Genomic DNA, 45537 nt, shown 5'->3' with positions numbered 1-45537 from the left:
GTCCCATCCGCACCCGCACCAAACGCCTTACAACGCCCATCCGCAGACAACGCCCGCTGACGCGAGAACTCCACGAACGTCGCCGGAGTCGACATCACCGTCACACCACCGGCCAGCGCCAAAGAGCACTCGCCCTGCCGCAGAGACTGCACCGCCATATGAAGAGCCACCAGCGACGACGAGCACGCCGTGTCGACCGTCACCGCCGGCCCTTCCAGGCCCAGGACATAGGAGACGCGGCCCGAGGCGACACTGCCCGCGCTGCCGTTGAGCATCAGACCCTCGAAACCCTCCGGTGCGGACGCACCCAGACGGGTCCCGTAGTCGTGGTACATCACACCGGTGAACACACCCGTGGACGAACCCCGCAGCGACCGCGGATCGATCCCCGCCCGCTCCACCGCCTCCCACGACACCTCAAGCAGCAACCGCTGCTGAGGATCCATCGCAGCCGCCTCACGCGGCGAGATACCGAAGAAACCAGGATCGAACAACGCCGCGTCATGAAGGAACCCGCCCTCACGCGCATAACTCGTCCCCACACGATCCGGGTCAGGATCGTAGAGAGCCTCCACATCCCAACCACGATCCCCCGGAAACCCCGAGACCACATCCCGACCATCCGCCACCAGATCCCACAAACCCTCCGGCGACACCACCCCACCCGGATAACGACACCCCACCCCCACAATCGCAATCGCCTCGCGGGAAGCCCCGGCGAGTTGTCGGTTCTCCTTACGCAGGCGCTCCGTCTCCTTCAGGGAGGAGCGGAGCGCCTCGATCACCTTGGGGTCGTTTCCAGACATGGCGTGAATCCTCTGCGGATGAAGCCGGAGGCCGCGGCCTCCGGTAGTTCGTAGGTGCGCACCCGGGTCACCGGAGCGTTCGACGCGAGCGCGGCGGCGTGGCCCTCCGGGGCAGGCAAGTCGTACAGGTGAACGGGGGCGTCCGGCCAGCCGGTCACCGGTCCGGCGGACACCAGTGGGCCGCTCACGTCGAGGTGACGCGGGCTGGCGCGCAAGCCGAGGCCGGTGAGCTTCATCGCTGCTTCCTTCCGTGTCCACGCGGTCAGGAATCCGCGGGTCCGGTCGGAGGCGGGCAGCGTCGCGAAGCGCTCCTGCTCGCCCGGCGTGAATGCCGTCCTGGCGAGGCCGTCGACGTCCCGGATGGAGGTGCCGCTCTCGATGTCGACGCCGACGGCTCCGTACCCGGTCACGGCGATGAGCAGGTGCTCGCTCGTATGCGAGACGGAGTAGTCGACCGGGGCCGGGGTGCCGTGCGCGAAGCACGGCCGGCCGTGAGGGATGGCGGTCGGGGTTTCGCAGTGGTCACAGTCACGCGTGATCACAATGCCGCCGGGCGGCAGTCCCAGGTAGTGGGCGCCGACGAGGCGCTGGGCCGCGCGGGAGGTGACGAAGACTTCACGTGCGGGGCCGGCGGCGAAACGGTCGGCGCCCGCGCGTTCCTCCCTGTCCAGGAGGGTCAGCCAGTCGGGGCGCTCCCGTACGGGTACGTGCCAGAGGTGGCACTCTCCGGGCGCGGGTATCGTGGATGCGGAATACCCGGACGCGGCGACCTCCGGCGTCCGGCTGCCCGGCGCATGAATCCCCGGCGAAGAAACCCCCAGCGCCCGGCCCTCGCCCCCGTACCGCTCCTCCGTCACGGCCGAGGCCCGTCCGTCCTGCGGTCCAAGGATTGCAGCAAGTAATCGACTGCTGAGGCTAGTTGGGGGTCCTCGTCGGTGGTGGCGCTCTGGGGTGGGTAGACGACTTCGATGTCGGGGGTGACACCGTGGTTCTCGAGGCGGTCGCCCACTTCGTTGAAGTAGAAGCGGAATTCGGGCTGGGTGGTGATGGTGCCGTCGACCAGGGGGTGGCGGGGCCAGGTGGCGATGACGCCGCCCCAGGTGCGGTTTCCGATCAGCTGGCCGAGGCCACGGGCGCGGAAGAGGTGGCTGAAGATCTCGCCGTCGGAGCCGGTCTGCTCGTTGACGAGGGCGACGGTGGTGCCGCGCGGTGATTCGGGCGGATAGGGCGCGCCACCGCTCCAGCGGCCGTGTTCGACGCCGGACCTGGGTCGGGCGAGGCGGTCGAGGATCAGTGGGGAGACGTGGCCGCCGCTGTTGAACCGGACGTCGACAACGAGGCCTTCGCGGTCGGATTCGGCGATGAAGGCGCGGATGAACTCGGTGTAGCCGGTGCAGTTCATCTCGGGCACGTGGATGTAGCCGAGCCGGCCCTGAGAGGCGGTGCGGACGTACGCGCGGTTGTGCTCGGCCCAGTCGCGATAGCGGGCGCCGCCTTCGTCGGCGATGGCACGGACGACGACCCGGCGGGGTGGTTCCGCGGCACGGAGCAGGGTGAGTTCGACTTCGGCTCCGGCCTGACCTACGAGGTGCTCGCCGGGGCCGGCGGGGCCGACGGGGCGGCCGTTGATCGCGGTGACGAGGTCTCCAGCGCGGATGCCCAGGCCGGGACGGCCGCAGGGTGAGGTGGCGTCGCGGTTCCAGGGGTCGCCGTGCAGGATGCGGCGAATGCGCCAGCCGGGGTCGGCATCCTGGGCGGGGACGGTGTCGTCGTCCCAGTCGACGCCGAGGAAGCCTTGGGCGTGGTGCTCGGGGCGGAGGTAGTCGCCGCCCTGCTCGTAGGCGTGCGAGGTGGCCAGTTCGCCCTGCATCTCCCAGAGGAGATCGGAGAGTTCGGCACGGGTGGCCACCCGGCTGACGAGGGGCAGGTAGCGGTCGTAGACGGCCTGCCAGTCGACTCCGTCCATCTCGGCGTTCCAGAAGTTCTCCCGTTGGAGGCGCCAGGCCTCACGGTACATCTGATGCCATTCGGCGGCCGGCGTGAGGGCGATCTTGATCCGGTCGATGTCGATCCAGCCGCTCTGGCGGCCGGGCGGCTCGTGGGGTCCGTCGTGTTCCGCGGCGGTCTCCTGCGCGGTGGCCGCGTCGAGGACCCTGAGGCGGTTTCCGGAGTGGTACAGCAGCATCCCGGCGTCGGGGGCGGCGGTGATGTCGTCCACAGGGCCGAGGTACTCCTCGGTGACCTCGCCGGTGGTGAGGTCGACATGGGTGATGGTTCCGTCAGGGGCGGTCCCGGGGGCGTCGGTGTCCGGGGCGGCGACGGGTACGGAGAGCAGGAGGACCTTGTCGTGCAGGCCGGTGACGCTCACGTAGCGGCCTTCGCGAACGGGCAGAGGGACGGCACGGTACTGGATGCCGTCGAGGTCGACAGTGACGTGTTCGGCTCGGGTGGACGGCTGTCCGTGCGGTTCGTGGCCGGGGACGAAGGCCGGGAGGTCGTCGGCGCGGAGCGAGACCAGGTAGGGGCGTGCGCCGAAAGGGAAGCCGACGTCGAACTTGACCTGGTCATACTCGGGCCGCAGGTCGCGCTGGCCGATGAAGTACAGGTAGCGGCCGCCCGGGTCGAAAGTGGGCATGTAGTCCCGCAGCACGGGCGTGGTGACGGGGTGGGTACGGCCGGTCGCTACCTCGGCGATCCGGATCGCGGTGGTGCGCGGGGTATCGGGGTAGGTGTAGGCGAGCCAGCGTCCGTCCGGGGACCAGGTGAGGTCCTCGATGCGTTCGTGGAGGCTGGTGTCGATGAGGCGGGCTTCCAGTTCCGGGGCGTCAGTGTCGGTGCCGGTGATCCAGAGTTGCTGGCGATTGTTGGCGAAGGCGACGAGACCACCGGTGGGGGCGGGGACGACTTCGGTGATGAGGCCGGCCCCCTGGACGGGGAGCTCGATCTCGGCGGGTCCGACGCCAGGGCCGTCCGTGGTGCCGCCGGCCGTGAGGACGACAAGTCGTTCGTCGGGGCGTTCGTCGGCGGCGACCGCGACGAGGCGGCGGCCGTCGGCGAGCCAGGCGGCGTGGCTGTAGCGGACTCCGTCGGGTGTGCCACAGGGGTAGGCGGGACCGCTCCAGTGGGCGAAGGTCGTCACCTTGCCGCGGGCGACGAGGGCCGTGCGGGTGCCGTCCGGGCTGAGGCGGGCGCTCTCCAGGGAGTCGGCGGCGGCCACGAACCGGCGGGCGTGCTGGGTGCCCGAGGGGGTGAGCCGAACGTCGAGCGGCTCGTGCCGGCCCGTGGCAGGGTCGAGCAGGTGGAGGGCGCCGCCGGCATGGTAGGCGAGCCGCCGTCCATCGGTGGTGAGGTTGCGGGCGTAGAAGTCCCGGTGGTCGGTGTGCCGGTCCAGGCCGGTGCCGTCGGTGGCACAGGAGTAGACGTTGCCAACGCCCTCGTGGTCGCTGATGAAGTGGACGCGGTCGCCCACCCAGCAGGGTGAGCCGAGGTTGCCGGGGAGTTCTAGGAGCTCGTGGAACTTTCCGCTGCCGGTAGGGTCGATCCAGAGCTGCCCGGCGGCGCCGCCGCGGTAGCGCTTCCAGCGGGCCGGTTCGGCGTTGGCCCGGCCGAGTACGGTGCCGCCGTCGGGTCCGAAGGCGAGGGCGTTGGCGGGACCGTGGTCGAACAGGCGCGGGCGACCGCCGGTGGCGGGGACGGCGAACAGCCGGAAGCCGAATCCGGACGGCTGCTCGGCGGTGCTGGCATAGACGATCTCCCCGGTGTGCGGGTGCCAGCCGACGACGGCGCAGCGGGCCGCGGCCTGGTGGGTGAGACGCCGGGCGGGGCCGCCGGCGAGCGGCATGACGTAGACCTCGGCGGGTCCGTCGTCCGCGCCGACGAAGGCGACGTGGCGGCCGTCGGGGGACAGCCGGGGGCGGTCGGCTTCGCAGACGCCGGCGGTGAGCCGGGCGGCCTGCCCCGCAGGGGTCGTCATGCGCCACAGTTCGTCCTCGTACACGAAGACGAGGGTGTCGCCGTGGAGGGTGGGGTGGCGCAGGTAGCCGCCGGGGGTGAGGGAGCCGGTCATGAGGCGGGCCGTGTCATCGTGCGGATGCGGTCGGCGATTCGGCGTCTGCGTTCCTCTGCCTGGCGGAGGTGGGCGCGGACGTCCTCCTCGGTCTCCGACCAGTAGGAGGCGGCGCGCCACTCCCCCACGGTGTACGAGTCGTACCGGGTGCGGACCTGGCGCTGAGCGGCGAGACCCTCCGCGCTGTGCATCATCGTGTTGTGTTCGAGGACCTGGTTGATGGTGACCTGCATGTTGAGTTCCAGCCGGATGTAGGTGTGCGCTGCGGTGATCGCAGCCGCGCCGTACAGGCCGCGGTACCGGGGCAGGATGCCGTAGGAGATCTCGCAAACCTGGGCGCGCCAGTCGATGGAGGTGATCCAGGCGAAGCCGACGACCTGTTCGCGAGGGCCACAGAGGGTGTAGATCTGCTTGGTGTGGTGTTCCTTGGCGATGCAGTGGCGCTGGTTGGCGTCGAGGGCGTCGTCGCCGGTGATGGCGGCGGCGTCGGTCAGGTTGGCCTGGAAGCGAGATTCGAGCAGGAGTCCACTGCGAAGCGGGATGTCCGCCTCGGTGAAGTGCCTGAGGGTTACGGACGACATGCGACCTCCGCGCTCGCGAAGTACACCGGGACATCCTGGTGACGGCCAGCCTGGAAGTGGTGGTCTTTCAGGTTTCCCACCTGGGTGAAGCCGCACTTCTCGAACGCGGGCAGCGTGGGGTTCCCGGAGGGCAGCAGAGCGACGTAGGACGTGATCCGGCGATAGGTGTCGAGGAACGCGAGGAAGGCGCGCAGCGGCTCGGGGTCCGCCGTGGTCGTGGCGACGTACACCTGGCGGAGCTGGTCCTCGTTGGTGAGACAGCCGACGAGTGCGCCGTCGGAGCGGAAGAACTGGGCTCCGGTGCGGGTGAGTTCCTTGACGAGGAGGGCGTCGTTCTGGGTGACGGGGTCGACACCGAGGAATCCGCGGCAGGCGTCTCCGGCGGCGCGGAGAGCGGTCACGGCTTCGGTGAGCGGGACGGGTCGAATGTCAGTCATTCCGGGTCACTCCCCAGATGTGCCGTTCGGCGGGGCGGCCGTCCAGCCAGATGGCGCCGGGTACGCTGGCTTCCGTGCGGAAGCCGGCGTCGGTCAGCGCGTCGGTCGGAGGCTGGGTCGCGGGGGTGACCCAGCCGTACAGCCGGCGCAGGTTGAGGACGCTGAGACCGTGCTCCACAGCTGCCGTGAGCAGGGGTGCGGCGGCGTGAACGGCATCTGGCCGCAGGCCGATCTCCAGGCGTGCCCGCCGGTGGACCCAGTCGATGGCGTGGTAGCGGACGAAGCCGGTGTCCGGGACGACGCAGAGTTCTCCGGTGTCCTCCCCCGGCGGGGGCACCGTGGTCGGGTCGGCGAGGGCCGGCCAGTCGGCGAGCGGCAGGCCGAGCAGTTCACCCGGCAGCCATGTTCCGGTGAGCAGCGGCCGATGGCTGCTCCGGTATCCCCTCAGTTTCATGATGTCGGCGCCCATATCCGTGAGAAGAAGCGGGTTCCGTACCGGCGGCCTTCGTGGAGGGTGACGTGGCTGAGGACGCCCTCGTCGGTGAGGCCGGCGGCGCGTGCGAAGGCGAGTCCACGTGCGTCGTGCTCGTCGATCCACACTGAGAGACGGACGAGTTCGCGGCGCCAGTGAACGGCTCTCACCACCTCGTCGAAGGCGGACTGCCACCAGGAGAGGGGGGCGGTCGAGGTGAGCCGGAAGTGGAGCATGAGCTGGGCCCAGTGTTCGCTGGCGCAGGCTTCCAGCGCCCACAGGCCGACGGGTACACCGTCGGCGAGGAGGAGGCGGGGGGCCTCGTCGAGGAGGGCGAGAATGTCGGCTTCGGAGCGGGTGTCGGGCTGGGCGGTACGGAAGTGGAAGTCGGCCTCGTCGAAGAATGCGAAGACCGTGTCGTGGTCGGCTTCGGTGAGGGGCCGGGCGGTCCAGGTCGGCGGCGGTACGGCCGTCTCCTCAGCCGGGGCGATGGCCGCTGTCATGGCCTGTTCCTTCCTGCGGGGTCAGGGGCGGAAGCGATGTGGAGCCGCAGGATGTTGCTGGTGCCGTCCATGAACTCGAAGGCGTGGACGTCGCGGCTCCACTTCTCCAGCAAGGGATGCTCCAGGAGGGATCCGGGACCGAGTGCGGCGGCGGCCCAGTGGGTGAGCCGGATGGCCAGGTCGGTGGCGTGGAGCTTGGCCACGGACGGGGAGCGCCTGTCGTCCGGGACGTGGTCGACGGCGTCGGCGGCGGAGTAGAGGAGCGCGCGGGCGGCGTCGAGCCGGGCGGTGACGACGGTGTCCTGGATGCCGGGCCGATGGGTGCGGACGTAGTCGTGGGCAGCGTAGGCGACGCCGAGGGCGAGTGCGCCGATCTGGACGCGCATGGCGTTGAAGGTGCGGCTCGCTCCCCACAGTCCGCGCCGGGAGGCGGGCAGGTGGCTGCCCAGCAGGTGCTCAGCGGGGACGGGCACGGCGTCGAAGGCGAGTGCGCTGATGCGGGCGCCGCGCAGGCCGGTCATGTCGAGGACCTGGCCGGTGAGGCCGGGGGACGGACGGCGTACGAGGGCGGCGCGGATGGACAGCGGACTGGGGCCGGTACGGGCGAAGACGACTCCTATGCCGCCGCGGGTGCCGTTGCTGATGTAGCGCTTGGCGCCGTGGAGGAGGTGCCCGCCGCCATCCCTGTCGAGGCGGCTGGCGAGCGCGGTGGCGTCGCTGCCGCGTTCCTCCTCGGTCATCGCGAAGAAGGTCCAGGTGCGGCCGTCGGCGATGGCGTCGTAGAAGAGCTCCCTCTGTGCGTCGCTGCCGAGGGCGTCGACGACGATCCCGGCGAGGGAGGGTCCGGGGTTGGCCACCAGCATGGCGGCGTCACCGCGGGCCAGTTCTACGGTGGCGACGACTCGTTCGAGGCAGGTAGCGGTGGCGTCGTCGCCCAGGTAGGGGACGGCATCGCGACGGAAGCGGGCCGGTGTGGTGGCGTTGCGGACGAGGGCGAGTGCCGGCGAGTCCAGGTGGGGCGCCATGGCGTCGGGATCTGAGTCGACGGCCAGGGCACGGTCGCGCAGGTCGGTGGCCACCTCGCGGCACAGGGCGCGCAGATTCCGCAGCGTCGGGGTCAGTTCGGTCATCGGTGCCCCTCCCGGAGGGTCCAGCAGTTGGCGACCAGGCGGGAGACGTAGGCGGTCGTCGCCTGACCTCCGCCCACGTAGCCGCTGGCGCCGAGGAGTTTCGTGGCTTCCCAGTCGAGTGCGGTGAGCCGGTCTTGGACGTCGGCGAGGTCGGCGATGTCATCGCCGGGCGCCGCGAGCCGGTGGCGGAGCACCTCGGTCTCGGTGATGAGGTCGGCGAGGGTTCCCTGAACCAGCTGCTTGCCGAGGGTGGGGTCGCCGCCGACGGTGCGGCCGCCGAGGTGGCGCACAGCGTGCTCGGTGAGGCGGCGGGTGGTGCCGAGGCGTACGGCGGCGAGGAGTCGGCCGAACCGCAGAGTGCACGCGGTGTCGACGAGCACGTGGCTCGGGTACCGGAGGAAGGAGATGCCTTCTCCGGCAGCCAGGGCGTGCGGAACGGTCGTGGCGCCCGCAGGCACCCGCGACGTGGGGACGGCGGCGACCGGCCCCGGCGGCGTGGTGACGTCCGCCTCGCGCAGCGCCAGTTCAAGGCCTGCTGCCAGTCCCTCGACGTGGGCGGTGCGCTCGCAAGCGTCGCTGATGTCCCCCATCGCGTCCTTCCTCACTGATGACGGAACCCTCAGGTTCCGCTTTCCGCCTGCGGCATCCGATTGCTGACATATTCGACGAACGCGTCGACCGACTGAAATACTTCGGGTTCCAGCGAATCAGGATCGACCTCGACGCCCAGAGTGTCCTCCAGAGCCGTCAGCAGTTCGATGAAACGCATCGAATTCAGTTCAAGGTCTTCGAGAAGCCTGACATCCGCGGAGAGTTCCACAATCTCCCGACCGAGGACCGCGGAGAGCGTGATACGGACATGCTCGACAATCTCATGACGTTCCATGAGCTCTACCTTCTTCGCCTTGATGAGATTCGGCGGCATGACGTCGCTCATGCCAGTGGCACTAGCGCGACGTCATGCCGCCGGTCATTGGCCAATCGCTTAGGCGACCTTGCCCTGCTTCTTGCCCGAGACCTTGCCCTGCTTCTTGCCCGAGACCTTGCCCTGCTTCTTGCCCGAGACCTTGCCAGAAGACTTCACCATGTTGAACACCTCCTCCCGTTCATTAGTGATTGAAAGCCGTGACCGAACCGGCCCGGCTTCCGACACCCCGAGACTCGCGGATCGATAAATCGGGTGTCAAGGCTCCTTCCCGATTGCCGATGACCCGCTCGGTGTCAGCTTTCGACCGTCCACAATCTGCCACCGGGAACTGTTGCCGGGTACTTGCGGCGTACGAAATCATCGGTATTCGCCGAATGGCGATCGAGAGGATCGGGTGCCTGCTGTGAAAAGTGCCGGACTCAGCCTGGGGCAGCGGTACGCCTGGTTGAGTCACCATCAGACGCCGCCGGAGGCCCGGCAGGACAGTCACGTCGTCCTCGGGCACGACATCCCGCCGGAGATCGCGCCGGCAACCCTGCGGGCCGCCCTCAACTACCTGGTGCGTCGGCACGAGGTGCTCCGCACCACGTACGACGCCGGCGCCTCGCCCTGGCCGCAGCAGCACGTGCATCCTCCGGGCCCCTTGTCGGTGCGCGTGGTCACGACGGAGCGCGACGGCACCCCCGCTCCGGCAGAAGTGGTCAAGGAGTTGACCGAGGCGGACTTCGACCTCGCCCGCGACTGGCCGATCCGCGCCTGCGCCGTGACGACGGCGGGCGTGGTGAAGCGGCTCGTCCTGGTCCTCCACCACATCGCCGTCGACAACTGGAGCATCGACGCGCTCACAGCCGAATTCGAGGCACTGCTGGCGGCGGCCGGCGCCCGCCGCCAGGCCCGGCTCGCCCCGGTCAGTGCACAACCGAGCGACCTCGCCCGACTGGAGGAGGCCGGGCGGTCCGCCGTACGGGAGGACTCGCTGAGTCACTGGGCGGGACGGCTGGCCGAACTGCCCGCCGATCCGTACGCCCTGCGTCGCGCCCCCGCTGTGGACCGCAGGTACGAGGCCCACAGTGCCTCGCTCACGTCGCCCGAGCTGCTCTCGGTCGTCCATGAACTGGCCGGACGGCTGGGGGTGTGGCCGTCAGCGGTTCACCTGGCCGCCTACGCGATGACCACGGCCGCGTACACCGGCCTTGACCGGGTCGGTCACCGGTGGTTCGCCAGCCACCGCGAGAGCAGCCCGGCCATGGATGTGATGGCCTGCATGTTCTCGCCCGCGATCGTGTCCGTGGACCTCAAGGACGACCCTGCCTTCTCCGAAGTGGTGCGGCGTGCAGCCGGCAGCGCCGCAGAGACGACGACGTACGCCGGAGCGTCCTACGACGAGATCATCGAGCTCACCGCCCACGAGGGGTTCCGCCGGGGGCAGCGCGTACGGCTCGCCTCTGACCTCAACTTCCTCAGCTATGCGCCGCGTTCCTGCGGTACACGGCGGGAGCGGTTCGTCTGGACCACGGACCAGGCGGCTTGGGCGCGATCGGGATCCGACACGTACTTCCGTGTGTACGAGTGGCAGGACGGCATAACCCTCGCCCTGCGATCCATGGACGAGGTCATGGACTCCGCCGCCGTCGAGCGGTTCCTCCGCGGTTACGCCGAGCTCCTGCGGCACCACCAGGATCCGGCCGCTGACCTGCGGGTCGGCGAGGCCGCCCGGCTCCTCGACTTTCCGGCGCCGCCCGCGCGCCGGACGATGCGGACCGGACCCGACCGTGTGGACCAGGATGCCGTGGAGACGCTGCTTGCCGCACACGACCGGGTGCGCTCGGCCAGGCTGCGCCTGGAGGACGGGGTGCTGATCGCCGATATCGAGGCCTCGGGCCCGGTCACGCCCGCAGCGCTGCGGGCGCACGTCCTCGGGGCGCTGGACGACACCCCGGCGGTACGCTGTCCGGCCCGGTTCCGTATTACGTCCCCGGGTGGACAGACCTCGGTCGGCGGGGGCCTCGCCGCCGGGGACACCCTCGCGGAGGCGGAGGCCGACCCGGGCACGACCGCCGTCCAGGTGCCCGGCGAGGCGGAGCGCGCCCTCGTCGCGGCCGTGGCACGGGCGAACGGGCTCGGCCATGCCGATGCGGCCCAGTGCTATACGACCGCCGGCGGGCGGGCCCTGCGGGCCCCCCGGGTGGTCGAGGCGCTCCACGCCGAGGGGTGGCGGGGACTCACGGCGGGCCAGCTCGCCGGTACCCGCCCCCTGCGGGCACTGGCGGAGCGGATGAGCCGGAGCGGACGGCACGTTGCGGACGCGCCCGAGGTGATCAGGCCGTCCGCGCACCCTCCATGGTGAATCGGTGGGCAGCCTGCACCCCTGCCTGGAAGCGGCTCACCGCGTCGAGGTCGCGCAGCAGCGCCGCGATGTGGCGGCGGCAGGTACGGACCGACATTCCGAGGCGACGCGCCACGACTTCGTCGGTGTAGCCCTGGGCCATCAGCCGGGCGATGGACTGGTGAAGGTCGTCGACAACGTCGCTGTATCCGGGCTCGATCGCCTCGAACGGTGACGCGCCGTCCCACAATTGGTCGAAAAGGTCCACCAGGAAGCGGACCACGCCGTCGTCACGGACCCGGCGGGCGGTGGGCGGCGCCGTGCCGTCTTCCGAAAGGTCCAGCACCACCGCCATTGACCGGTCGAATACCACCCCCGCCTGCGGCACCTGACTGATCGTGCGAATCTGGGCGCCGCCTTCCACCAGCCGTCTGGCTTTCGCCCGAGTCGCGAAAGAGGCCCGATTCCGGTGGGGACAGATAACTCGGACCGAAATGTCTCGATTAAGGACGCTGTAACAGGCTTCCAGCAATTCGTCGACGGTTTCCTCATCACCGTGGCTCCCCCGCAGGACCACGACTTCCTCGCGGCACACATCCGCGGCGAGCTTCAGCAATCCCCGGATCTGGGCGGGGCCCTCGACCCGCGCGATGGCGCCGACCGGCTCCCCGCTCCGGCCCGGGGGCCGGGTCACGGCCGCGATGCTGTCGCGCAGCCGGTCGAGTCGCTCCCAGTTCTCGTAGATGGCTCGTTCGATGGGCGAGACGAGTTGGCTGGCGGCGTACTCGGCATCCACTGGCACCAGTCGGCCGCCTTCCGTTCCGTCCGTCCGGAGCAGCCGCAGCTCCATCAGCCGGGTGACCGCCGCGAAGACCTCGTGCAGCGGCAGGCCGAGCGCGGCCGCCGCCCCCTCAAGTGACCTGATTTCACCTGTTTGAGCCGCGTAGCAGTAGACGGCAGTAGCGGGATCACCGATGGCCGAATCACTCACTGACAACGGCAATGCTTCGCTGAGTGTCAACTTCCCCCCCCGTTTGAAGATCGCTGGCTCGTAACCAGGACCCGGTATAGAGTGCCCACGTCGGGGGACATTGACCATGAACCCCGCTCTGGTGCTCCAGCTTGGCAGGAGGGGTCATCACACCGCTATCGGCGGACCCTCCACGCGGAAGTACATTCCGCGGACGGTGATAGTCAGCCAACAGCGGCGCGAGAGAGCACCGTGGTGAAGTCGGTTCTGTGGCGGAAAACCGTCGACGAACCAGGACAAGCAAATCCGGCGCCCGAGCGATCATCGGGGGTCGGACGGGGGTGAACATCATGACCGAACTTGACATACCTGAGTCCTTCCAGGACGTTCTTCGTCCTCACCTGCCCTACGCGGAGAGCCGCGCGCTCGCCGCCGCGGACGAGCTCCCGGCCCTCGGCCTGGACTCCATGGGTGTGGTCCAGCTCCTCGCGGACCTCGAGGACACCTACGGCCTCGAACTGCCCGACGAGTTCCTCACGGAGCAGACCTTCGAGACCGTGGGCTCGCTGTGGTCGACCGTGGCGCCGCTCGCCACGCCGCGCCAGGCCGGCGATGAATAGTCCGCTCGGCGGCCACCTGCCCTGGGCTCCCCCCGCGATCCGTCTCGACCAGCTGCTCTCGGGCGGCCGCGCCGACCGGCCGGCCGTGACCTTCAAGTCCGAGACGGTCACCTACGGCGAACTGGCGCTCCGTGTCGGGGCGGCCGCCGAGGGGCTGCGCGCGCTGGGGATCCGGCGCGGGGACCGGGTGGCCGTCTACATGGAGAAGCGCGTCGAGACGATCGTCGCGCTCCTCGCGGTGTCCCGGACCGGCGCGGTCCTCGTACCGGTCAACCCGCTCTTCAAGGCGCGTCACCTCAGGCACGTGGTCGCCGACTGCGCCGCCCGCACAGTGATCACCACCACCGAGCGCCTCGCGACCGTCGACAGCGCGCTCGGCGAGGCGAGTTCGGTCGAGCACGTGGTGCTCGCGAACGCTCCTGAGGGGGCCGAAGAGGTCTTCCGGGACGGTCGGCGGACGGTGCCGTGGCACCGTCTCTGCGCGGCGGAGGCCGGGACCGGGACCGGAACGGTCGCGGAGGAGCCGCCGGCCACCGACCGCGACGTCGCGGCGATCTTCTACACGTCGGGGAGTACGGGCGGCCCGAAGGGCGTCGTGCTCTCGCACGGCAATCTGATCGCCGGAGCCGAGAGCGTGGCCGGGTACCTCGGCCACACCGCCGACGACGTGGTGCTGTCGGTCCTGCCGCTCAGCTTCGACGCGGGGTTCAGCCAGCTCACCACGAGCCTCATCGCGGGCGCCCACCTGGTGCTTGTCAACTACCTGGTGCCGGGCGAGGCCGTACGACTGTGCGCGCGGCACCAGGTCACCGCGCTCACCTGTGTGCCCCCGCTGTGGATGCAGCTGGCGGCTCAAAAGTGGCCGGAGGAGGCCACCGCCTCCCTCCGGTACTTCGCCAACACGGGCGGACGGCTGCCGCGGAGCACCCTCGCCACCCTGCGCGGACTGTTCCCACAGGCCTCTCCGTACCTGATGTACGGCTTGACGGAGGCGTTCCGGTCCACCTACCTGGCGCCGGAGGAGGTGGACCGCCGGCCGGACTCGATCGGCAAGGCCATCCCGAACGCGGAAGTGCTCGTCGTCCGGCCCGACGGGTCGGAGTGCGGGCCGGATGAGACTGGCGAACTCGTGCACCGGGGGCCGCTGGTGGCGCTCGGCTACTGGAACGCGCCCGAGCGCACGGCAGAGCGGTTCCGTCCCGTGCCGGGCGGTCCCGCCGTGCTGCCGCCGGAACCTGCCGTGTGGTCGGGTGACCTGGTGCGCCGGGACGAGGAAGGTTTCCTGTATTTCGTCGGTCGGGGGGACGACATGATCAAGACATCCGGGTACCGGGTCAGTCCGGCCGAGGTGGAGGAGGCCGTGTACGCCACGGGTCTTACCGACCAAGCGGTGGCGCTCGGCGTCGAAGACGGGCATCTGGGCCATCACATCGTGCTGGTCTTCTCCGGCGGGTGCGACCCCGAGGTGCTGCGCAAGGCGCTGGCCCAGGAGCTGCCGCCGTACATGCTGCCGCGCCGGACGGTCGCGCTGCCGTCCCTCCCGCTATCACCCAACGGCAAGTTCGACCGGGTCGCGGTGCGTCAGGAGGTGGAGCGATGAAGGGGACGGGTCCCGCGCTCTTCGGACGGGTCGACGGAGAGCTGGCGGTAGGGGGTGTCCCGGTCGGCCGGCTGGCCGCCCGGGTCGGCTCCACACCGTTCTTCGCGTACGACCGGGCTCTCGTCACCGAGCGGGTCGCGGCCGTCCGGGCCGCACTGCCGGAGGGGATCAGCCTCAGCTACGCCGTGAAGGCCAATCCCATGCCGGCCCTGCTGCACCACATGAACGAGCTGGTGGACTCCTTCGACGTTGCGTCGGCAGGCGAGATGCGGCACGCCCTCGACACGGCCATGCCGCCGTCCCGGGTGAGTTTCGCCGGGCCCGGCAAGACGGACGACGAACTGACGCGGGCCGTCGCCGCCGGCGTCACCATCGAACTGGAGTCCGTCAACGAGCTCCGACGGGTCCGGCGGGCCGGTGCGGCGCTCTGCCTGCGGCCGCGCGTGGCGCTCCGGGTCAATCCGCCGTTCGCCTTCCGGGGCTCCGGGATGCGACTGGGCGGCGGCCCCCAGCAGTTCGGCATCGACGCGGAGGAGGTGCCCGCCGTCCTGTCCAAACTCGCCGGTGACGACCTCGACTTCCAGGGCTTCCACGTCTTCGCGGGCTCGCAGAACCTGCGCGCCGACAGCATCGTCGAAGCTCAGCGCAGCACCATCGAGCTGATGGTCCGGCTGGCCGACGCCTCGCCGGTGCCGGTCTCGTACCTCAACCTCGGCGGCGGCTTCGGGATCCCGTACTCGTCGAAGGACCAGCCGCTCGACCTCGGGCCGGTCGGCGAGAACCTCGCGAAGCTACAGGACGAACTCGTCCGGCCCCGCTTCCCGGACGCGCGGGTGGTCATAGAGCTCGGCCGGTACCTGGTGGGCGAGGCGGGCGTGTACGTGACGCGGGTCGTCGACCGGAAGGAGTCCCGCGGCAAGACGTTCATCGTCGTCGACGGTGGGCTGCACCACCAGCTGGCGGCCTCGGGCAACTTCGGCCAGGTCATCCGCCGCAACTACCCGATCGCCGCGGCGGGCGGTCCGGACGCGGCGGCGGTCGAGACGGTCAGCGTCGTCGGCTGTCTGTGTACGCCGCTCGATCTCCTGGGGGACGGGGTCACGCTGCCCCGGTTGGAGATCGGTGACCTCGTCGCGGTGTTCCAGGCCGGGGCGTACGGGCTCACTGCCAGTCCGACGGCGTTCCTCGGCCACCCCGCCCCGGCCGAGATTCTCGTATGAGGCACCTGCCTCTGGCAGCGATCACGGCCTCATCAGGCTGTCGAATGGAGGGGGTCGCGGTGGGCAACCACGCGAAAGAATCAGCTCGGAGTCCCGATGTTCCGGGGAGTACACCGCTCTTCCGGATCCTCGGGTTCCTGGAGGTGGTTGGCGCCCGGCCTGTCCAGATCACGGCACCGCGGCAGCGGATCGTGCTGGCCACGCTGCTGCTCCACGCCAACCAACTGGTGCCGCTGGAGAAGCTGATCAACGCCGTCTGGGACGTGGCACCGCCGACGACGGCGCGGGCTCAGGTACAGACGGTCGTGGCGGCACTCCGCAGGTCGCTGTCACAGGCGGGTCTCGGCGAGCGTATCCGGACGCGGGGGCGTGGATACGCGGTCGTGGTCGCGCCCGGCGAGATCGACCTGGGGCTGTTCTCCGAGCGGGTGGCGCACGGCCGTGCCACGGCTGCCGAGTCGCCGGAGACGGCCCGCGCCGCGTTCCGGGAGGCACTGGCGCTGTGGCGGGGAGACCCGCTGTACGGGGTGGACTCCGCCGTGGTCCGGGCCAGCGTCGTGCGCGTCGCGGAGCAGCGCGTGGAGGCGCTGGAGGAGTGCATCGACGTCGAGCTGCGACTCGGCCGCCACCACGAGGTGATCGGCGAGGCGAGGGCGCTGGTCGCCGAGCATCCGCTGCGCGAGCGGCTCGCCCGACAGCTGATCACGGCCCTGTACCGGTCCGGCCGACAGGCGGAGGCGCTCGCCGTCTACCGCGACGTGCGCCGGGCCTTCATCGACGAGCTGGGTCTCGAACCCAGCTCGTCGCTGCGGCAATTGGAGCACGCGATCATCACGGGCGCGGCCGAGTCGGAGATGGTGGCGCCGGCACCGAGCCAAGTCTCCATGCCCGTACCGCGCATGCTGCCGCCCCTGCTGCCCCAGTTCACCGGCCACGCCGAACTGCTCGGCGCGCTCCTCACGCCGCCCGGTGGCGATGCGCGAGACCTGGACGGTGCGGAGGCCGTCCAGGTTTCCGTGATCACCGGGGGCCGCGGGGCGGGCAAGTCGGCAGTGGCCGTGCAGGCCGCCCACGAGCTGGCGCCCGACTTCCCCGACGGGCAGCTGTACGCGACCGTGTCCGACGGGGATGACACCGTGTCGGAGACCTCGGCCGTGCTGGAACGGCTGCTCCGCGCGCTGGGTGTCTCGGACCCGTCCATCCCCGAAGACATCGACGGGCGGGCCGCGCTGTACCGCAGCTCCATCGCCGACCGGCGGATGCTCATCCTCGTCGAGAACGTCGCCGACGAGTCACAGATACGGTGGCTGCTGCCCAGCACGCCCACCTGCCGGCTCATCCTCACCAGCCGGGCGCGGATCGCCGCCCTGCCCGGCTACGACGTCTTCGAACTCGGTGCGCTGACCCTCCGGGAGGGCATCGAGCTGCTGTCGGCGGTCATCGGCGAGCACCGGGTCGCCGCCGAGCCCAGCGAGGCAATGGAACTGGCCGAGCAGTGCGGCGGGCTACCGCTGGCCCTCCGCATAGTCGCGGCCCGGCTGGCCACCCGCCCGCACTGGACGCTCGCCCAGCTCGCCGCGCGGCTGAGGGACGAGGAGGGCCGAATCGACGAGCTGACCCACCAGGGGCTCGGGGTACTGCCGGTCCTGCGAGCCGCGTACACCGGTCTGTCCGACGACGGCAGGAAGTTGCTGACCCGGCTGCCCCTGATCGGCACCGAGGACTTCGCTGCCTGGACGGCCGGACCGCTCCTCGGCGCCGATGCGGAGGAGGCCGCGGACGTCCTGGAGTGCCTCGTGGACGCCCGGCTGGTGGACGTGGTGAGCGGCTCCGGCACTGCGGCCCGGTACCGGCTCCACGGCCTGGCCCGGGTCTACGCGCGGGGCATGGCCCCGCACACCGAGCCGGCCGACGAGCGCCGTGAGGCCCTGAAGCGGCTCTGGGGCGCGTGGCTGCACTTGACCGACGAGGCGCGGCGCAGGCTGCGGGGCGCCGAAGGGACCCACTTCGGCGAGGCCCCGCGCCTGCCTCTGCCGCGGCCGCTGGTCGACGCCCTCCTCACCGATCCGGGCAGTTGGTACGAGCAAGAGCGGGCCGGCCTGCTGGCGGCCGTCGGGCACGAACTGCGATCCGTCGCGCCGGAGTACTGCTGGAACCTGGCCCTGGCGGTGGCGGCGCTGAGCGGCGCCCAGTGCCGCTTCGACGACTGGCGCTCCAGCCACGACGACGCGCTCCGGACGGTCAGGCAGGCTCAGGACCGGCTGGGCGAGGCGGCGCTCCTGTACTCGCTCGGCACGCTGGACCTGCGTGAGCAGGACGTCGACCAGGCCCTCGTCCGGCTCACCCTGGCCCTGCGCGTCTTCGAGCAGCAGGGGCAGTCCGCATGGTGCCGGCTCGCCGAACAGGCGATCGGTGAGGCCGGTCAGTGGTCGGAGGCGGGCAGGGCGACACCGATCCGCCGGGGAGAGGGCCGTCAGGGAGAGGGCCGGCAGGAAGACCGGCGGCAGCCGACCTCTGTCCGGTCGGACGCCCTGCGGAAGCCGCCGGAGGCCCCGCGCAGCACATCGGATGCCGTGGTCGTCCGGCATCTGGTGCCTCAGCAACAGGCTCGGCTGCGCGGTACCGCGGTGCTGCGCATCGCAAGGGCCCGGCCGGTGTCGTCCCGCCAAGAACTCGACCGACCGTAGCAGGAGGCGCTGGCGGCGGCCCGTGACGTATCGAATGACGTCCGCATTCTGCCTCTGCGGGCAGGGTTCTGGGCGGCCGTCACCATGCCAGATTGGCCAAGGGATTCGTCCCGGACGATGAATTCTCACAAGATTGAGGAGCAGGACGTTGCTGGAAGTCGTCGAGCTTGCCAAGCGCTACGGCGAGGTGCAGGCCCTCGCAGGATTCGATCTACAGGTGTCCGCCGGGGAGATCGTCGGCCTGGTCGGCCACAATGGCGCCGGCAAGAGCACCTTCATCGAGATCGTGTCCGGCCTGGTGCGCCCTGATTCCGGAACCGTGCTGATCGACGGCAAGGAGCCGTCGAAGGCCCGCGCGCAGGTCGGGGTCTCGCCCCAGCACATCGCGCTTTATCCGCCGATCACCGTGCGGGAGCACCTACGGCTGTTCGGTGGGCTCGCGGGGCTGCGGCGCGAGCTGCTGCGGTCGACGATCGACGACCTGGCCGCGGCGCTGCACCTGACCGGGTTCCTCGACCGGCCGGTCGGGCTGCTCTCGGGCGGTCAGCAGCGCCGTACCCAGGCGGCCGTCGCCCTCATTCACGCACCGTCGCTGCTGCTCCTCGACGAGCCGACGGCGGGTGCCGACCCGGACACCCGTCAGGCGCTGCTCGACGTGGTGAAGCAGCGGGCGGCCGAGGGTGCCGCCGTCATCTACACGACGCACTACCTGACCGAGCTGAGCGAACTGCAGGCGTCGATCGCAGTGGCCAAGAAGGGCCGGATCATCGCTCGCGGCAGCAGCGCGGAACTCCTCGACGGCCTGCCGGGCGAGGTGCGCGTCTCCTTCGGGGACGAGGAGGTTCAGCTCTCCACCACCGATCCGAGCGGTGCCCTGGTGGACCTGCTCAAGGGCACGGACCGGCCCGTCGAGTCCGTCGAAGTACACAACCCGACCCTCGATGACCTCTACCGGTCCCTGGCGGTGAACGATGACTGACTCCCTGCATCGTGTCGGCATACTCGTCCGGCACAACACCGTCCTCAGGCTCCGCGACCCGGGCCAGCTGATCAGCTACATCGCGCTGCCGATGGTGCTGATGCTGGTGTTCAAGCCGCTGTACGTGCGGGCGCTGGACAGCGGGACGCTTCAGGCGGTCACCGGTCCCCTGGTGATGTTCTCGGTGTTCGCCCTGGCGATCGTCGGCAACTCCATCCTCGTCGAACGGGAATGGCGCACCTGGGACCAGATGCGGTCGAGCCGGGCGGGCCGCACCGAGCTGCTGCTCGGCAAGACGCTGCCGGTGCTCGTCATCCTGATCTTCCAGCAGCTGGTGCTGCTGGTGTACGGCTGCCTCATCATCGGGCTGCCGGTGCCGAACCACTTCGGCTACATCGCCCTCGCCATCTCGGTCTGGGGATTCACCCTGCTCGCCATCGGTGCGGCGCTGGCCACGGTCGTGCGCAGCCGCGGCGATCTCGGTCTGGTGTCCGACCTGGGCGCGATGGCGGTCAGTTCGATCGGTGGCGCGCTCGCCCCGGTGAGCCTGATGCCGGGGTGGGCCCAGGTCATCGCCCCGCTGTCGCCGGGTTACTGGGCTCTCAGCATGATGCGTTCCGCGATCGAGGGCGATCTCGGCGGCACGCTGCGACCGGCTCTGGTGTGCCTGGCCATCGGCCTGGTCGCCGGGACGTTCGCGACCTATCGCCTGGCCCGTGGATGGGGCCGCAGCCACCTGCTGTGACGGCGGGTGGCTGCATCTGAACGTTCGAGATGCGACCGGGAGGTCAGCGTGACGGAGAACACGTACGAATCGGCGGTGGCGCTTGTCGGGATGTCCGGGCGCTTCCCGGGCGCGGCCGACGTCGCGGGGCTGTGGCGGAACCTGCTCCAGGGGGTTTCGGGCCTGCGGGCCGTCACCGACGAGGAACTGGCGAAGGCGGGAGTCGCCCCGGGCATGCTCGCCGATCCCCGCTACGTTCGGGTCGACGGCGCGGTGGACGGGCTCGACCTCTTCGACGCGTCGGTGTTCGGCCTCAATCCGCGTGAAGCGGAGACGATGGAGCCGCAGCACCGACTGTTCTTGGAGTGCGCGTGGGAGGCGCTGGAAGGGGCGGGCTACTCCCCCATGGCCCCCGCCGCGCAGGTCGGTGTCTTCGCCGGCTGCGGGTTCCCCGACTACATGCTGAACAACGTGGCCCATCTGGCCACGGAGCCGGGCGGCGGGCTGCTGCTCGCCGTCGGCAACGAGCGCGACTCGCTCGCCTCGCTGGTCTCGTACAAGCTGGGCCTGCGGGGCCCGAGCATGACGGTGCAGACCTTCTGCTCCACCTCACTGGTCTCCGTGCACCTGGCCGCCCAGAGCCTGCTGACGTACGAGTGCGACCTGGCGCTCGCCGGCGGCGCGTTCCTGCCGCTGCCGCAGCCGTCCGGCTACCTGTACGAGCAGGGCGGGATCATGTCCCCGGACGGGCGGGTGCGCAGCTTCGACGCGTCAGCGAACGGCACCGTGATGGGGGCGGGCGTCGGCGCGGTGGCGCTGAAGCGGATGTCGGACGCCATTGAGGACGGTGACGTGATCCACGCCGTGATCCTCGGGTCGGCCGTGAACAACGACGGCCGGGAGCGCGTCGGTTACACGGCGCCGGGTGTCGACGGCCAGGCTTCGGTGATCGAGACCGCTCTGGCCGTCGCCGGTGTCGAGCCGGGTTCCATCGGGTACGTCGAGTGCCACGCCACCGGCACCCAGCTCGGGGACTCCATCGAACTGGCCGCGATGAACAGGGTGTTCGACACGCAGCAGGATTCGCCCTGTGTCCTGGGGTCGCTCAAGCCGAGCCTCGGGCACCTGGACCGGGCCTCGGGCGTGGCCGGGCTGATGCGGGCCGCGCTCTGCCTGCGGGAGGGGGTCCTGCCCGCCATGCCGGGGTTCGAGACGCCCAACCCGGCGCTCGCGGCGGCCGGGAAGCGGTTCGCGGTGCTCACCGAGGACCAGCCCTGGCCGGAGGGGCCGACGCCGCGCCGGGCCGGGGTCAGCTCGTTCGGGCTCGGCGGCACCAACGCGCACGTGGTGCTGGAGGAGGCACCGGTGCGCCCGGCCCGCCCGGCGACGCCCGGACCGCACCTGCTGACCTTCTCCGCCGCGACGCCGGAGGCGCTCGACGCGCTGACCGACCGGCTCGCCCTGCATCTGGCGGAGCACCGCACCGAGGACCTCGCGGACGTGGCCTTCACACTCCAGGTCTCGCGCGGTCACTTCGCGCTGCGCCGGGCGGTGGTCTGCGTCGGTTACGAGGACGCCGTGGCTGCGCTGCGCGACCCCGGCCGGTGGATCGACGCCGAGACGAGCCGCCGGGCGCCCGGGGTGCGGCTGACGACCGGGGACGGCGTACCGGAGACGTGGTGGGACGAACTGTCCCGCGCCGTCGCGGCGCTGCTCCCCCGGTCCGAAGGCCACCCGGATGTCCCGGCCGGCCGGGACGGCGCCCTGGCGGCGCTCGCGGCGGGGCTGGAGCGGATCGGGGTGTCCGTCCTGGGCGCCGCGGACCCCGCCGGCGCCGAGGCCGTCGAGATCGTCATGGCGCCCGGCGCGGACGCGGCCGCCGACTGGCTGCCGACCGTGCTCGCCCGGGTCTGGCAGGCTGGTGCGGCGGTCGACTGGGCGGCGCTGCACGGGGGCCGCGGCCGCCGGGTCGAGCTGCCGACGTACCCGTTCCAGCGGCGCCGCTACTGGGTGAAGGGCGAGGCGTCCCGGCCGGTGGAGCGTGAGCCGGAGGGTCGGGTCGACGATCCGGGCCGGTGGACGTACGTGCCGGGCTGGCGCCGCCACCCGGTGCCGGTGGAGGACCTGGACGGGCAGCTGCGGGCTGCCGGGCCGTGGCTGGTGCTGGCCGCCGATGCGCGTGCCGAGGCGCTGGTGGACCGGCTGGTGCTCGCCGGCGCCGAGGTCGTCGCGGTGCGGCCCGGGGAGGCGTACGGGCAGGACGACAACGGCGACTTCACGGTGCGGCCCGCCGAGTCGGACGACCTGGCCGAGGTGCTGGCCGCGCAGTTCGTCGCGCCCCGCACGGTCGTGCACGGGTTCGCCCTCGCCTCCGCTGAGGGGTCGGGTGCCGCGCACTTCGACGCGGAGCTGGAGCGCGGGTTCCGTTCGGCGCTCGCCCTCGCGCGGGCGTTCGCCGAGGACCCGCACGCCGCGTCGACCGAGCTGACGCTGCTCACGTCCGGTGCCGCGGGCGTGGTCGGGGCCGATCTGACCCATCCCGAGCATGCCGCGCTCGCCGCGCTCGCGCCGAGCCTGGCGCAGGAGAATCCGCTGCTGGCCTGCCGGCACGTGGACGTCGACGCCGGGGTGGACGGCGAGGACGCCGAGCAAGTGCTGGCCGCCGTGCTGGCGCCGCACGAGGGGCCGGTCGCGGTCCGCGGCGCGGAGCTGTGGCTGCGGCACTACGAGCCCTGCCCGCTGCCGGTGCCCGGTCCTGAGGCGCCGCTGTTCCGGCCTCGGGACACGGTGCTCATCACGGGCGGCCTCGGTGACGTCGGCCTGCTGCTCGCGCGGCGGCTGGCGAGCGCCTACGGCTGCCGCCTGGTGCTCACGGCCCGTACGGAGCTGCCGCCCCGCGAGGAGTGGCCGGCTTACCTCGACGGCGCGGCGGAGGACGACCGGACGGCCCGGCACATCCGGAGCGTGCTGGACCTCGAGGAGCGCGGTGCCGAGGTGCTGGCGCTCTCCGCCGACGTGGCCGACGAGGAGCGGATGCGCGAGGTGGTCCGGGCCGCGGTGGAGTCCTTCGGCGGCATCGACGCGGTGGTCCATGGGGCCGGCGTGCAGAACCCGGACTTCTTCGACCTCGCGCACCTGTCGGACCCGGCGATGTGCGACGCCCACTTCCGGGCCAAGGTGCACGGCTTCCACGTGCTGCAGTCCGTGCTCGGCGAGCAGGCGGCCGGTCGGCGGGTGACCCTGTCGTCGCTGGCGACCGTGCTCGGCGGCATCGCTCTCGGCCCGTACGCGGCCGCCAACGCCGCCCTGGACGCGTACGCGCGTGCGGCGCGGCTGGGTGGGGCGGGCCGCTGGACGACGGTGGACTGGGACACCTGGGCCGTCTCGGAGGAGCGGGTCGAGGGGCACGGACCAGCCGTGCGCGCGTACGAGATGACTCCCACCGAGGGCGTCGACGTGTTCGAGCGGGTCCTCGGCCAGGCGGGCCGGACGGCCCACGTGGTGGTGTCCACCGGGCCCGTGGAACCGAGGCTGCGGCAGTGGGTCACCGGTGGCCCGGCGGCGTCCGGGGAGGCGGAGGAGACGGGTGAGCGTCATCCGCGTCCGGCGCTGGCGACTCCGTACGAGGAGCCCGAGGCCGGTCTCGAGGAGACCGTCGCGGGCATCTGGGCGGACACGCTGGGACTTGAACGGGTCGGCGCGCTCGACAACTTCTTCGAGCTGGGCGGCCATTCGCTGATCGCCATCCAGCTCGTCACCCGGATGCGTACGGCCCTGTCGGCGTCGGTCCCGGTGACAGCCCTGGTCGACAGCCCGACGGTGCGGGAGATCGCGGTGCTGGTCGCCCGGTCGCGCGCCTGACCCCCGCGCGGGGGTTTCCGCGCACACGACGAAGGTGCCCGCCGGCCTCCTGGCCGACGGGCACCTTCGTCGTGTGCGCGGGTTCCGCTCCTCAGGGATGAGGGCGGTTCGATAGCGGAAGGAGAGCGGTCATGCGGTGGCCATTGTTCCGCTGTCGCCGGGGCCGCGGCGCGGCCCCGGCGACAGGGTGGGTCACATCCAGGGACGGAGGGCGTCCGCGAGGTGCCGGTGGGTCAGTTCGGGGCGCTCCAGCATCACGAAGTGCCCACCGGTCAGGACGTGGGAGGTGAAGCCGCCCACGGTCTGGTCGCGCCAGCCCCGCATGGCGGCGGGGTCGGCCCGGGGGTCGTGGGTGCCGGCGAGCGCGGTGATCGGCAGGTCCAGCGGCGGCTCCTCCCGGTGCCGGTACGTCTCCTTGACGGAGAAGTCGGCCCGGAAGGGCGGGAGGATCATCTGCAGGACCGCCGGGTCCGCCAGCAGCCACTCGGGCGTGCCGCCCAGGCGGCGCAGGAGACCGACGACCTCGTCATCGGTCATCCCGGCGACGGGCGGGTCGCCGTGCTCGTCCGGGAGCTGGGGAGCGGGGCAGCCGGAGACGAAGAAGCGCTCCGGCATCGGGCCGCCGCGGCGACGGATCTCGCGCAGCAGCTCGAAGCCGACCAGGCCGCCGAGGCTGTGCCCGTACACGGCGTACGGGTCCTGCCCCGCGGTGGCGAGGACGACGTCCGCCAGCTCGGCGACGAGGGGCTCCATGCGGTCGAACGGGGTCTCCCGCAGCCGGGTCTCCCGGCCGGGCGGCTGGAGAGGGCAGATCGCGACCCGGCCGAGCCGTCCGTGCCACGCCCGGTATGCCGACGCGGAACCGCCCGCGTGCGGCAGGCAGAACAGCCGCAGCGGTCCGTCCGGGACGGTGAAGGGGAGCCAGCGGCTCACCAGGGAGGCGTCGGCGACGGTGGTCACGCCGTCACCTCCAGCGTGACGTAGCCCGCGGGCTCCTGGAGGGCGTCGAGGTCGGCGGCGAGGACGACGTGGCTGCCTTCGCGGGAGACCTCGCGGAATCCGCTGAACGCGTAGGTGATCTGCATCATCCGGTTGCGTCCGGTCTCCACGAAGTCGGCGCGGAGTCCGGCGCCCGCTTCGCTCGCCAGCCGCATGACGTGGTTGAGCAGCACCATGCCGACGCCCCGGGACATCACCCGGCACGACATCAGCAGCATGTTCAGCCGCCAGTCGGGGGTTCCCTTCTCGACCAGTGCGAGACCGATCTTGCCGTAGCTGCCGAACCGGTCGGTCAGGGACGCGACCAGCAGCAGGTGGTCCGGCGAGTCACGCAGCGCGTCCAGCTCGTCGTACGAGTAGGTCCGGCCGGTGGAGTTGAGCTGGTTGGTGCGGACCGTGAGCTCCTCGGCCCGCTGGAGGTCCTCGCGCTGGGCCGTGGCGATGGTGAAGGTCATGCCCAGGCTGGCGAGGAAGTCGTCGTTGGTGCCGGTGAAGTCCTGCTCCAGGTCCTCCCGGGCCAGCTGGCTCTGGTACATGCCCCGCCGCTGCGCCGACTCGTCGGTGACGAACCGGGGCGTGAACGCGACGCCGGTCAGCACCTCGTCGATGTCCAGCGCGTCGACACAGGTGACCTCGGACACCGCGAAGGCGACCTCGGCCCGCTCGAACTCCTGGTCGTCGACGAAGGCGAACGCGTCCAGGCCCAAGTTGAGCCGGGTCGCGATGTGCTTGATCGACTCCGATTTGGGGTTCCAGTTGATCTGCGGGCACAGGAACAGGTCGTCCAGGCCCAGTTCCCGCAGCTTCGCCATGGCCGTCTCGTGGTCGTTCTTGCTGGCGACGGAGTGCAGGACGCCCATGGCGTCCAGCCGCCGCAGGTGGGCGACGGCCGCAGGGCGGACGGTGACCTCGGCGTCCTCCAGCAGGACGCCGTCCCACAGGGTGTTGTCGAGGTCCCACACGACGCACTTGATACGGCCCTGCGCCGGCTTGGCGGGCAGGGTGTCCGCCCCGTCCCGGATGGTCCCGGTCATCGTCCCCCCTCGCGGTGTGCCTCGGCGGCGATCGTGATCCGCTGGATCTCGTTGCTGCCCTCGATGATTTCCATGACCTTCGCGTCTCGGTAGTACCGCGCCACGGGGTAGTCCGGGCTGCATCCGTTGGCGCCGTGCACCTGCACCGCCTCGGAGGCGTGCCGTACCGCGGCGGTGGACGCGAAGTACTTGGCGATCCAGGTCGCCATGAGCGTCGCCGAGTCGCCGACGTCCTTCAGCCGGCCGGCCTCGGCGAGCAGCAGCCGTGCCGCCCGAACGTCGGTGACCATGTCGGACAGCTTCGCCTGGATCAGCGGGAGTTCGGAGATCGGACTCCCGCCGACCATGCGCCGCGAGGCGTAGGAGGCCGACGCGTCCAGGCACGCCTGGATGATGCCGACCGAGCCCGCGGCGACGCTGTAGCGGCCCAGGTCGAGGGTGCCGGTGAGGACCATGCCGGCGGCGAAGCCGCTCGGTCCCAGGAGCGCGTCCGGACCGAGCCGCACGTCGCCGAGGGTCACCTCGGCGAGCATGGAGGCCCGGGTGCCGAGCATGTCGTCGAGGGGCCGGACGGTGACACCGGGGGTGTCCCTCGGCACCAGGAACGCGCCGATGCTGGACTCGGTCTTCGCGAACACCAGGAAGAGGTCGGCCCGCTGCCCGTTCGTCGTCCACTTCTTGACGCCGTTGAGCACCCAGCCGTCACCCTTGGGCACGGCCGTCGTGGTGATCCCCGCGGCATCGCTGCCGGCCCCGGGCTCGGAGAGGCAGAAGGCTCCCAGCACGCCGCCGCTCGCGAGGAGGGGTCCCCACTGCTCGCGCTGTGCGGCGGTGCCCCAGCGCTGGAGGGTCCAGGCGAGCATGGTGTGCACGGTGAGGAGGCTGCGCACGGAGGAGCAGCCCCGTCCCACCTCCTCGTGGATCTCGCCGAGCGTCACCATGTCCAGTCCCGCGCCGCCCGTCTCGGGCGGCAGGAACGGCGCCCACAGGCCGGCGGCGCCGATGCGCTCCAGGAGTTCCTCCGGGATCGCCCCCTGCCTGTCGTAGGCGTCGGCGTGCGGCAGGATGTGCTCGTCCACGAAGGCGCGGGCGGAGGCCCGGTCCGGTACGACGGCGGCCTGGGGCCGCGTCTGCGTGTCGTTCGTCATCCGGTGCCTACGCGGCCACGGCGCGCTGGCGGTCGACCAGGACCGTCATCGCCTCGGCGGTACGGAAGTTGTCGATGCGCAGCTCGTCGGTGGGGATGGTGATGCCGAAGGTCTTCTCCACGAACATGACGAGCTCCATCGCGAACAGCGAGTTGACGAAGCCCAGTGAGAAGATGTCCTCGGTCGCGGTGATATCGGCCTGGGGGAAGCGGCCCTTGACGAAGGTCAGGATCTGGCCGGTGGTGTCGGACATGTGTGTCTCTCCTCAGCTTGCGTAGGTGTAGAAGCCGCGGCCGGTCTTCCGGCCGTGGAGTCCCGCGTCGGTCATCTGCTTGAGCAGGGGGCAGGGGCGGTACTTGCTGTCGGCATAGTGCTCGTAGAGCACCTCGACGCTGTAAAGGATGGTGTCGACGCCGATCAGGTCGGCGGTCTCCAGCGGCCCCATGGGGTGGCCGAAGCAGCCGCGGAAGACCTCGTCGACCGATTCGGCGGTGGCCACGCCCTCGTACACAAGGAAGGCGGCCTCGTTGACGGTCAGCATCAGGACCCGATTGGAGACGAAGCCGGACGAGTCCTTGACGTCGACGCCCTTCTTGCCCATGCCCGTGAGCAGGGCGCGGGTGCGCTCGACGGTCTCGGCGGAGGTGTGGAAGCCGGGGATCAGCTCCACGACCGGCTTGGCCGGGACGGGGTTCATGAAGTGGACGCCGACCACGCGCTCAGGGCGGCCGTACAGCGAGCCCACCTTGGTGATCGGGATCGCCGAGGTGTTGACGATCACGACGGCGTCCGGGGAGAGGACCGCGTCCAGCTCCTGGTGGACCTCGCGCTTAATGTCCCAGTTCTCGGTGACGTTCTCGATGACGAGCTCCGCGTCGGCCAGCGCCTTCACGCCGACCTCGGTGGTGATCCTCGCCATGATGGCGTCGGCGTCCAGTGCCGGGCCGCCCATGAGACGGCTCATCCGGGCATTGCGAGTGACGGCGTCCCTGGCCTCGGCCAGGATCCGCTCGTCCTTGTCGACCAGGACGACGTCGTATCCGTACTGAGCGAGGTTCTGGGCGACTCCGACGCCCATGACGCCGGCACCGACTACGCCGATGACAGTCATGACGTGCTCCGTTCTTTGTTGCGTTCGATGGCTGGTGTGCCGGTCAGCGCTTGCGGCGGCGGGCCGCCGCCTCGAGACCGGACCTGCGCCTTTCCGCCTGGTTGCGGGTGGCCTCGCGGTCCTGGGCCGGCGCCGGGCCTGCGGCCTCGGCGTCGACGACCTTGGCGAGGGCCGTGACGGTCGGCGCTTCGAAGAGGATGTGCGGGGGCAGCTCCGCGTCGGGGAACGCCCGGCGCAGTGCGGCGAGGACGGTGATGCCGAGCAGTGAACTTCCGCCCAGCTCGAAGAAGTTGTCGTTGACTCCGGTGCGGTCCAGACGGAGCGCCTCGCCCCAGATCCCGGCGATGGTCTGCTCGACCGTGCCGGAGGGTTCCTGATATGGCGTCACCAGTTCGGGACGGGGGTGCCGCGAGCCGGTGCCGCCGGTCACTTCCTCGGAGGTGACGGTGGCCACGGTGAAGCGGGTGCTGAACCGCACCACGGTCGGGAAGTCCTGGGTCGAGACGACGACCCGGGACTCTCCGGAGCCGAGTGCCCTGAGCAGCGAGCGCCAGCCGTCGTCGAAGGTGATGCCGAAGTGGGCGCGGTGGTTGCGGAAGAAGGTCTGCAGGGACTCCTCGTAGCCCGCGAGGCCGTTGGACCAGGCGTTCCACGTCCACTCGCCCCAGTCGACGGAGAGCACGCGCCGTCCGTCGGCCGCGAGGGAGTTCGCGAAGGCGTCGAGGTACGCGTTGCCCGCGCAGTAGTCGACCTGGCCGGGGCCGCCACCCGTGACGGACGTGATGGACGAGAAGAGGACCAAGAAGTCGAGGTGCAGCTCGTCGGGCCGTCCGATCCGCAGGGCCTCGGCGATCGCACGGCAGCCGGCGATCTTCGAGGCGAGGACGGCCTGTCCGTCACCGGGCTGCTTGAACTGCATGAGTCCGGTGCCGGGCACGCCGGCCGTGTGCAGCAGGCCGTGCAGCGCGCCGAACCTCTCGACGGCACGGTCGACGGCCCCGCGCACGTCCGCCGGGTCGGCGACGTCACCGGTGACGATCTCCACCTCGGCGCCGTGCGCGAGGAGCCCGAGGACCTCGGTCACCCTCCTGCGAGTGGTGTCGTCCGCGGCCTCGGTGCCCGCCGCGACGGCTTCCCACCGCTCGCGCGGCGGCAGGCCGGTGCGTCCGAACAGCACGAGCTTGGCGCGGTGTTCGCGCGCCAGGTGGTCGGCCATGCCGAGGCCGATGCCACCGAGGCCGCCGGTGATCAGGTAGACGCCGCCGTCGCGCGGGGCCGCGCCTCCCGTCTCCGTGCCGGGGGCGGCGGGCAGCTGCTCGTACGTGCACAGCCAGCGGCGGTTGCCGCGGAGGGCGACGGTCGCGGCGGCGCGCGGGCGCCGCAGCTCGGCGACGAGGGCGGCGGCCGTGGTGGCCGGGTCCGTGTCGATCAGCCGCGTGGTGACCGTGGGGTACTCCAACGGGATGACCAGAGCGGGACCGGTGACCGTGGCGGAGGCCGGGCGGGCCTCGGAGCCGTCGAGCACCTGCTGGCTGCCGGTGGTCGCGATGTCCAGGGTCCAATCCTCGAAGCCGAGTTCACCGGCCGCCCGGGCGAGGGCGATCAGGGTGTCCAGGCCCCGGTTCAGGATCCCGGCCTCGGTGTCGCCGGCCTCCTCGCCGAGCGTCCACAGGTGGACCACCCGCTCCAGGCGGTGTCCGGCGCTCCGCAGGGCGCGGAGCACCGCGAGGGTGTCCTCGTCGCTGCCGGGGCGGACCGTCCAGCCGTCCTCGGTCCTGCCGTGGGTGTCGCCGGGGCGGAGCACGGTGACGGTGGCGCCCGCCGGTTCCACGGTGCGGCGCAGCTCGTCGAGGGCCCGGTCGGCAGCGCCCTCACGGGCGTACACCAGCCAGTGCGCGGGCTGGTTCCCGTCGGCCGCCGTCGGGGCGGTCTGGTGCCAGACGGGCAGGTAGAGCCACTCCTCCTCGGCCTGCTTCGGGACCTTGCCGATGTCGTCCATGGACATCGGCTCGGCCGGGGCGCCTGTGGCCGGGGCGCCGATGGCGCCCTGAGGAGACGGCTTGGACCGCTCGATCCAGTACCGCTGGCGCTGGAAGGGGTACGTGGGGAGCGGGATCCGGCCGGGGGCACGGCCGGGGGCGGGGGTCGCCGCGCCGGGGCCGCGGCCGTGATGGGCGGCCCAGTCGACGTCGACGCCGAGCAGCCACAGCCTGGCGAGGCAGTCGGCGAGGACGGCGTCGGCGGGCCGCGGGTCGCCCGCGGCCGGCAGGGTCGCCGTGATCATCGGCCAGCGCTCGGGGGGGCAGGCCGCGGCGCGCATCAGCGCGCCCAGGGACGGTCCGGGGCCGATCTCGACGACGGCCAGCTCGGGGTCGGCGATCAGGCCCGCGGCGCCCGCAGCGAACTCCACGGTGCCGCACATGTGACGGGCCCAGTAGCCCGGGTCGCGGACCAGGTCGGCGTCGGCGACGCCACCGGTGACGTTGGAGTAGTAGAGCAGTTCCGGCGCATGGAGGGTGACGTTCGCCTCAATCCAGGCGGTGAGTTCGGCGGTGAGGCCGCCGAGCATCCGGGAGTGGAAGGCGTGGGTGGTCTCCAGCGGCCGGTACGGGACCTCGGCCTTGCGCAGTTCCTCGGCGAGCAGCGCCATGTCGGCGTCGGGTCCGGCGACGACGACCGTGTCGGGGCCGTTGACCGCGGCGATGTCCAGGCCCCGCCGCTCGATCCGGAAGCGCCGCCGCAGGGCGTCGGCGGAGAGCGGGACCGCGGCCATCGTGCCGCGCTCGGCCCCGGCGATCAGCCGGGCCCGGTGCACGACGAGCGCGAGGGCGTCGTCGAGGGAGAGCACCCCTGCCAAGCAGGCGGCCACGTACTCGCCCAGGCTGTAGCCGAGCATCGCCTGCGGTCGCACGCCCCAAGCCATCAGGGTGCGGGCGAGCGCGTAGTCGACGGCGAACATCAGCGGCTGCGCGACCTCGGTGCGGCGCATCGCCGCGGCGCGCTCGTCCGTGGCCGTCGCCCGGCCGAGGAGGACCGCGAGGTCCTGGGCGCCGCCGCGGACGCCGGTGAGCAGGTCGGCGACGTCCCCGTCGGGCAGGGCCGCGGAGATCCGGTCCAGGCAGGCGTCGAGGGCGGCGGCGAACTCCGGCTCGCGGCGGTACAGCTCGCCGACGAGGCCCGGGTACTGCTCGCCGACCCCGGCGAAGAGGAAGGCCACGGGCCTGCCCTGGGCGGCATCGGTGCGCGCGGCGAGGGGTGCGGCGCCATCGGCGCCGGTGAGGACCGGGACTGCCTCCTCGACGGAGGTGACCACGGCGGCACGCCGGTGCTCGAAGGTCTTGCGCCCCACCTGGAGGGTGAACGCGGTGTCGTCGAGCCGGGTCTCCGGCCGGGTCCGCAGGTGCTCGCCGAGGCGCTGGACGGCTTCGTCGGCGGCCGCCGTGGTACGGGCGGAGACCGGCAGCACCTGGTAGCGGCGGGCGCTCTCCGGGGCGGCGGGGGCCGTCTCGGGGCGGGCGGGGGGTTCCTCAACGACCACGTGGACGTTGGTGCCGCCCATGCCGAGGGAGTTGAGGCCGGCGATCCGGGGGCGCCCCTCCCCCGCCTCCCAGTGGGTCAGCCCGGCGTTGACGTAGAACGGGCTGTTCTCGAAGTCGATCTCCGGGTTGGGGCTGGTGTAGTGCAGGGTCGCCGGGATGACGCCCTCACGGACGGCCAGGGACGCCTTGATGAGGCCGGCGGTGCCGGCGGCGCGGTCCAGGTGGCCGATGTTGGTCTTCACCGAGCCGAGGGCGCAGTACTGGCGGGTGTCGGTGGGGCCGAAGGCGCGGGTCAGGGCAGCCACCTCGATGGGGTCGCCGAGTTCGGTGGCGGTGCCGTGCGCCTCGACGTACCCGATGTCCTCGGCGGTGACGCGGGCGTCCGCCATGGCGTCGGCGATCACCTGGGCCTGGCCGATCACGCTGGGCGCGGTGTAGCCGACCTTCAGTGCGCCGTCGTTGTTCATCGCGGAGCCGCGGATGACGGACCAGATGTGGTCGCCGTCGCGGAGCGCGTCGGAGAGCCGCTTGAGGACGACGACGGTGGCGCCGTCGCCGAACATGCTGCCCTGGGCCTTGGAGTCGAAGGTGCGGACGTGTCCGTCGACGGACTCCTGACCGCCAGCGGTGTACAGGTGCCCGACCCGGTCCGGGACGCGGATGGAGACGCCGCCGGCGAGCGCCATCTCGCAGTCGCCCGCGCGCAGGGCGCGGGCCGCCGTGTGGACGGCGACGAGCGAGGTGGAGCAGAAGGTCTGGACGGCGACGCTGGGGCCGCGCAGGTCGAACAGGTAGGAGACGGAGGTCGTCAGAGCGTCCTTGTCGTTGCCCATGATGATCTCGTACGTGCTGACGTCCTCGTCGCCCGCCAGCCGGTCGGCCATCCCGAGCAGGTAGGTGCTGATGTTGGTGCCGCCGAACACGCCGACCCGGCCGCGGTGTTCGGGGCGGCAGTAGCCGGACTGCTCCAGCGCTTCCCAGCAGGTCTCAAGGAACAGGCGCTGCTGGGGGTCGGTGAGCGCGGCCATCCGGGGGCTGAGTCCGAAGAAGCCCGCGTCGAAGCCCGCGATGTCGTCCAGGACCGCGCGGGCCGGGACGTAGGACGGATCGTGGACCAGGGCGGGATCGACGCCGGCCTCGATGAGCTCCTCCGGCGAGAAGAAGGTGATCGACTCAACGCCGTCGCAGAGGTTGCGCCAGAACTGGGTAACGTCCGCGGCGCCGGGGAAGCGGCCCGCCATGCCGACCACGGCGATGTGCCGGTCCAGGTCATGGTCGGGCTCCGCGGCCGCGGCGGGTCGCGACGGTTCGGTCCGCGGCGCGGGGGCGGCCGCGACGGGCGCCGCCGGGGTGCCGGTCGCGGCGGCCCCCTGCTCGTCGAGAGCGGCGCCGAGCGCGTGGACGGTGGGCGCGGCGAAGAGCGTAACCGTCGGGATCACGATGCCGAAGCGCTGCTTGACCAGGTTGAGCATCTGCAGCGCGAGCAGGGAATTGCCCTGGAGGTCGAAGAAGTTGTCGCGGACGCCGATCGGTTCGACGCCGAGGACGTCCGACCACAGGCCGGCGAGGACGCGTTCGGTGGCGGTCAGCGGCGGGACGTACGGCTGCGGCAGGTCGGGGCGCTGGTACCGGGTCGCGGTGGCCGCGGCCGGTGCGGTTGCCGCGCCGGCGGGCACGGGGAGCCGGTCGGCGAGGCCGCCGGCGACGACGATCACGGCGGGGCGGGCCAGGTCGAGGAGCGCGTCGAAGGCGCCGAGCGCCTCCGGGTCGCTCATGGAGTGGCTGATCATCGTCGCGCCGACCTGGCCGTCGAGCCGGTCCAGGGTACAGGCCCAGGTGTCCCAGCTCGCTGCGGTCCAGCGGGTGGTGGTGCTCGTCCGGCGGTGGGCGAGCGCGGTGAGGGCCGCGTTCGCCGCGGCGTAGCTGCCGAAGGCGAGGCCGCCGAGGAGGGCGGAGGTCGACGAGAAGAGCACGCAGTGGGCGGGGCGCCGTGCCGCAGGGAGCCCGGAGACGACCGCGTCGAGGACACGGGCGCCGTCGACCTTGGCGCCGAAGTGCCGGGCCACGGCGGCGGCGTCCAGGTCCTGCAGGGGCCGGAAGGTGTCCGGGGCGGACTCGGCGGCGGCGTGCACCACGCCGTCGATGCGGTCGGCGTCGAAGAGGGCACGCATCGCGGCCTCGTCGGTGACGTCCACAAGCGGGGTGCGGATCTCGGCACCCAGCTCGCGCAGGCGCCGCACGGCGGCGGCGCGCGGGTGGTCCGGGTCGTCGGGGACGCCGTTGCGGCTGGTCAGGATCAGCGTGGTGGCGCCGCGGCGGACCAGGTGCTCGGCGAGGGTGATGCCGACGTCGCCGAGGCCGCCGGTGATGAGCCAGGTGGTTCCCTCGACGACGGCCGGGTCGGGCAGGGCGTCGCCGGCGGCTTCGCCTGCCTCGGCGGGGACGTAGCCGGGGACGTGCCAGCGGCCGTCGCGGTGGGCGGCGGTCACGGTGCCGGTGGGGTGACGCAGGAGGGCGGCGAGGGCCTCGGCGGCTTCGGCGGCGCCGGAGCCGGGGGCGAGGTCGGCGCTGCTCGTGTCGAGGTTCAGGTACTCCTGGTTGGCGACCACGGGCAGCACTGCGACGGCGGCCTGGGCCGGGTCGGCCTGCTCGCCGTCGGCGACGGTCTGGCCTCCGCGGGTGACCACGACGACGCGGGTGGTGCCGGCGCCGTCGGCGCCCAGGGCGGCGAGGGTGCGGGACAGCGAGAGCACTCCGGCGGAGGCATCGGCGGAGTCGAGCGCCGCCAGGTGGACGACTGTGCGGCCGTCGGCGGGGAGGTCCTCGCCGGGGCGGACGACGGTCACCTGGGTGCCCTCGCGGCGCAGCAGGGCGGCGAGGGCGCCGGCGGTGCCGCCGGCGTCCGCGATCAGCACGTGGTGGCCGTCGGCCGGGGCCGTGGCGATGCTCTCCGGGGCTCCCGCGGGGTCCCACCGCTGAGTCAGCAGCTGGACGTGGGGGGCGGGCGCGGTGGTCTCGGCGGGCTGCGGGCCCGTCGTTCCGGTCCGGCCCGCGGGTGCGTCGATCCAGTAGCGCTCGCGCTGGAACGGGTAGAGCGGCAGTTCGGCGGCGCGCGGCGCGCGGCCTTCCTGGTAGCCCGTCCAGTCGACGGAAACACCGGCCAGCCACAGTCTGCCGACGGCCTCGGCCAGTACGGTCGCGGCGGGGCGCGGATCGCCCTCGGCGGGCAGGGCCTGCACGATGAGGGGCCAGCGGTCGGGGGGGCACGCGGCGTGGCCGCGGACCAGGGCGCCGAGCGACGGACCGGGGCCGATCTCCAGGAGGGCGGTCTCGGTCCGGGTGAGCAGGGTGGCGACGGCGTCGTCGAACCGGACGGGGCCGCACATGTGCTCGGCCCAGTACGCCGGGTCGGTGGCCTGCGCGTCGGTGATCAGTTCGCCGGTGACGTTGGAGACGTACGGGATGGCCGGCGGGTGAAGCGTGACGTGGGTGGCGATCCAGTCCGTGAGTCCGGCCCGGATCGGCTCCAGCATCCGCGAGTGGAAGGCGTGGGTGGTGGCGAGCGGCCGGCACGGGACGGTGTCCTCAGCCAGGGCCTCTCGGAAGGTGTCGAGGGCCGCGGGTTCGCCGGAGACGACGGTGACCCCGGGGCCGTTGACCGCGGCGATGTCCAGGCCGTCGAGGCCGGTCCGCACGATCCGGGCACGCACCTCGTCGGCGGAGAGCGGCACGGCCGCCATGGCCCCGGCGGGCAGGGCGTGGATGAGCCGCGCCCGGTGGGCGACGAGCGCGAGGGCGTCCTCGACGGAGAGCACGCCGGCCAGGCAGGCGGCGACGTACTCGCCGAGGCTGTAGCCGACCATGACGGACGGCTCGACGCCCCAGGAGCGGACGAGCTGGGCGAGTGCGTACTCGACGGCGAAGAGGGCGGGCTGGAGCCGGTCGGTGGCGTCGTTCCCGTCGCCCTCGGGTGCGCCGGTGCGGCCGAGGAGCCGGCCGAGGTCGGCGCCGCCGGGCGCGGTGGCGCGGGGGGCGAGCAGGGCGGTGAGCGGGTCGGCTCCCGTCTGCTCCACGAGCAGGGTGCGGCAGTGGTCGATGACGGAGCGGAACACGGGCTCCGTCTCGTACAGCTCGGCGGCCATGCCCGGGTACTGCTCGCCGGTGCCCGCGATGAGGAAGCCGACGGGCCGGTCCGTCTGGCCGTCCACGCGGGAGAGGACGTCGCCTTCCCGCAGGCGGGCGGCGGCCTCATCAGCGGTTCCTGCGACGAGCATCCGCCGGTGGCCGAAGACGCCGCGTCCGCTCTGCAGGGTGTGCGCGACGTGCGCCAGCGCGCCGGCGGACTCCTCCAGGTGTCCGGCCAGCGCCCGGGCGGACGCGTCGGCCGCCTCGGCGGAGCGGCCCGACCAGACGAGCAGTTCGGCGGGGCGCGGTGCGGCGGGCGCGGGGGCCGGCAGGGGCGCCTCTTCGAGGACGACGTGGGCGTTGGTGCCGCCGATGCCGAAGGCACTGACGCCGGCCCGGCGGGGCGTGGCGCCGCGCGGCCACGCGTGGGGCTCGGTGACGACGGTCAGCCGGGCGCCGCCCGCGGCGAGCTGGGGGTTGGGCGTCGTGAAGTTGCGAGTCGGGGGTATCTCGCCGTGGTGCAGGGCGAGCGCGGCCTTGATGAGGCCGGTGACGCCGGCGGCCCGGTCGAGGTGACCCACGTTGGTCTTCACCGACCCGACGAGGAGCTGCTCGCCGTCGAACACCTGCTGGAGGGCGGCGATCTCGGCGGCGTCGCCGAGGGCGGTCCCGGTGCCGTGGGCCTCGATGTAGTCGATGTCGGCGGGGCCGAACCCGGCGGCGGCGAGCGCCTCGGCGATGACGGCTGCCTGGCCCTCCACGCCGGGGGCGGTGAAGCCGACCTTCCGGCCGCCGTCGTTGTTGACGGCCCAGCCGCGGAGTACGGCGTAGACCCGGTCGCCGTCGGCGAGCGCGTCCTCCAGGCGGCGCAGGGCGACCACGCCGACGCCGCTGCCCAGCGGGGCGCCTAGGCCCGAGGCGTCGAAGGCCCGGCACTCGCCGTCGGGCGGGGTGATGCCGCCTTGCTGGTACGGGTAGCCGACGCGGTGCGGGACGCCGAGCGCGACGCCGCCCGCGAGGGCCATGTCACATTCGAGGTTCGCGAGGCTGGTCGCGGCCGCGCAGACCGCGACGAGCGAGGTCGAACAGTAGCTCTGGATGCCGTACGCGGGGCCGGTCAGGCCCAGGGTGTGGGCGACCCGCAGGGGCAGCGAGTCCTTGTCGTTGGCGAGGCCGACGGCGAACTCGCCGACCTCTCCGGCGACTCCGGCGGGCAGCAGGTTGTTGATCAGGTACGAGCTCAGTCCCGCGCCGCCGAAGACGCCGATGGTGCCGTCGAAGCGGGCCGGGTCGCAGCTGGCGTCCTCCAGGGCGTGCCAGCTGTGTTCGAGGAACAGCCGGTGCTGCGGGTCGAGGATCTGGGCTTCCTTCGGGTTGATCCCGAAGAAGCCCGCGTCGAACCGGTCGTAGCCGTCGATGACGGCCCCCGCCTTGACATAGGCGGGGTCGGCGAGCTGCTCCTCGGGAACCCCGGCGGCGCGGAGCTCCTCGTCGGTGAACCGGGTGATGCCCGAGCGTCCGGCGCGGATGGCGGCCCACAGGCCGGCGACGTCCGCGGCGCCCGGGAACCGGCCCGCCACACCGACGATCGCGATGTCCGTGTCGGAGACGTCGGCGGGGATGTACTCAGTCACTTCTGTCCTCACTTGCGCGTTCCGGAAATCTTCGCGCCGCGGGCACGGCGTCGCTCACCTCGGGCCGAACCGGCCGCTCGTCCGGCGCCGCCGTCGGCCGGGCCGTTCATGTCGGGCGCGGCCAGCGCGGCCGCGAACTCGGCGACCGTGGGGTGCTGGAAGAGCACCGCGGGCGCGATCCGCCGGTCGAACCGCTTCTCCAGCGCCGCCACCATGGCCATGCCGACCAGGGAGTTGCCGCCGAGTTCGAAGAAGGGGTCGTGGACGCCGATCCGGTCGATGCCAAGGTAGGCACCCCAGGTGTCGGCGATGACGGTCTCCAACTCGGTGCGGGGGGCGGCGTAGTCGATACGTAGTGCGGGGCGGGGGAACCGCTCCGCGTCCGACGCGCCGGGTGCCGGGGCGAGCAGTTCGGAGAGGTCCGTACCGGCGGCCCATTCCCGCAGGCCCTCGGTCAGCTCCTGGCGGACCGCGAGCACCGTTCCCCTCGTCCCGTCGACCAACCGGTCCAGGAGGGCGCAGCCGTCCTCGTCCGTGAAGCCGTACGTCGTGCGGTAGGCGGCGACGCGGTCGGCGAGCGCACCGCCGAGCGCAGTGCTCTGCCAGTCGTCGTGCTGCCAGGGGCCCCAGGCGATCGTGAGCACGCGGGTGGTGGGAGCGGCGTCGGCGAGGGCGGCACCGTAGGCGTTCAGGACGGTGTTCGCCGCGCAGTAGTCGCCTTCGCCGATGCCGCCGAACACGGTGATCGCCGAGGAGTACAGCACAAGGAGTTCGGGCCGCAGGTCCTCCGGGGTTCCGGGGCCGACGAGTTCGGCGAGCGGGCCCATGGCGAGGACCTTGGGCGCGAGCACCCGGGCGGTGTCGTCGACCGTACGGCGCTGGGTCATGCCCCCGGCGGGGACGCCCGCCGCGTGGACGACGCCGGTCAGCGCGCCGAAGTGGTCGCGGCAGGCGTTCAGGGCGCCCCGCAGCAGGTCGGGGTCGCCGACGTCGGCGCTGAGGAGGAGCACCTCGGCGCCCTGCGCCTCCAGCTCACGCACGTCCGCCAGGCTCTGTGCGGCCCGGCCGTCGGGTTCGGCGGCGGCCGCCCGGCGCAGATCGGTCCGGCCGACGAGGGCGAGGCGGCGCACACCGGTGCGGACGAGGTGGCGGGCGAGGGTCATGCCCAAGCCGCGGGTGCCGCCGGTGATGAGGTAGGTGCCGTCGGGGCGCCACGGGGTGTCGCCTTCGACCCGGGGTTCGGGGGCGACCGGGGCCCAGCGTTCGAGCCAGCGGCGGCCGCCGCGCCAGCCGACCAGGGTCGGTTCGGTGGTCAGGTCGGGGTCGCTCCAGGGGCCGCGCCGCAGTTCTTCGGCGAGCTGCCAGGCCGCGTCCCGCGGCTCCGTACCAGCCGCGAGGTCCACGCCCCGCCAGGCCAGGCCGGGGTACTCGGAGCGCACCACGCGGCCGAGGCCGTGCACCACGGTCCCGGCCGGGGCGACCGCGTCGCCTCCGGTGATCTCGGCCGCGCCCTCGCTGCAGGTCAGCAGGCGCACACCGGACGTGGAGGCGGCGGCGCCCGCCGCCTGGACGGCGAGCAGGAGGGTGCCGAAGCCGTCGCCGGCCACCCCGCGCAGCTCCGCGTCGCCGGCGAAGACCGGGGTCCCGGCGTCCGCCCGCAGGCTCCACAGGTGGACAACGTGCACGGGGCCGCCGCCGACGGTGTCGAGGACCCGTCGGTAGTGGTCCGGCTCGGCCGGGTCGATGACGCAGCGCCGGGAGCCGTCGCGGCGGAACCCGTCTCCGGGGACCACTTCGACGACCGGCGTGCCCGCCGCCTCCAGGAGGTCCGAGAGGGCGCTGCCGATGCCGTGCGCGTCGGAGAACACGACCACGGGCCCGTCCGGGGCGGGCGCCCCGGCCGGGGTACGGCCGAAGTCCCGCTGCCACGACGGCGCGTAGCACCGCTCCTCGGGGGCGGCGGCGGTCCGCTGGACTCCGTCCGGGCGGCTGCCCGCGGCCTGCGGCCACAGGCGGGTGCGTCCGAAGGGGTACGAGGGCAGTTCGGCGATCCGCTCGCGGCCGTGCGCCAGGCTGCTCCAGTCCAGGTCGCAGCCGAGCTCCCAGAGGCGGCCGCAGGTCTCCAGCACGGCGGTGACGCCGTCGGTCGACCCGCCGGCCGGCCACTGAGCCGGAAGCGTGCCGAGCACGACGGGCTGGGTTCCGCCGATGACGTTCTGCCGCACCAGGCCGCCGAGGGTCTGCCCGGCTCCCAGCTCGACGAAGACGTCCGCCCCCTGCTCGACACAGGCGCGCACCGCGTCGGCGAACAGTACTGGCCGGCACAGGTGTTCCGCCCAGTACTGGGGGTCGGTGGCCTGCTCGGCGGTGAGCGGCGCGCCCGTGGTGTTGGAGATGACCGTGCGCTCGGGGGCGTGCCGGGGCACGGAGGCGACGACCTCGGCGAGCCGGTCGCGGACGGGGCGCAGCAGCGAGGAGTGGAAGGCGTGCGCCGAGCGCAGTGGCCGGGCGGGGACGCCCTCGTCGGCGAGCAGGCCCGCCACCTTCTCGATCGCGTCCGGGGCCGCGCTGATGACGGTCATCGTCGGGCCGTTGACGGCTGCCACGTCGGCGCGGGCGCCGACGCGCGCGAGGACGTCGGCGACCAGGTCGGTGCCGGCGGCGACCGCGAGCATCCGGCCGGCCGGGGCGGACTCGATGAGCCGGGCGCGTTCGGTGACGACCCAGAGGGCGTCTTCCAGGCTGAACACGCCGGCGAGGCAGGCCGCCACGTACTCGCCGAGGCTGTAGCCGACGAGCAGGTCGGGGGTGATGCCGCGGTGGGCGAGGAGCTGCGCGAGGGCGTACTCGACGGTGAAGAGGAAGGGGTGGGCGACGCCCGCGCGGTCGAGGGGGTCCTCACCCGCGGGCCGGTCGCCGGTGCGGCCGAGGAGCGCCGCCAGGTCGCCGCCGTCGCGGAGGTCGGGGGCGGTGAGCAGCAGCGGCCGCAGGTCGACCCCGCATCGCCGTTCCGCGATGTCCAGGCAGCGGTCGATGGCTTCGGCGAAGACCGGCTCGGCGCGGTACAGGTCGTGACCGAGGCCGCGGTACTGGTCGCCGACGCCGGGCAGCATGAAGGCGACGCGGGGGCGGCCCTCGGCGCGGCGGACGCCGGGGGCGGTGCCGGCCGCGCGCAGCCGGGCGGAGGCCTCGGCCGGGTCGCCGGCCACTACGGCCCGCCGGTACTCGAGCGGGGTCCTGCCCTGCCGCAGGGTGTGGGCCACGTCGTCGAGCGGCAGCCCGGCGACGGCGTCGGCGAGCCTTCCGAGCTGGGTGCGGAGGGTCTCGTCGGCGGCGGCGGAGACGGGCAGCAGCCGGGGTACGGCGGGGGCGTCCGCGACGTCCTCGGCTCCGTCCGTGCCGGTGGCAGGCGGGGCCGCTTCCAGGACGACGTGGGCGTTGGTGCCGGACCAGCCGAAGGCACTGACGCCGGCGACGCGGGCGCCGGTCCCGGCGGCCAGGTCGCTGCGCCGGCCGGCGGGCCGGACGGTGCCCTCCTCGGGGATCGCGGCGGCGGGCTGCTCCATGTGGAGGTTGGGCGGGACGACGCCGTTCTCCAGGACGAGGACGGTCTTGATGAGACCGGCCATGCCCGCGGCCGCCTGGGTGTGGCCGATGTTCGTCTTGACCGCTCCCACGTGCAGCGGGCGCTCCGGGTCCCGGCCGCCGAACACCTCGTTCAGCGCGCCCAGCTCGATCGCGTCCCCGAGCGCCGTGGCGGAACCGTGCGCCTCGACGTACGCGACCTCGTCCGGTGCCGTCTTCGCGGCGGCGAGCGAGCGGCGGATCACGTCGACCTGCGCGCCTCGGCTCGGGGCGGTGAGTCCGTTGCTGCGGCCGTCCTGGTTGACCGCGGAGCCGCGGATGACGGCCCGGATCCGGTGGCCCTGGCGTACTGCGTCGGAGAGCCGGGCCAGGATGACGGCGCCGCCGCCTTCGCCCATCACGTAGCCGTTGGCCCGCTCGTCGAAGGTGCGGCACAGGCCGTCCGGGGAGAGCATCGAGGTGGCGCAGCCGTAGATGTACACGTCGGGCTGCATCATCAGGAACCCGCCGGCGGCCACGGCGAGGTCGCACTCCCTGCGACGCAGGGCGCCGACCGCTTGGTGGACGGCGACGAGCGACGAGGAGCAGGCAGTGTCCAGTGTCATCGCCGGACCGCGCAGATCGAAGTGGTACGCGAGCCGGCCGGCGACGACGCTGGCGGCGCTGCCCTGACCCATGTACGGGTCGGTGTAGGCGCGGGGGCCCTGGCTCTCGGCCTGGAGCCGCCCGTACTGAAGGGTGTCGGAGAAGCCGACCATGACGCCGGTGCGACTGCCGGCCAGGGTCGACGGCGGCGTGCCCGCGTTCTCCATGGCCTCCCAGACCAGCTCCATCAGCATGCGCTGGTGCGGGTCCATGCGCAGGGCTTCCTGCGGGGAGTGCCCGAAGAGGGCGGAGTCCCACCCGGCGATGTCCGACAGGAAGGCGCCGCTGCGTGTGTACAGGCCGTAGTCGTCGTACGGATCGAGGTCGAACCGGTCGGCCGGCACCTCGTCGGTGACGGCGGTACGGCCCTCGCTGAGCAGCTCCCAGTAGGCGTCGACGGATTCCGCGCCGGGGTAGCGGCAGGACATGCCGATGACGGCCACGGGCTCGTCATGGCGTTCCGTCAGGTCGGCGAGCTGGCGCCGTGTGTCGGCCAGTTCGACGGTGGCCCGTTTGAGGTAGTCCCGCAGTCTGTGTTCGTCCGCCATCGCTGAAGTCCCCGCCATCCATGTGTGTTTCGAAGCTGTCGCGTCAGAGCTGGTTGTCGATGAAGGCGAAGATCTCCTCGTCCGATGCCGCTTCCAGGTCCGCCGTGGCCGTGTCCCGCTCCGGCCGGCCCGCGAGCCGGACCAGCGCAGCCTGGAGATCGGCCACGGCCCGCGCGAGGGTCTCCGGGTCGGCGTCCGCGAGCCGCTCGGTAGCCTCGGCGAGGGCCTGCCGCAGCAGCGCGTCGGGGGCGGCGGCGGCCGGCGCCAGCTGTCCGGTCAGGTGCGCCGCCAGGTCCGTCACCGTCGGGTGGTCGAACACGAGGGTCGGCGGGAGGTCCAGGCCGGTCGCGGCGTTGAGCCGGTTGCGTAGTTCCACCGCCGTCAGCGAGTCGAGCCCGAGTTCGCTGAAGGGGCGGGAGGCGTCGACGGAGGCCGCCGAGCCGTGGGCGAGGACCGCGGCGACCTGCGCGCGCACCTCGTCGACGACCGCGGCCGTCGCCTCGGCGCGGGACAGGCCGGCCAGCCGCTCGCGCAGCCCCGCCACCGCGGTCTCCGGCGGGCCGTCGGCCATGCGGCGCACGGTGCGGACCAGGCCCCGGAGGACCGGGGTGATGTCGCCGCTGCTGTCGGCCCTGGCCTGGAGCGCGCCGGTGCTCCAGCGGGAGGCGACGACGAGCGGCTCGGCCGCGTCCCCGGCGCCGAAGGCGGTGTCGAAGAGCTCCAGGCCCTGGGCCGCGCTGAGGACGGCCACGCCGGAGCGCGCCATCCGCGCCTCGTCTGCCGGGGACAGACCGGCCGCCATGCCGGAGTCCATCGACCACACGCCCCAGGCGAGGGAGGTGCCGGGCAGCCCCCGGTCCCGGCGGTGGGCCGCCAGGGCGTCCAGGAAGGCGTTGGCGGCCGCGTAGTTGCCCTGCCCCGCGTTCCCCAGCACGCTCGCGATCGAGGAGAACAGCACGAACCGGCGCAGCGGCAGTCCGGCCGTCAACTCGTGCAGGTGCCAGGCCGCGTCGGCCTTGGGCCGGAAGACCGCGTCGAGGCGCTCCGGCGACAGGCCGTCGAGCATGGCGTCGTCCAGCACGCCCGCCGTGTGCACGACGCCGACCAGCGGACGGTCCGGGGACACCGACGCGAGCAGGGTCCCGAGCGCGTCCCGGTCCGCCACGTCGCACGCGACGATCTGGACCGAGGCCCCCTTCCCCTCCAGGCGCGCGGCCAGCTCTCCGGCACCCGCGGCGGCCGGTCCCCGGCGGGAGACCAGCAGCAGGTCCCGTGCCCCGAACCGGTCCACCAGGCGCTCCGCGACCAGCGCGCCGAGACCACCCGTACCACCAGTGACGAGGACGGTACCGGCGTCGAAGCCCCCGTCCTCGGCCGGCGGCGGGTCACGCCGCACCACGCGCGGTACCGACACCCTGCCGTCCCGCACCCGCAGTTGCGGCTCGCCGGCCGCGACCGCGGCGGCGAACAGCGGCCAGTCGGCGAAACCGGACTCCACGTCACCGAGCACCACACGGCCGGGGTGCTCGACCTGCAAGGTGCGCACCAGACCCCACACCGCTTCCCCGGTCAGCAGCGCCCGGTCGGCGAGCAGCACCAGTCGCGCCCCGGCGAAGCACTCGTACGCGAGCCACTCCCGTACGAGCTCCAGCACCCGGCCCGTCTCCCGGCGCAGCGCGACGGGAACGGCGGGTCCGTCGCCCGTTGCACAGCTCACGACGACGTACTCCGGCGCTCCGTCCTCCTCCACCGCACCAGCCAGTTCGGCAAGGGACCCGTACCCGGGCACTCCCTCGACACCCTGGCCGACCGCCGCCCAGCGGGCGTCGCGGTCAGCCCCCGGAACATCGACCTCCACCCAGTCGAGCCCGTGGTACCCCACCGTCGCCGTACCCGCCCCCATGGCGGCGGCGAGCGCCGCCACAGTGACCGGTCGGACCCGCAGGCCTTCCACGGTCAGCACGGTCCGGCCGGCGGCGTCGGCCGCCTCGACGGCGAGTTCGTCCCCCTGCCCGGTCATGCGCAGCCGCAGGACCGTGGTGCCGGAGGCGGACAGCCGCACCCCGCGGAAGACGAAGGGCAGCCGGAGCTCGTCGGAACCGCTGGTCAGGACATACGGGTGGAAGGCCGTGTCCAGCAGCGCCGGGTGCAGGCCGAAGCCGTCGGACTCCGCCGCCGCCTCGATCCCCGCCTCCACATACAGCGCGTCACCAAGCCGCCAGGCCGCCCGCACACCGCGGAAGGCAGGCCCGTACTCGTACCCCCGCTCGGCGAGTTCCTCGTACGCGCCCTCCATGGCCACGGGCTCGGCGCCCACGGGCGGCCAACTCTCCGCCCAGGCACAAGCGGCCTCCGCGACCGCCCCTCCCCTGGCCAGGACACCTGAGGCATGCCGCACCCACGGCTCGTGGTCACCGACACGCGAGTGGACCCGCACCGCGTGGTCCTCGCCGTCCACCACGACCTGCACGGTGAGCGCCCGCTGGGACGGCAGCACCATCGGCGCCTCAAACGTCAGCTCGGCGACCTGGTCGTACCCCGCCTGCCCACCGGCCTCCAACACCATGTCCAGCAGCGCGGAACCGGGTACGACCACCACCCCCGCGACCTTGTGGTCGGCCAACCACGGCAGATCGCCCAGCGACAGGCGCCCCGTGGCCAGCACACCCCCACCCGCGAGGTCCACGACAGCCCGCAGCAACGGATGCCTCAGACCCCGCATCTCCCCGGCCCCGGCCCCGACACGCGCCGCGGACCGGTCCAGCCAGTACCGCTCGTGTTCGAAGGCGTAGGTGGGCAGGTCGAGGCGGGTACGCGTGCCGGTGAGGGCGTCCCAGTTGATGTGGGTGCCGGTGGTGTGGGTGTGGGCGAGGGCGTGGTGGAGGGTGTGGGTTTCGGTCTGGTTGCGGTGTTGGGTGGGGATGATGGTGGTGGTGGGGAGGGTTTCCCTGGCCATGGGGGTCAGGGCGCTGTCGGGTCCGATCTCGATGCAGGTGAGGTCGGTGTGGTGGGTGGTCAGGGTGGTCAGTCCGTCGGCGAAGCGGACGGCGTTGCGGACGTGGTTGACCCAGTAGTCGGGGTTTTGGAGCTGTCCGGGTTCGGCGAGGGTGCCGGTGAGGTTGGAGATCAGTGGCAGGTGCGCGTCGTGGTAGTCCAGGGTGCGGGCGAGCTGCCGGAACTCTTCCAGCATGGGTTCCATGAGGGGTGAGTGGAAGGCGTGGCTGACCTTGAGCCGGGTGGACTTGATCTGCGCGGTGGC

Annotated in this window: 27 protein-coding genes; 8 read left to right on the top strand and 19 right to left on the bottom strand. The window is 72.4% G+C overall.

Annotated elements, in window-relative coordinates; genetic code table 11:
• From NLX94_RS37440 to NLX94_RS37395, 10 genes are all read right to left on the bottom strand, one after another.
• The coding region (locus tag NLX94_RS37440) for a beta-ketoacyl synthase N-terminal-like domain-containing protein (RefSeq protein WP_254387759.1) at positions 1–806 on the bottom strand (806 nt) is incomplete at its 3' end.
• Positions 782–1663 carry a 4'-phosphopantetheinyl transferase superfamily protein gene (locus tag NLX94_RS39525; RefSeq protein ID WP_254387758.1) on the bottom strand — a complete coding sequence of 294 codons (882 nt, stop codon included), beginning with the start codon at positions 1661–1663 and terminating at the stop codon, positions 782–784. The genes NLX94_RS39525 and NLX94_RS37440, both read right to left, overlap by 25 nt.
• Complete coding sequence (locus tag NLX94_RS37430) at positions 1660–4872, bottom strand: S41 family peptidase (RefSeq protein ID WP_254387756.1); 3213 nt, start codon at positions 4870–4872, stop codon at positions 1660–1662. Before NLX94_RS37430 ends, NLX94_RS39525 begins: the two co-directional genes overlap by 4 nt.
• On the bottom strand, positions 4869–5453 hold the full coding sequence (locus tag NLX94_RS37425) for a GNAT family N-acetyltransferase (RefSeq protein WP_254387754.1): 585 nt from the start codon (positions 5451–5453) through the stop codon (positions 4869–4871). Before NLX94_RS37425 ends, NLX94_RS37430 begins: the two co-directional genes overlap by 4 nt.
• Entirely contained in the window at positions 5441–5890 is a 450-nt protein-coding gene (locus tag NLX94_RS37420; protein ID WP_254387753.1) for a hypothetical protein, read from the bottom strand. Before NLX94_RS37420 ends, NLX94_RS37425 begins: the two co-directional genes overlap by 13 nt.
• On the bottom strand, positions 5883–6344 hold the full coding sequence (locus NLX94_RS37415; RefSeq protein WP_254387752.1) for a GNAT family N-acetyltransferase: 462 nt from the start codon (positions 6342–6344) through the stop codon (positions 5883–5885). Before NLX94_RS37415 ends, NLX94_RS37420 begins: the two co-directional genes overlap by 8 nt.
• On the bottom strand, positions 6341–6865 hold the full coding sequence (locus NLX94_RS37410) for a hypothetical protein (RefSeq protein WP_254387751.1): 525 nt from the start codon (positions 6863–6865) through the stop codon (positions 6341–6343). Before NLX94_RS37410 ends, NLX94_RS37415 begins: the two co-directional genes overlap by 4 nt.
• Positions 6862–7995 carry an acyl-CoA dehydrogenase family protein gene (locus tag NLX94_RS37405; protein ID WP_254387750.1) on the bottom strand — a complete coding sequence of 378 codons (1134 nt, stop codon included), beginning with the start codon at positions 7993–7995 and terminating at the stop codon, positions 6862–6864. Before NLX94_RS37405 ends, NLX94_RS37410 begins: the two co-directional genes overlap by 4 nt.
• A complete protein-coding gene (locus tag NLX94_RS37400; protein WP_254387749.1) occupies positions 7992–8585 on the bottom strand; it encodes an acyl-CoA dehydrogenase family protein in 594 nt (197 codons plus the stop codon). Before NLX94_RS37400 ends, NLX94_RS37405 begins: the two co-directional genes overlap by 4 nt.
• Before the next feature lie 29 nt (positions 8586–8614).
• Positions 8615–8932, bottom strand: coding sequence for an acyl carrier protein (locus tag NLX94_RS37395; protein WP_254387748.1), 318 nt, complete (start codon positions 8930–8932; stop codon positions 8615–8617).
• Between the two features lie 436 nt (positions 8933–9368).
• Here NLX94_RS37395 and NLX94_RS37390 point away from each other — a divergent pair, with 436 nt between their 5' ends.
• On the top strand, positions 9369–11270 hold the full coding sequence (locus NLX94_RS37390; protein ID WP_254387747.1) for a condensation domain-containing protein: 1902 nt from the start codon (positions 9369–9371) through the stop codon (positions 11268–11270).
• Here the strand turns inward: NLX94_RS37390 and NLX94_RS37385 are convergent.
• Positions 11242–12270, bottom strand: coding sequence for a hypothetical protein (locus NLX94_RS37385; protein ID WP_254387746.1), 1029 nt, complete (start codon positions 12268–12270; stop codon positions 11242–11244). The two genes, NLX94_RS37390 and NLX94_RS37385, sit on opposite strands and share 29 nt — an antisense overlap.
• Before the next feature lie 299 nt (positions 12271–12569).
• Between NLX94_RS37385 and NLX94_RS37380 the strand changes: the two genes are divergently transcribed.
• The 7 genes from NLX94_RS37380 (at position 12570) to NLX94_RS37350 (ending at position 23910) form a co-directional block, all read left to right on the top strand.
• The gene (locus tag NLX94_RS37380; RefSeq protein WP_254387745.1) at positions 12570–12839 is read left to right on the top strand and encodes a phosphopantetheine-binding protein; all 270 of its coding nucleotides are present in this window, start codon (positions 12570–12572) and stop codon (positions 12837–12839) included.
• Positions 12832–14439: an acyl-CoA ligase (AMP-forming), exosortase A system-associated gene (locus NLX94_RS37375; RefSeq protein ID WP_254387744.1), complete on the top strand. Its 1608-nt coding sequence runs from the start codon at positions 12832–12834 to the stop codon at positions 14437–14439. The genes NLX94_RS37380 and NLX94_RS37375 overlap by 8 nt, the downstream gene beginning before the upstream one ends.
• Positions 14436–15659, top strand: a complete 1224-nt coding sequence (locus NLX94_RS37370) for a pyridoxal-dependent decarboxylase, exosortase A system-associated (RefSeq protein ID WP_254387743.1) — start codon at positions 14436–14438, stop codon at positions 15657–15659. The genes NLX94_RS37375 and NLX94_RS37370 overlap by 4 nt, the downstream gene beginning before the upstream one ends.
• Positions 15656–18346, top strand: a complete 2691-nt coding sequence (locus tag NLX94_RS37365) for a BTAD domain-containing putative transcriptional regulator (RefSeq protein ID WP_308402646.1) — start codon at positions 15656–15658, stop codon at positions 18344–18346. The genes NLX94_RS37370 and NLX94_RS37365 overlap by 4 nt, the downstream gene beginning before the upstream one ends.
• A gap of 148 nt (positions 18347–18494) precedes the next feature.
• Positions 18495–19325 (top strand): ABC transporter ATP-binding protein, encoded by an 831-nt coding sequence (locus NLX94_RS37360; protein ID WP_254387741.1) that lies wholly within the window; start codon positions 18495–18497, stop codon positions 19323–19325.
• Positions 19318–20070, top strand: coding sequence for an ABC transporter permease (locus NLX94_RS37355; RefSeq protein ID WP_254387740.1), 753 nt, complete (start codon positions 19318–19320; stop codon positions 20068–20070). Before NLX94_RS37360 ends, NLX94_RS37355 begins: the two co-directional genes overlap by 8 nt.
• A 48-nt stretch (positions 20071–20118) precedes the next feature.
• Positions 20119–23910: an SDR family NAD(P)-dependent oxidoreductase gene (locus tag NLX94_RS37350; RefSeq protein WP_254387739.1), complete on the top strand. Its 3792-nt coding sequence runs from the start codon at positions 20119–20121 to the stop codon at positions 23908–23910.
• 192 nt (positions 23911–24102) lie between these two features.
• On the opposite strand, the gene NLX94_RS37345 is transcribed toward NLX94_RS37350, so the two are convergent.
• From NLX94_RS37345 to NLX94_RS37310, 8 genes are all read right to left on the bottom strand, one after another.
• Entirely contained in the window at positions 24103–24870 is a 768-nt protein-coding gene (locus NLX94_RS37345; RefSeq protein WP_254387738.1) for an alpha/beta fold hydrolase, read from the bottom strand.
• Entirely contained in the window at positions 24867–25943 is a 1077-nt protein-coding gene (locus NLX94_RS37340; RefSeq protein WP_254387737.1) for an HAD family hydrolase, read from the bottom strand. Before NLX94_RS37340 ends, NLX94_RS37345 begins: the two co-directional genes overlap by 4 nt.
• Positions 25940–27091, bottom strand: coding sequence for an acyl-CoA dehydrogenase family protein (locus NLX94_RS37335; protein WP_254387735.1), 1152 nt, complete (start codon positions 27089–27091; stop codon positions 25940–25942). Before NLX94_RS37335 ends, NLX94_RS37340 begins: the two co-directional genes overlap by 4 nt.
• A gap of 7 nt (positions 27092–27098) precedes the next feature.
• Positions 27099–27344, bottom strand: a complete 246-nt coding sequence (locus NLX94_RS37330) for an acyl carrier protein (RefSeq protein WP_254387734.1) — start codon at positions 27342–27344, stop codon at positions 27099–27101.
• A 12-nt stretch (positions 27345–27356) separates the two neighbouring features.
• Positions 27357–28202 carry a 3-hydroxyacyl-CoA dehydrogenase family protein gene (locus NLX94_RS37325; protein ID WP_254387733.1) on the bottom strand — a complete coding sequence of 282 codons (846 nt, stop codon included), beginning with the start codon at positions 28200–28202 and terminating at the stop codon, positions 27357–27359.
• Positions 28203–28245: 43 nt separating this feature from the next.
• Positions 28246–37500 carry a type I polyketide synthase gene (locus NLX94_RS37320; RefSeq protein WP_254387732.1) on the bottom strand — a complete coding sequence of 3085 codons (9255 nt, stop codon included), beginning with the start codon at positions 37498–37500 and terminating at the stop codon, positions 28246–28248.
• A gap of 8 nt (positions 37501–37508) precedes the next feature.
• Positions 37509–42278 carry a type I polyketide synthase gene (locus NLX94_RS37315; protein ID WP_254387731.1) on the bottom strand — a complete coding sequence of 1590 codons (4770 nt, stop codon included), beginning with the start codon at positions 42276–42278 and terminating at the stop codon, positions 37509–37511.
• 43 nt (positions 42279–42321) lie between these two features.
• Positions 42322–45537: type I polyketide synthase (locus NLX94_RS37310; protein WP_254387730.1), on the bottom strand; the 3216-nt coding region annotated here is incomplete at its 5' end.

Origin of the sequence: Streptomyces sp. TBY4 (assembly GCF_024213195.1) — a bacterium.
Lineage (GTDB): Bacteria > Actinomycetota > Actinomycetes > Streptomycetales > Streptomycetaceae > Streptomyces.
The sequence above is the reverse complement of the archived record's forward strand: the minus strand, read 5'-3'. Positions and strand labels throughout refer to the sequence as shown.

Bases quoted from the DNA above. Each gene is read 5' to 3' on its own strand.
- NLX94_RS37365 (WP_308402646.1), top strand. From the start codon at position 15,656: ATGAGGCACCTGCCTCTGGCAGCGATCACGGCCTCATCAGGCTGTCGA.
- NLX94_RS37335 (WP_254387735.1), bottom strand. From the start codon at position 27,091: ATGACGAACGACACGCAGACGCGGCCCCAGGCCGCCGTCGTACCGGAC.
- NLX94_RS37425 (WP_254387754.1), bottom strand. From the start codon at position 5,453: ATGTCGTCCGTAACCCTCAGGCACTTCACCGAGGCGGACATCCCGCTT.
- NLX94_RS37380 (WP_254387745.1), top strand. From the start codon at position 12,570: ATGACCGAACTTGACATACCTGAGTCCTTCCAGGACGTTCTTCGTCCT.
- NLX94_RS37410 (WP_254387751.1), bottom strand. From the start codon at position 6,865: ATGACAGCGGCCATCGCCCCGGCTGAGGAGACGGCCGTACCGCCGCCG.
- NLX94_RS37375 (WP_254387744.1), top strand. From the start codon at position 12,832: ATGAATAGTCCGCTCGGCGGCCACCTGCCCTGGGCTCCCCCCGCGATC.
- NLX94_RS37340 (WP_254387737.1), bottom strand. From the start codon at position 25,943: ATGACCGGGACCATCCGGGACGGGGCGGACACCCTGCCCGCCAAGCCG.
- NLX94_RS37430 (WP_254387756.1), bottom strand. From the start codon at position 4,872: ATGACCGGCTCCCTCACCCCCGGCGGCTACCTGCGCCACCCCACCCTC.
- NLX94_RS37330 (WP_254387734.1), bottom strand. From the start codon at position 27,344: ATGTCCGACACCACCGGCCAGATCCTGACCTTCGTCAAGGGCCGCTTC.
- NLX94_RS37415 (WP_254387752.1), bottom strand. From the start codon at position 6,344: ATGAAACTGAGGGGATACCGGAGCAGCCATCGGCCGCTGCTCACCGGA.
- NLX94_RS37325 (WP_254387733.1), bottom strand. From the start codon at position 28,202: ATGACTGTCATCGGCGTAGTCGGTGCCGGCGTCATGGGCGTCGGAGTC.
- NLX94_RS37395 (WP_254387748.1), bottom strand. From the start codon at position 8,932: ATGAGCGACGTCATGCCGCCGAATCTCATCAAGGCGAAGAAGGTAGAG.
- NLX94_RS37400 (WP_254387749.1), bottom strand. From the start codon at position 8,585: ATGGGGGACATCAGCGACGCTTGCGAGCGCACCGCCCACGTCGAGGGA.
- NLX94_RS37315 (WP_254387731.1), bottom strand. From the start codon at position 42,278: ATGGCGGACGAACACAGACTGCGGGACTACCTCAAACGGGCCACCGTC.
- NLX94_RS37405 (WP_254387750.1), bottom strand. From the start codon at position 7,995: ATGACCGAACTGACCCCGACGCTGCGGAATCTGCGCGCCCTGTGCCGC.
- NLX94_RS37370 (WP_254387743.1), top strand. From the start codon at position 14,436: ATGAAGGGGACGGGTCCCGCGCTCTTCGGACGGGTCGACGGAGAGCTG.
- NLX94_RS37420 (WP_254387753.1), bottom strand. From the start codon at position 5,890: ATGACTGACATTCGACCCGTCCCGCTCACCGAAGCCGTGACCGCTCTC.
- NLX94_RS37355 (WP_254387740.1), top strand. From the start codon at position 19,318: ATGACTGACTCCCTGCATCGTGTCGGCATACTCGTCCGGCACAACACC.